Annotated in this window: 48 protein-coding genes (1 of these 48 only partly in view); 33 read left to right on the plus strand and 15 right to left on the minus strand. The window is 47.4% G+C overall.

The features are described from left to right. The 4 genes in view from NO559_RS11140 to NO559_RS11155 are tightly spaced (at most 26 nt apart) and all read left to right on the plus strand, a layout consistent with a single transcriptional unit that may run on beyond the window. On the plus strand, window positions 1–1,581 hold the 3' portion of the coding sequence (locus tag NO559_RS11140) for a Na/Pi cotransporter family protein (RefSeq protein ID WP_258331906.1). Its footprint begins 141 nt before the window's first position; 1,581 of the gene's 1,722 nt are visible here — the last part of the coding sequence; its start codon lies off the left edge, out of view; its stop codon occupies window positions 1,579–1,581. 8 nt (window positions 1,582–1,589) lie between these two features. After that, entirely contained in the window at window positions 1,590–2,648 is a 1,059-nt protein-coding gene (locus tag NO559_RS11145; RefSeq protein WP_258331907.1) for a DUF21 domain-containing protein, read from the plus strand. 16 nt (window positions 2,649–2,664) lie between these two features. Beyond that, entirely contained in the window at window positions 2,665–4,068 is a 1,404-nt protein-coding gene (locus tag NO559_RS11150; protein WP_258331908.1) for an MBL fold metallo-hydrolase RNA specificity domain-containing protein, read from the plus strand. Window positions 4,069–4,094: 26 nt separating this feature from the next. Then, entirely contained in the window at window positions 4,095–4,991 is an 897-nt protein-coding gene (locus NO559_RS11155; protein ID WP_258331909.1) for a TIGR00730 family Rossman fold protein, read from the plus strand. A gap of 86 nt (window positions 4,992–5,077) precedes the next feature. On the opposite strand, the gene leuA is transcribed toward NO559_RS11155, so the two are convergent. After that, entirely contained in the window at window positions 5,078–6,805 is a 1,728-nt protein-coding gene (gene leuA / locus NO559_RS11160) for a 2-isopropylmalate synthase (protein ID WP_258331910.1), read from the minus strand. A 155-nt stretch (window positions 6,806–6,960) separates the two neighbouring features. Between leuA and NO559_RS11165 the strand changes: the two genes are divergently transcribed. The 4 genes from NO559_RS11165 (at window position 6,961) to NO559_RS11180 (ending at window position 8,694) form a co-directional block, all read left to right on the plus strand. Beyond that, window positions 6,961–7,467 (plus strand): Lrp/AsnC family transcriptional regulator, encoded by a 507-nt coding sequence (locus tag NO559_RS11165; protein WP_258331911.1) that lies wholly within the window; start codon window positions 6,961–6,963, stop codon window positions 7,465–7,467. A gap of 256 nt (window positions 7,468–7,723) precedes the next feature. Continuing rightward, window positions 7,724–7,912, plus strand: a complete 189-nt coding sequence (locus NO559_RS11170; RefSeq protein ID WP_258331912.1) for a DUF6316 family protein — start codon at window positions 7,724–7,726, stop codon at window positions 7,910–7,912. Window positions 7,913–8,083: 171 nt separating this feature from the next. Continuing rightward, window positions 8,084–8,425 carry a DUF2288 domain-containing protein gene (locus NO559_RS11175; protein ID WP_258331913.1) on the plus strand — a complete coding sequence of 114 codons (342 nt, stop codon included), beginning with the start codon at window positions 8,084–8,086 and terminating at the stop codon, window positions 8,423–8,425. Then, window positions 8,425–8,694 (plus strand): hypothetical protein, encoded by a 270-nt coding sequence (locus NO559_RS11180; protein ID WP_258331914.1) that lies wholly within the window; start codon window positions 8,425–8,427, stop codon window positions 8,692–8,694. Before NO559_RS11175 ends, NO559_RS11180 begins: the two co-directional genes overlap by 1 nt. 3 nt (window positions 8,695–8,697) lie before the next feature. On the opposite strand, the gene NO559_RS11185 is transcribed toward NO559_RS11180, so the two are convergent. Genes NO559_RS11185 through NO559_RS11200 form a run of 4 tightly spaced genes read right to left on the minus strand, consistent with a single transcriptional unit; the run spans window position 8,698 to window position 11,517 of the window. After that, the gene (locus NO559_RS11185; RefSeq protein ID WP_258331915.1) at window positions 8,698–9,462 is read right to left on the minus strand and encodes a pyridoxine 5'-phosphate synthase; all 765 of its coding nucleotides are present in this window, start codon (window positions 9,460–9,462) and stop codon (window positions 8,698–8,700) included. A gap of 4 nt (window positions 9,463–9,466) precedes the next feature. Then, window positions 9,467–10,054, minus strand: coding sequence for a peptidylprolyl isomerase (locus tag NO559_RS11190; protein ID WP_258331916.1), 588 nt, complete (start codon window positions 10,052–10,054; stop codon window positions 9,467–9,469). Window positions 10,055–10,091: 37 nt separating this feature from the next. Further along, complete coding sequence (locus NO559_RS11195; protein ID WP_258331917.1) at window positions 10,092–10,796, minus strand: TIGR04211 family SH3 domain-containing protein; 705 nt, start codon at window positions 10,794–10,796, stop codon at window positions 10,092–10,094. Between the two features lie 55 nt (window positions 10,797–10,851). Beyond that, entirely contained in the window at window positions 10,852–11,517 is a 666-nt protein-coding gene (locus tag NO559_RS11200; protein ID WP_258331959.1) for a VC0807 family protein, read from the minus strand. 250 nt (window positions 11,518–11,767) lie between these two features. Here NO559_RS11200 and NO559_RS11205 point away from each other — a divergent pair, with 250 nt between their 5' ends. The 5 genes from NO559_RS11205 (at window position 11,768) to rluB (ending at window position 16,293) form a co-directional block, all read left to right on the plus strand. Beyond that, complete coding sequence (locus NO559_RS11205; RefSeq protein WP_258331918.1) at window positions 11,768–12,595, plus strand: PHP domain-containing protein; 828 nt, start codon at window positions 11,768–11,770, stop codon at window positions 12,593–12,595. A 19-nt stretch (window positions 12,596–12,614) separates the two neighbouring features. Beyond that, on the plus strand, window positions 12,615–13,241 hold the full coding sequence (locus tag NO559_RS11210; RefSeq protein WP_258331919.1) for an L-threonylcarbamoyladenylate synthase: 627 nt from the start codon (window positions 12,615–12,617) through the stop codon (window positions 13,239–13,241). Between the two features lie 293 nt (window positions 13,242–13,534). After that, a complete protein-coding gene (locus NO559_RS11215; protein ID WP_258331960.1) occupies window positions 13,535–14,350 on the plus strand; it encodes a ScpA family protein in 816 nt (271 codons plus the stop codon). Continuing rightward, window positions 14,347–15,339, plus strand: a complete 993-nt coding sequence (gene scpB / locus NO559_RS11220; protein ID WP_258331920.1) for an SMC-Scp complex subunit ScpB — start codon at window positions 14,347–14,349, stop codon at window positions 15,337–15,339. The genes NO559_RS11215 and scpB overlap by 4 nt, the downstream gene beginning before the upstream one ends. 99 nt (window positions 15,340–15,438) lie before the next feature. After that, on the plus strand, window positions 15,439–16,293 hold the full coding sequence (gene rluB, locus NO559_RS11225; RefSeq protein ID WP_258331921.1) for a 23S rRNA pseudouridine(2605) synthase RluB: 855 nt from the start codon (window positions 15,439–15,441) through the stop codon (window positions 16,291–16,293). A gap of 197 nt (window positions 16,294–16,490) precedes the next feature. On the opposite strand, the gene NO559_RS11230 is transcribed toward rluB, so the two are convergent. The 3 genes from NO559_RS11230 to NO559_RS11240 all read right to left on the minus strand — a co-directional run bounded on the left by NO559_RS11230 (window position 16,491) and on the right by NO559_RS11240 (window position 20,445). Beyond that, window positions 16,491–17,363, minus strand: a complete 873-nt coding sequence (locus NO559_RS11230) for a prohibitin family protein (protein WP_258331922.1) — start codon at window positions 17,361–17,363, stop codon at window positions 16,491–16,493. A 318-nt stretch (window positions 17,364–17,681) separates the two neighbouring features. Then, window positions 17,682–18,785 (minus strand): phosphoribosylaminoimidazolesuccinocarboxamide synthase, encoded by a 1,104-nt coding sequence (locus NO559_RS11235; RefSeq protein ID WP_258331923.1) that lies wholly within the window; start codon window positions 18,783–18,785, stop codon window positions 17,682–17,684. A 76-nt stretch (window positions 18,786–18,861) separates the two neighbouring features. Further along, window positions 18,862–20,445, minus strand: a complete 1,584-nt coding sequence (locus NO559_RS11240) for a cation:proton antiporter family protein (RefSeq protein ID WP_258331924.1) — start codon at window positions 20,443–20,445, stop codon at window positions 18,862–18,864. Window positions 20,446–20,571: 126 nt separating this feature from the next. Here NO559_RS11240 and NO559_RS11245 point away from each other — a divergent pair, with 126 nt between their 5' ends. From NO559_RS11245 to NO559_RS11270, 6 genes are all read left to right on the plus strand, one after another. Next, entirely contained in the window at window positions 20,572–21,345 is a 774-nt protein-coding gene (locus NO559_RS11245; RefSeq protein WP_258331925.1) for an exodeoxyribonuclease III, read from the plus strand. Between the two features lie 131 nt (window positions 21,346–21,476). Then, window positions 21,477–21,806 (plus strand): preprotein translocase subunit YajC, encoded by a 330-nt coding sequence (gene yajC / locus NO559_RS11250; RefSeq protein ID WP_258331926.1) that lies wholly within the window; start codon window positions 21,477–21,479, stop codon window positions 21,804–21,806. Window positions 21,807–21,968: 162 nt separating this feature from the next. After that, on the plus strand, window positions 21,969–22,871 hold the full coding sequence (locus NO559_RS11255; RefSeq protein ID WP_258331927.1) for a 5'-nucleotidase: 903 nt from the start codon (window positions 21,969–21,971) through the stop codon (window positions 22,869–22,871). Between the two features lie 206 nt (window positions 22,872–23,077). Then, window positions 23,078–24,052: an HTH-type transcriptional regulator CysB gene (gene cysB / locus NO559_RS11260; RefSeq protein WP_258331928.1), complete on the plus strand. Its 975-nt coding sequence runs from the start codon at window positions 23,078–23,080 to the stop codon at window positions 24,050–24,052. A gap of 670 nt (window positions 24,053–24,722) precedes the next feature. Continuing rightward, window positions 24,723–25,340 carry a bifunctional phosphoserine phosphatase/homoserine phosphotransferase ThrH gene (thrH, locus tag NO559_RS11265; RefSeq protein WP_258331929.1) on the plus strand — a complete coding sequence of 206 codons (618 nt, stop codon included), beginning with the start codon at window positions 24,723–24,725 and terminating at the stop codon, window positions 25,338–25,340. 598 nt (window positions 25,341–25,938) lie between these two features. Next, window positions 25,939–27,219, plus strand: coding sequence for an MFS transporter (locus NO559_RS11270; protein WP_258331930.1), 1,281 nt, complete (start codon window positions 25,939–25,941; stop codon window positions 27,217–27,219). Between the two features lie 38 nt (window positions 27,220–27,257). On the opposite strand, the gene NO559_RS11275 is transcribed toward NO559_RS11270, so the two are convergent. From NO559_RS11275 to NO559_RS11290, 4 genes are all read right to left on the minus strand, one after another. Beyond that, window positions 27,258–29,873 carry a CHAT domain-containing protein gene (locus NO559_RS11275; protein WP_258331931.1) on the minus strand — a complete coding sequence of 872 codons (2,616 nt, stop codon included), beginning with the start codon at window positions 29,871–29,873 and terminating at the stop codon, window positions 27,258–27,260. Continuing rightward, complete coding sequence (locus NO559_RS11280; protein ID WP_258331932.1) at window positions 29,870–30,451, minus strand: hypothetical protein; 582 nt, start codon at window positions 30,449–30,451, stop codon at window positions 29,870–29,872. Before NO559_RS11280 ends, NO559_RS11275 begins: the two co-directional genes overlap by 4 nt. A 51-nt stretch (window positions 30,452–30,502) precedes the next feature. Continuing rightward, complete coding sequence (locus NO559_RS11285; protein ID WP_258331933.1) at window positions 30,503–31,939, minus strand: DUF4384 domain-containing protein; 1,437 nt, start codon at window positions 31,937–31,939, stop codon at window positions 30,503–30,505. Window positions 31,940–32,076: 137 nt separating this feature from the next. Further along, a complete protein-coding gene (locus NO559_RS11290; protein ID WP_258331934.1) occupies window positions 32,077–32,868 on the minus strand; it encodes a helix-turn-helix transcriptional regulator in 792 nt (263 codons plus the stop codon). Between the two features lie 189 nt (window positions 32,869–33,057). On the opposite strand from NO559_RS11290, the gene aguB reads away from it, so the two are divergent. Beyond that, on the plus strand, window positions 33,058–33,957 hold the full coding sequence (aguB, locus tag NO559_RS11295) for an N-carbamoylputrescine amidase (protein WP_258331935.1): 900 nt from the start codon (window positions 33,058–33,060) through the stop codon (window positions 33,955–33,957). A 572-nt stretch (window positions 33,958–34,529) separates the two neighbouring features. On the opposite strand, the gene NO559_RS11300 is transcribed toward aguB, so the two are convergent. The 3 genes from NO559_RS11300 to pabB all read right to left on the minus strand — a co-directional run bounded on the left by NO559_RS11300 (window position 34,530) and on the right by pabB (window position 37,066). After that, window positions 34,530–34,943: a thioesterase family protein gene (locus NO559_RS11300; RefSeq protein ID WP_258331936.1), complete on the minus strand. Its 414-nt coding sequence runs from the start codon at window positions 34,941–34,943 to the stop codon at window positions 34,530–34,532. Window positions 34,944–35,056: 113 nt separating this feature from the next. Continuing rightward, window positions 35,057–35,533: a hypothetical protein gene (locus NO559_RS11305; protein WP_258331937.1), complete on the minus strand. Its 477-nt coding sequence runs from the start codon at window positions 35,531–35,533 to the stop codon at window positions 35,057–35,059. A 135-nt stretch (window positions 35,534–35,668) separates the two neighbouring features. Next, window positions 35,669–37,066 carry an aminodeoxychorismate synthase component I gene (pabB, locus tag NO559_RS11310; RefSeq protein WP_258331938.1) on the minus strand — a complete coding sequence of 466 codons (1,398 nt, stop codon included), beginning with the start codon at window positions 37,064–37,066 and terminating at the stop codon, window positions 35,669–35,671. Between the two features lie 330 nt (window positions 37,067–37,396). On the opposite strand from pabB, the gene NO559_RS11315 reads away from it, so the two are divergent. From NO559_RS11315 to NO559_RS11375, 13 genes are all read left to right on the plus strand, one after another. Further along, the gene (locus NO559_RS11315) at window positions 37,397–39,145 is read left to right on the plus strand and encodes an acyl-CoA carboxylase subunit beta (protein WP_258331939.1); all 1,749 of its coding nucleotides are present in this window, start codon (window positions 37,397–37,399) and stop codon (window positions 39,143–39,145) included. Between the two features lie 10 nt (window positions 39,146–39,155). Next, entirely contained in the window at window positions 39,156–42,026 is a 2,871-nt protein-coding gene (locus NO559_RS11320) for a biotin/lipoyl-containing protein (RefSeq protein ID WP_258331940.1), read from the plus strand. Between the two features lie 123 nt (window positions 42,027–42,149). Further along, on the plus strand, window positions 42,150–42,560 hold the full coding sequence (gene mce / locus NO559_RS11325; protein WP_258331941.1) for a methylmalonyl-CoA epimerase: 411 nt from the start codon (window positions 42,150–42,152) through the stop codon (window positions 42,558–42,560). Between the two features lie 63 nt (window positions 42,561–42,623). After that, complete coding sequence (gene scpA / locus NO559_RS11330; protein WP_258331942.1) at window positions 42,624–44,783, plus strand: methylmalonyl-CoA mutase; 2,160 nt, start codon at window positions 42,624–42,626, stop codon at window positions 44,781–44,783. Further along, a complete protein-coding gene (gene meaB, locus NO559_RS11335; protein WP_258331943.1) occupies window positions 44,783–45,742 on the plus strand; it encodes a methylmalonyl Co-A mutase-associated GTPase MeaB in 960 nt (319 codons plus the stop codon). Before scpA ends, meaB begins: the two co-directional genes overlap by 1 nt. A 6-nt stretch (window positions 45,743–45,748) precedes the next feature. Next, window positions 45,749–46,213, plus strand: a complete 465-nt coding sequence (locus NO559_RS11340; protein WP_258331944.1) for a thioesterase domain-containing protein — start codon at window positions 45,749–45,751, stop codon at window positions 46,211–46,213. A 537-nt stretch (window positions 46,214–46,750) separates the two neighbouring features. Further along, window positions 46,751–47,380: a dUTP diphosphatase gene (locus NO559_RS11345; RefSeq protein ID WP_258331945.1), complete on the plus strand. Its 630-nt coding sequence runs from the start codon at window positions 46,751–46,753 to the stop codon at window positions 47,378–47,380. Window positions 47,381–47,483: 103 nt separating this feature from the next. Continuing rightward, on the plus strand, window positions 47,484–48,359 hold the full coding sequence (locus tag NO559_RS11350) for a hypothetical protein (RefSeq protein ID WP_258331946.1): 876 nt from the start codon (window positions 47,484–47,486) through the stop codon (window positions 48,357–48,359). Beyond that, a complete protein-coding gene (locus NO559_RS11355) occupies window positions 48,359–48,742 on the plus strand; it encodes a hypothetical protein (RefSeq protein ID WP_258331947.1) in 384 nt (127 codons plus the stop codon). The genes NO559_RS11350 and NO559_RS11355 overlap by 1 nt, the downstream gene beginning before the upstream one ends. A 54-nt stretch (window positions 48,743–48,796) precedes the next feature. Next, window positions 48,797–49,213: a hypothetical protein gene (locus NO559_RS11360; protein ID WP_258331948.1), complete on the plus strand. Its 417-nt coding sequence runs from the start codon at window positions 48,797–48,799 to the stop codon at window positions 49,211–49,213. Between the two features lie 584 nt (window positions 49,214–49,797). Beyond that, the gene (locus NO559_RS11365; RefSeq protein WP_258331949.1) at window positions 49,798–50,265 is read left to right on the plus strand and encodes a hypothetical protein; all 468 of its coding nucleotides are present in this window, start codon (window positions 49,798–49,800) and stop codon (window positions 50,263–50,265) included. A 97-nt stretch (window positions 50,266–50,362) separates the two neighbouring features. Next, window positions 50,363–50,989, plus strand: coding sequence for an HAD-IA family hydrolase (locus tag NO559_RS11370; RefSeq protein WP_258331961.1), 627 nt, complete (start codon window positions 50,363–50,365; stop codon window positions 50,987–50,989). A gap of 91 nt (window positions 50,990–51,080) precedes the next feature. Beyond that, on the plus strand, window positions 51,081–51,425 hold the full coding sequence (locus tag NO559_RS11375) for a hypothetical protein (RefSeq protein WP_258331950.1): 345 nt from the start codon (window positions 51,081–51,083) through the stop codon (window positions 51,423–51,425). Window positions 51,426–51,625 lie beyond the last annotated feature (200 nt).

Consider the following 51,625-nt stretch of genomic DNA (forward strand, 5'->3'; position numbering starts at 1 on the left):
CCCGCACATGGCATTTTTACCGGCCTGGCGATTACCGCCATAGTGCAGTCTTCCAGCGCGGTTACTGTAGCAACTATAGGTTTTGTTAATGCCGGTATTATTTCTATGCGCCGGGCCCTGGGTGTGGTCTACGGTTCAAATTTAGGCACCACCATGACTGGCTGGTTGGTCGCGGTGGTTGGCTTTAAGCTTAATATAGAGTCTTTTGCCTTGCCCTTAATTGGTCTAGGTATGTTATTGCGGCTCACCGGGGGCGAGAGTAAACGTGCGCCATTGGGTTTAGCCCTAGTTGGCTTTGGGCTATTTTTTATAGGTGTAGATGTACTAAAAGATGCTTTTGATGGTTTGGTACTGGCAATAGACTTTAACAAATTTACCGTTGAAGGTTGGCGCGGTATTTTAATGTACGTAGCCATAGGTTTTTTGATTACCGTACTAACCCAGTCGTCCAGCGCCGCAATTGCGATAACCCTAACAGCAGCTAGCGGTGGCGTATTAGGGCTGTATGCTGCCGCAGCAATGGTAATAGGCGCTAATGTAGGCACAACTTCCACTGCTGCAATTGCCGTGATAGGCGCAACAGCTAACGCCAAGCGAGTAGCCTCTGCCCATATCATATTCAATGTGGGGGCAGGCCTGCTAGCCTTGCTTATATTACCGGTTTTATTTTGGGTGGTGGAATCCAGTACTAATTTATTAGGCTTAGAGTCTATACCGGCGGTGACCTTGGCTTTGTTTCATACCGTGTTTAATTTGGTGGGTGTGTTACTGATGTTGCCGTTTAATAACCGACTGGCAGATTTTTTGGAAAAGCGTTTTATTACTCAAGAGGAAGTCGAGTCTAGGCCACAATATTTAGATAAAACCGTTTTAGTTACGCCAGTATTAGCTGTTAATGCTTTAGTGCTGGAACTCAACAGGCTAGTAGCTGTGATTAAACGTATGGGTATACAGGTGATGGCCGAGCATCCTAATAATCTGCAAGCGGTTAGTCACGATGAGCGCGTGGTTAATCAGTTGTCTGCAGCTGTGTCGTCATTTATAGCTCAGATAGAGCGCGCTGAACTAAGTGAAGAAATTGCCCAAGAGCTCGCGAAAATACTACGCGCGGACCAGCATCTATTGGCGGCTAGTGAACAAGCGCTAGCCTTAGCAAAAAATCCACAGCTGAGTACTGATATTAGCGATGCCAGTGTTAAAATTGGTATGCAGCAATTTAATCAGTTGGTCTACCACTTTATAGATCAAGCAGATTTATCATCGCCACAGTTTTCTTTGTTATCTGCCCATCAACAATTACAACAAATAGAGCAATGCTATGGAGATATTAAGGGCGTGTTACTGCTGGCTGGTGTTGAACTACGCTTAAAGATTGATGATGTCATTGCCCTTATAGAAATTAACAGCGATAAACGCCATATGTGTGTGCAGTTAATAAAAGCATTAAGCCTGTTGAGTAATGTGGTGGTAGATGTTGATAGTGAGGGCTATACCCAGCCTGATGTGGCTGAGGATAGCGGCCAGGCTAACACCGAGCAGCCGCTGGCAACTGTCACTAATAAATCCATTACAGAACCTTGAGTGATTTTATGAACATGCTTTTAAGCGAGGGTTTAGTGTGGTTGGGCATAGTGTTTTGTATTAGCCAGTCAGCGATGTTTAGTGGTTTAAATCTGGCTTTGTTGGGTGTCAGTCGCCTTCGTTTAGAGGTGGAGGCTCAATCTGGTTCGCCAGCGGCATTGACCATCTTAGCCTTGCGTAAAAACGTCAATTTATTGTTGGCAACGATACTGTGGGGCAATGTGGCGATCAATGTGTTGCTCACCTTGCTCTCTAATTCTGTTATGGCGGGCTTAACTGCCTTTTTATTTTCCAGTGTACTCATTACATTTTTGGGCGAAATTATACCGCAGGCCTATTTTTCGCGTAATGCTATGCGTATGGGGGCTTTATTGGCACCGGTTTTAAAGTTCTATCAATACCTGTTATACCCGGTGGCTAAGCCCTGCGCCATAGTGTTAGATCAATGGTTAGGTAAAGAGGGTATTAGTTATTTTCGTGAGCAAGATTTACATACGGTTATTGCCAAACATATAGAGTCTAGTAGTTCTGATGTGAGCCTGCTGGAAGGCACTGGGGCGATTAATTTTTTAAAAATAGATGATATTGCCGTTAGTAAAATGGGGGAGTTGATCGATGACAAAAGCATCATACATTTACCTCAAGCTAAAGGTTTGCCTGTGTTTCCTGAATTTAATCGACAGGTAAAGGATGGTTTTTTACAGGCTATTGCTGCATCAGGTAAGAAGTGGGTTGTTATCACTGATGAACAGGGGCTTCCTTACTCTATACTTAATGCGCATGTGTTTCTTAGAAGCATATTGGCGGAGCTGCCTATGTCTGCTCAGGAATACTGTCACCAACCTATAGTGGTTACTGATCCTCAAGAACAGTTGGGTAAGGTGTTATCTGAATTAAAGGTGTCACCAGAGCATCAATCAGATGATGTGATCGATAACGATATTATTTTGTACTGGGGCGAACAGCGGCGAATTATTAGTGGCTCCGATATTTTAGGTAGATTGTTAAAAGGCATAGTTAGGCGTGATGACATAAACGATAAACATTTACATCCTATTTCTTTGTAATACAGGTAAAACTATTATGGCAACAGTGACATTTTACGGCGCAATTGAAGGCGTAACAGGCTCAGCCTATTTGCTGGCAACCGATGAGGCTAAAATCTTATTGGACTGCGGTTTGTTTCAGGGTAGGCGTGAAGAAGAGGAGGGCAATTTAGAGGCCTTTCCTTTTGATGTTACAGAGCTGGATGCCGTGGTCCTGTCCCATGCTCACTTAGATCACTCAGGCCGGCTGCCTAAGTTGGTTGCGGATGGCTATAATGCCGCAATTTATATGACTAGCCCCAGTGTTGAACTATTGGAGATTTTGCTCAATGATGCCGTGTCATTGCAGCTGCGCGACGTGGAGTGGGAAAACAAACGCCTACAGCGAGCGGGTAAAAAACTCATAGAGCCTATGTATACATTAGACAATGTTAAGGAAACACTGACCCTATGTTCCGGTGAGGATTATGGGCATAGGGTTACTGTGGCGAAAGGCATAGATGTTTGTTTTAGAGATGCCGGTCATATTCTGGGCTCTGCCATAGTAGAAGTGTTTGTTACTGAGCAAGGGGTAGAGAAAAAATTGGTGTTCTCAGGGGACTTGGGCAATAGTTGTTCAGCCTTGTTGCGTGATCCCGAAGTGGTGGAACATGCCGATGTGTTGTTGCTAGAGTCTACTTATGGTGATCGTAATCATAGGCCTATGGATGAGACTTTAGCTGAGTTTGAAGATATCGTTGAGCAGGCCTCAAAAAACGGCGGCAATATATTAATACCCTCATTTGCAGTCGGTCGTACCCAGGAAATTATTTTCCGATTAGGTGAGCTTTATCAAAAAGGTAAGCTTAGGCAGCAGGCAGTCTATTTAGATAGCCCCATGGCGATAGCGGTCACGGAAATTTATCACCGTTACCAGGATGTGTATAACACCGAGGATCAGGCGGCTATGAAAAAAGGCGCTGCCAGTAGCCTGCATAGTTTTTTGCCGGTGCTGCGCTATTCCTCTTCTACGGCCGAATCTATAGCGCTTAATAATATAGAAGCCGGGGCAATTATTATTGCCGGTAGTGGTATGTGCAATGGCGGCCGTATACGCCATCATTTCAAACACAATTTATGGCGCCGTAATGCTCATGTGATTTTTGTTGGCTTTCAAGCTATGGGTACGCCTGGCCGGGCGTTGGTTGATGGTGCCAAATTTTTTAACCAAGCAGGTGAGAAAATATCGGTTAAGGCAGCGATTCATACCATAGGCGGTTTTTCCGCTCACGCAAGCCAGTCGCAGCTTTTAGACTGGATTAATGGTTTTTCTCAAGCTAATAAACCTAGGCTATTTTTGGTACATGGCGAAGAGGACACCAAAGTCATTTTTAAATCATACCTCAAACAGCAGGGCTGGGACGCCAGCATACCCGCCAAAGGTGAGACTATTACTTTCTAACGGTAATTTAATTGATAAGAGCAACTATGACTGATCTTAAAAAGCCGTATAAGGCTGCCAAAGTTTTTCCTACCGCAGAGGAGGATGTGGGGGCTGCGAAGCTTAGCCCTAGTACCCCGCAAACGAGTTCGCCAGCCTATAGGTTGGCCTATTCTGATAATGAGTTTTTATTACGCGATGAATTACGCCCCTTACGTTTACAGCTAGAGCTGTTAAAACCCGACTTGCTACAAGATGAACAGGGTATAGAGGCGACTGTGGTGGTATTTGGCAGTGCCCGTATACCTGATGCCGAGACTGCCGCTAACCATTTAGCTGAGGCTAAGCACAAGGCTGAAATGCAGCCTAATAATAGCGCCTTGCTTAAGCAAGTTGCTGAGGCTGAAAGAGTATTGCGCAATAGTTTTTATTATGAAGAAGCTAGAAAGTTTGCCCGGCTGATCACCCAAGACAGTGCCAGTGACGACGAATGTGACTTTATGATTATCACCGGTGGCGGCCCAGGTATTATGGAGGCCGCCAATCGTGGCGCTATGGAAGCTGGAGGTAAGAGTATAGGCTTAAATATTGTTTTGCCCTTTGAGCAGCGCCCCAATCCGTATGTGACACCAGAACTATGTTTTCAATTTCATTATTTTGCCATACGCAAGATGCACTTTTTAAAGCGTGCCCGCGCCTTATTGGCCTGCCCTGGTGGTTTTGGTACTTTGGATGAACTGTTTGAAACCTTGACCTTAATCCAAACAAAAAAAATCAAACCGCTGCCTGTTTTGCTGATGGGTAGTGACTATTGGCGGCGTATGATTAATTTTGAAATGCTGGTGGAGGAGGGCATGATAGAAGAGCAAGACCTTGCCCTGTTCCAGTTTGTTGACAGTGCCGAGCAAGCCCGAGATATAGTAAGGGCGCACTGGGGGATATAAGTGCAGCGAATATTATTGCTATGGTAATTGAAAACTGGCAGCGCTACTGAGTAGTGCTGCCAGTTAATATTTATCAAGCTGCTTGCTCAGGCTGCGCTGGTTTGTGCCTTGGCGACACAACGATTGACCACATTAAGCATGGCACGCATAGTCGCCTCTAATACATCCTGACTTTTGCCAACTCCGCACAGACGTTGGCCATCTATGTTAGCCTGTAAGTAGCACACCGCTTCGGCGCTGCTGCCGCTATGCTCACTGCTGGCTAGGGCATGTTCGGCATATTCCACCACCACTATATTTTTATTGATCTGCTCGCCTAAGGCTTTGGCAAAGCTCTCTATGGCACCGCTGCCTTGTTGTTGTAGGTTCAGTGCTTGGCCCTGATGAATAAGAGTGGCTTGTAACTGCTCTGTATCATGCTCGCGGCTGAGTTGGTAACTCTGTAACTGGTAGGCAGCAGGCTGTTGCCAGTAATGCTGCTCAAACAGCGCCGCTATGGTGCCAGGGCTAAGCTCACGCTTTTGACGTTCGGCTTCGGCCTGTACCAAGCTACTGAATTCTATTTGCAACCAGCGTGGCAATTGTAAGCCTTGCTGTTGTTCCATCACATAGGCTATGCCAGCCTTGCCCGATTGGCTGTTAATGCGTATGACCTCCTGATAAGAGCGCCCTAAATCGGCGGGGTCTATGGGCAAATAAGCGACTTGCCAAGGTTGCTGGGCGTCGTAATGTTTTAAGCATTTATTAATCGCGTCCTGATGGCTGCCGGAAAAAGCAGTAAACACCAAATCACCTGCATAGGGGTGACGCGGGTGTACCGGTAATTGCGTACAGGCTTTAACGGTTTGGATAATTTTATCCATGTTGGCCAAGTCTAATTGCGGGTCTATGCCCTGGCTGTAAAGGTTCATGGCCATGGTGATGACATCCATATTGCCGGTACGCTCGCCATTACCCATTAAAGTGCCTTCTACTCGGTCGGCGCCAGCCATAACCCCTAGCTCGGCGGCAGCAACGGCACAGCCTCTATCGTTGTGGGTGTGCAGGCTAATGCTAAGAGCCTCACGTTGTTTAATATGCTGGCAAAACCACTCGATTTGGTCAGCGTAAATATTGGGTGTGCTTACTTCTACAGTGGCGGGTAAATTGATAATCACCGGCCGCTCAGGGCTGGGCTGCCACACATCTACCACGGCATCGCAAATTGCCACGGCAAAATCCAGTTCGGTGTTGGTAAAACTTTCAGGTGAATACTCAAACTGCCAGTCCGTGGCCGGGTATTGCTGGGCCTGTTGTTTAATTAAGCGAGCGCCCTCAACCGCAATATCAATAATGCCCTGTTTGTCGAGTTGAAAAACCTGCTCGCGTTGCACCTTAGAGGTGGAGTTATACAAATGCACTATGGCTTTTTTGCAGCCCTGCAAGGCCTCAAAGGAACGCTTGATTAGAGCTGCGCGCGCAGGAGTTAAGATTTGTATGCGTACATCATCGGGTATTTTATTTTGCTCGATTAGCTCGCGTATAAAATCAAAATCGGTTTGCGAGGCAGCGGGAAAGCCTACTTCGATTTCTTTAAATCCTATAGCAACTAATAAATCAAACAGCTGGTGTTTTTGTGCAGGGGTCATGGGGTCTATCAATGCTTGATTACCATCGCGTAAATCGACACTGCACCAAGTAGGCGCTTGTGTGATTTGCTGATTGGGCCACTGGCGCTGGGGTAGGTCTACTGTTGGGTAGGCGCAGTATTTCCTGTGATTAAAGGGGGCGTTATCAAAAGAGCGATGATTAGAAGGTGCGGCCTGTAGGGTCATGTTAGCTACTCGTGCTGGTTGCTGTAATGCGAATAAGTATAAAGAAACAGCATTAGCGAATGATTGTTATTGTTGTGCTAATTTCATTAATAAATAGACATAGTCACTAATAACTAGTATTTATATGAATGTATTCTCTAATTTATGGTGTTTCTATGGTTAAGTTAGATGCTATTGATAAGCATATTTTAAGTTTGATGCAACGCGATGGCCGTATGAGTAATTTGGAGCTGGCGGATAAGGTAGGGCTTTCACCCACGCCTTGTTCGCGGCGGGTTAAACGCTTAGAAGAGTCGGGGATTATCGACAGCCATGTCACCCTTCTTAATCAAAGGGCGTTGGGCTTGAAGCTGACGGCGATATTGAGTATTAGCATGGATAAGCACACCCCCGAGCGGTTTGAGCATTTTGAGGCAGCTATTGCCGATTTTCCTGAGGTGGTGGAGTGTAATATTGTGACCGGCCAGGCTGCTGACTATATGTTGAAAGTCGTGGTGCCCGATATGGAGTATTACGAGGAGTTTTTATTGGGGCGTTTAACCCGTATAGAAGGGGTGACCGGTGTGCATAGTAGTTTTGTGTTGCGTTCAGTAATACGCAAGACCGCGCTGCCGCTGGAACCCTATCAGCCACGGCCTGCTAAGAAAAGTCGCCGTGGATAGTGCGGGCTTATAAATGTATTGCTAGCTAAGAGTGTGTTTTTAATACAGGCTATAACTTATAGTTAGATGGCATAAGTCTGCACCTTGGTACAGTGCTCGCTGGGGCGCAAAGCTACGCGTTTAGGCGGTGTTAGCCTAAATATAGCTCATACTCGCCTAAACGTTATTAGAGCAAATACGTATAGGCAATGAGGCATAAATATTCCTACACTTAGGCTGTGAGCTGGTATATGCAGTAAATGATGGGGATAGAGTTATGGAGCAGCGCCAAGGTGAACAAAATAATACGCATTGCCGGGCCAAACGTTTTTATCAAATAAATGATGAATGGTTTTTTGCTACCCGCGAGCAGCTGCAGGTAGGTCCCTTTGCCAGTTTGGAAGAGGCCGAAATGCAGCTGAACTTCTTTTTACGGCATGCGGCAGAAGGTATTCAAGCGGGTTAGTGCGCTACTTAACTGGCCATAATTGCTGCCTGCGGCAGTGCAGGACTCTAGAGTATATGACTGCGGGGATGTTAAACTGCGGGGCGTAACTATTTTGACTGAACTAGTCTGCCTGATCTGGTCTGCCTGATTTTGGTATGCCTAATCTGACTTGCCGCAAAGAGACCCGTAATGAGTGAATCCACTGCTAACCCCATTCCCGAAACAGCCCCCGAAGAAGACCTGAGAACCAAGCTTAATCGCGAAACCTCCAAAATCAGCTGGCACGAGCTGCAAAAATTTTATGCCAAAGGGGCGGTAATAGGCGTTGCTGCCGGTATGGATTTAATCGAGGTGGGCGTGCAAATCTCAGCGGATAATAAAACCTTGGTACAGCAATGGCTAGCCGACGGCAGTATTTCACAGGTTAATGACCAGCAGGCTCAGGCCTGGTATGAGCAAGAGCAAATGCTTTGGGCAGTAGTGATTATGCCTTGGGTATTGGTGCAGCCAGTGGTTGAGGCCAGCGAGTAGTGACTGCCCGAGCCGATTGCCACTTGGCTATACAGCAGCAGCTAAGCGCTATTTTTAGCGCCCTCAAACAGGGCCGTGATGTGCCACCTGCACAGCGCTACCGCTGCGAAGGCTATATGCAGGCGGCGCTGCAATTGGCGGCGATTACCGAGGCTGAGCTGTTGCTCTTACAGCAGCAGAGTTACCGCGAGGTTTACGGCGAGGATGCCGCTGAGCCTATGGAAGTAGGGCGCCTAAGCCTAAAAATGGTGAAGGCGCCGGTCAAGTAGCGGCTATTTACCCAGGCAGGCCTGATAAGCTTTTATCGCTTTTTCCAAACCCATGTCAATGGCATCTACGGTTAAAAAATGGCCTATAGATACTTCCAGTAAATTGGGTACCGTGGCAAATTTTTTCAGGTTATGCAGGTTTAAGTCGTGACCGGCATTCAAGCCTAGGCCTAAATCGGCGGCTAGTTCAGCGGCTTGATAAAACTGTTGAAAAACCGCTTCTACGTTTTGATTTTTTTCTACTGCCGCGGCATAGGGGCCGGTGTATAGCTCTATGCGGTCACTGCCTGTCTGTTTGGCTAGTTTAATTTGTTCCGGGTCAGGGTCCATAAACAGGCTGACTCGTATACCCAGTGATTGTAGCTCGGCAATAATAGGGGCAACCTGATCGCCGGTTTGGGTTAAGTCAAAACCGTGGTCAGAGGTTAGTTGTTGGTCGCTGTCGGGCACCAAGGTGCATTGCGCGGGTTTGATTTCGCGTACTAATTCCATAAAGCCGGGGTAGTCCGAAACCCCTTTGCGGTCGCTTTTCATGGGCGCGGCTAAGGGGTTGCCCTCTATATTAAATTCTACGTTCAAAATTTTAGCTAAGGCAAAGCAGTCGTCGGCGCGTATATGGCGTTGGTCAGGCCTGGGGTGTACGGTAATGCCATCGGCACCGTAGGTTATGCAGCGCAGCGCATGTTCACAAACATTGGGGTGTTCGGTGTCGCGGGAGTTGCGTATCAGGGCAATTTTGTTCAGGTTAACGCTTAGGTCTGTGCTCATGGTGTTATAAAATCTCTACAGATTCGAGAATAATGGCTTTGATGGGTAGGTTTTCAAAGCCAGGAATTGCTTCAGTGGGTTGTTTACTAATACTTTGCGCTACATGCTGGCCTGCTATCACCTCACCAAATACCGCGTAGCCTAGCTTGCTGCCGCGTTTATCCAGGCTGCTGTTCATGCGCAGGTTAATATAAAACTGCGAGGTGGCACTGTCGGGCTCTTCAGTGCGGGCCATAGCGACCGTCCATCTGTCATTGTATAGGCCGTTGCCCGACTCGTTGACTATAGGGTCTTTTACCGCCTTGCGTTCAAACTCTTCAGTATCGGCGTCGTAGCTAAAGCCGCCGCCCTGTATTACAAAGCGTTTTTTAACACGGTGAAAAATGGTGTTGTTATAAAAGCCAGACTTGGCGTAGTCCAAAAAGTTAGCCACAGTGATAGGGGCTTTTTGGGGGTATAGCCGTATAGTAATGTCGCCCATGCTGGTATGCAGTATTACCTGGGGGTCTTTGCCGCTAGCTGGTTCAGCTAGGCTGTATAAGCTGCTTGTTAGCAAGGTGGCGCATAGTAACAGTCGTATCAATTTCATCATTAAAAATCGTTTAAAGTGCTGGCAGTGATAAGTGGGCTTAGGCCCACTCAGAAGATTTTGAAGGCCATAGGCGTGGTACTAATAAGGTAATAAATACACCGATTAATACCGCAAAGGCGCCATTTAAAAAAGCATCGTTGTCTAGCTTGTCGTTAAGATGTTGGTTGTCAGTAGTTAGCATGTCTACTTTGTTTTGCAATTCTTGCGTTTGTTGCAATAAGGTTTGGTTTTCGCTGTTGAGGCGAATGGCGTTGGCTGAAATAGCTTTTATCTCAGCGAGTTCTTGCTCGCTATTTTGTTGAGATTTACTGAGCTGGGCTACCGCAGCCTTAGCGGCTTTATATTTGTTGTTGATTTCATTGAGCTCTTTTTTAAGCTCGGAGCTTTGTGTTTTTAGCTTGGCGTTTTGTAAATTGAGGCTTTCTAATTGCGAGCGCGCCGAAGGCTCATCTGATAAATATTGCGTTTGTATCCAGCCCTCTATGCCGTCTTGGGTTTTAACACGGCTATAATCTTCATCTTCAGAAACCTCTAGCAAGGTTAAAGGCGTGCCGCTGACCAAACCTTTGTGCACTATGCGATGCTTATAGCTTTGCCCGCTGCGCAAGGGCACAAAAAGGGTGTCACGAATGTAGCGGGTTTCTTGGCTATAAACCTGGCTGCTGGCAAACAAACTACTAAAAGCCACTAAACTGGCCAAGGTGAAAGAGAGTAAATGGGTGCTTAGCAATTTCACAATCATTTCCTAGGGTTGGTTTTTATTATTGTATGATTCATTAAAGGGTAGTAAAGCGTTGTTACATTTCGTTAAAGATGTCATCACTCTTTAAATGAGTCAATTTTTGTATGTGATGCAGTAGGTAAAATAAAGCAGCCACTAGCACTAAAGTGCTGGGTAGCGCGATAACAGGAAAGCTTAGTGCGGTCATTTTACCCAGCTCCTCAGTGAATTCAACTGTACCAGGCTGGCTCACCAGTATCACTTTGGCCAGTACATAATTGAGTACGGAGGATAAAAAGAAAGAACCCGCCACCATGTAGGAGGCATGAGCTAATTTTTGTTCGAAAATGTGGCTGTTGTTATAGCTTTCCAAAGCGACTTTAACTTTGTTTATTTGCAGCACCTGGTCATTAAAGAGAAAGGTTTTTACCAGAGGGTAGCGGGTGCGCATAGAGTAAAGTGTGGCTAGGCCAAATAGTGCGGGTATGGCTGCCTCTTTGATAGCGATGTATTTAGGGTCTAGTTGTAGCAGGCTCATGCCGCCGGTCATAATAACGCTGAATATACCCAGCGCTGAGAAAAAGTTCGCCTTGCGGGTGCTGATAAACTCGCGCACGCCATAGCCTATAGGAAAGGCCAGCGCCACAACTATGGCGTATACCGGCCCCAGGTATTCTTCACTGCTGAGCTTGGTGAGTATTAGCGTGGGGATAATGATATTAAAGCCTATATTGGCGAGCATATTGCCGGGCTTTTGTTGCTTATTGGCATTGTTATTTGAAACTGAATCCACGGTGTTGCGTCTCCCTGCTTAAATACTTGTCGGTGATTAATACTAAGTACTTAGCCATTTACTGTACAAAGTTTTGCCGTAAGGCTTGATTAATCGGTTACTATACGGGCTTTGCGGGTGTCGCTCCAGTGAGATTTTGAGGCCTGTGCTGCAAAAATAACCCTTGCTACATCCCGCTTGCCATTTGGAGTAAATCTTTTTGTTAGTAGACCTACATTGCCACACTACCGCCTCTGATGGCGGCATGCCCGCCAGCGAGCTAGTGTTGCGCGCCGTGGATAGAGGGGTGGAGCTATTGGCCATTACCGATCACGATACCTTGGACGGTTATTTGGCGGTACAAGAGCAAAGCTGCTCGTCCAGCATAGACCTCATGCCCGGTATAGAGTTCTCCAGTGTATGGGGTAAAACCGGGGTTCATATTGTAGGCCTTAATATGGATGTCCAGCACCCACAATTATTGGCGGGGGTGGCCCAGCAAAAACTCGCCCGCCAGCAGCGTGCTGAGATGATAGGTCAGCGCTTAGCCAAAAAGGGCTATCAGGGCTGTTACCAGGGCGCGCAGGCGTTAGCCGGTAGCAGCCAGTTAGGGCGACCTCATTTTGCCCAATACTTGGTCAATCAGGGTTATGTTAGCTCTATGCAACAGGCTTTTAAGCGTTATTTAGGCGCGGGCAAGGTGGGTGATGTGAAGGCGACCTGGGCCGATATGGCTACCGTGGTGCAGTGGATTACCGCCAGCGGCGGGGTGGCGGTATTAGCCCACCCACTGCACTATAAAATGACGGCCACCAAATTGCGGGCACTGATTAGTGATTTTAAAGCCGCGGGCGGCCAGGCCATAGAGGTGGTTAGCGGCGTGTTGCCCAACGATAAAGTGCAGCACTTAGCCCAGCTAGCTCAGCAATTTGAGCTTTATGCCTCCTGCGGCAGTGATTTTCACCACCCCGATACACAATGGGGCGATATAGGTAAAATGTCGCCCTTGCCCAGCCAGTGCCAGCCAGTATGGCAGCTGTGGCAATAGATTTTAATAAGGAATAGCCATGAGTCAGTTTTTTCAAATCCATCCTGAAAACCCCCAAAAGCGATTAATTAGCCAGGCAGCGGATATTATTCGCAGTGGTGGGGTGGTGGTTTACCCCACCGATTCGGGCTATGCCCTAGGTTGCCAGTTAGAGCAAAAAAACGCCTTAGAGCGCATACGCCGTATCCGGCGCCTAGACGAAAAGCATAACTTCACGCTTATGTGCCGCGATCTATCTGAGCTTAGTATTTATGCAAGGGTGGATAACGTAGCCTTTAGGGCGGTGAAAAATCACACCCCTGGCCCCTATACTTTTATCTTAAAGGCCACTTCTGAAGTGCCTCGCCGTTTAATGCAAAGCAAGCGTAAAACCATAGGTTTGCGGGTGCCGGCCAATCCCATAGCGCTAGAGCTGCTAAATGAGCTCAACCAGCCCATGATGAGCGTCACCATGATTTTACCCGGCGAGACGCTACCGCTTACCGACCCCTATGATATACGCCAAACCTTGGAACACGAGCTGGACTTGGTGATAGACGGCGGCTACTGCGGCATGGAGCCTACCAGCGTGATAGATATGTCCGACGAGGAATGGACGATACTCAGGCGTGGTCTGGGTGATGTGGAGCAATTCGAGGCGGTTTAGGTTTGAGGCTGCTACTACAGCCGCTAAAATTAGCGCTGTGATGCCCGGCTAGATCTCGGTATAATCGCCAACTATTTGAAGGGGCAGTATAGCCCTGCCTTAGCCCATTGAAGTAAGCAGCAGCGAGACAACAATAAACCGTGGAAGACGAGCTAGTTTTAGAACAGCAAGCGCCCCCCAGCACTAACGAGGCCGCCAGCGATGTGGCAGCCAGCGGCCAGCACCAGCCCGGCGCTGAGCCTGCGGCGGCTGAGGACGCTGAAGCGATAGCGCAGCTACCCGCAGAGCATAAGTTGAGCTTGCAGCAGTTGCGTAGCATGGGCAGCCAACAAGGCGAAATGCCCTTTGCGGTAGTAGCAGGGCAGGCACTGACCGAAATCCCCCGCGACCTGTACATCCCCCCCGATGCCCTAGAAGTGTTTTTAGAGGCTTTTGAGGGCCCGCTAGATTTACTGCTATACCTGATTAAGCGCCAAAATATCGATATTTTAGAAATCAACGTCGCTAATATCACTAAGCAATATATGCAGTACGTAGAGCTGATGGACTCCATGCAGTTTGAGTTGGCTGCAGAGTACTTGCTGATGGCGGCCATGCTGGCAGAAATCAAGTCTCGCATGTTATTGCCGCGCTCGGAAGAGGCCCAGGACGAAGAAGAGGATCCGCGTGCCGAATTAATCCGTCGCCTACAGGAATACGAGCGCTTTAAAAAAGCCGCTGAAGACATAGACGAAATGCCCCGCATGGGCCGCGAAGTTTATCAGGCCTCGGCCCAGCCCCCAGACTTTAAACAGGTGCGCGCCGAGCCAGAAGTAGAAATGAAAGAGCTGCTATTGGCTTTGGGAGAAGTATTGCGCCGCGCTGATATGTTTGAAAGCCATCACGTCGCCAAAGAAAAACTCTCCACCCGCGAGCGCATGACGCAGGTGCTGTCGCAGGTTTCGAGTGTGCAATTTATGCCTTTCTCTTCACTGTTTACCATAGAGGAAGGTCGCCTGGGGGTAGTGGTTACCTTCTTAGCCATCTTAGAATTAATAAAAGAGTCATTGCTTGAGTTAGTACAGACTGAAGACTTTGGCCCCATACATGTAAAAGCAAGAGCCTCATGAGTAAAGAAACCGAGCAACTACAGCGCATCGTAGAAGGCGCATTAATGGCAGCGGGCAAGCCCCTTAACATACAAAACCTCATTGACCTGTTTGATGCTGAACAGGAGGAGCCGCCCAGCAAAGAGCAAATTAAAACCGCGCTGGAAGATATACAAAGCGATTGCAAAGGCCGTGGTTTTGAACTCAAAGAAATTGCCAGTGGTTACCGCTTTCAAGTTATTCAAGAAGTGGCACCTTGGGTATCGCGCATGTGGGATGAAAAGCCGCAAAAATACTCCCGCGCCTTATTAGAAACCTTATCGCTAATTGCTTACCGGCAACCCATTACCCGTGGCGACATAGAAGACATACGCGGCGTAGCCGTAAGCTCACATATAGTTAAAACCTTATTAGAGCGCGAGTGGGTGCGTGTAGTGGGCCATAAAGATGTGCCTGGCAGGCCTGCCTTATATGCGACTACCCGGTCCTTTTTAGATTATTTCAATTTAAAAAATCTGGACGAGCTACCCACTTTGGCTGAAATTCGCGACTTGGATGATATGAACGGCGAGTTATCATTAGAAGGCGCCGATACACCCAACATGGACGCCCAGCAAAGCGAAGAGGCGGGATCAGTAGACCCCATAGATCAACAAGAGCAAGAAGATGCCGCCGACGGCATAGCTACCGAGGCTGAGCCTGAATCAGTAACAGAAGCTGAAGCTGATCTAGAGGCAGGTGCGCAAAGCGAATCTGCTGATGAAGTAGCGCAAGAAGAGCTCAGCGAAGACGGCGACCAGCAAAGTGAAAGGGCCGAACTCGTAGGTGAAGATGATACTGCCTCGGCAGGCGTTGAGGTTGCTGATATAGAAGCAGAAGCAGAGCCTGCAGCCGCGTCAGAGACCGAAGCCACCACCCATACTATGCTAGATGATGAAGACGACGAACAGGCCGCCTTAGAAGCCGCCGCTGAAGCTGCATTGTTAGCCGAAGAAGAATTCAGCCGTTAGGTATACAGTCGCTAGTTCATAGTCACTAGTCGCTAGCGACTAACAGTAGAAATAAAAGACTCAGTGCCAACAACTCCACCCCTTAAAAAAGTGTAAAACATGTCAACAGAGCCAACTGGTGAAAAACTACAAAAGCTATTAGCCCAAGCGGGCCTCGGTTCGCGCCGAGAAATGGAAAAAGTGATTGCCGAAGGGCGCGTGAAAGTTAACGATAAAACTGCCAAGCTAGGCGATCGCGCCAGCGGTAGAGATAAAATTAAAGTGGATGGCAAAATTATTAAAGCCATTACCGCCGAAAAATATGCCGGTAGAGTGTTAATTTACAACAAGCCCGAGGGTGAAATCTGTTCACGCAACGACCCGGAAGGGCGTCGCACCGTATTCGACCGCTTACCTAAAATCCCCAATGGCCGCTGGATATCAGTAGGTCGCTTGGATTACAACACCAGCGGCTTATTAATCTTTACCACCGATGGCGAGTTAGCCAACGCACTGATGCACCCTTCAACGGTGATAGAGCGCGAATACATGGTGCGCGTATTGGGCAATGTGGATGAACCCATGTTGCAGCGCTTACATGAAGGTGTATTGCTAGACGATGGCGTCGCTCGCTTTACCGACATCGTTGATCATGGTGGCGAAGGTGCCAACCGCTGGTTTTATGTGGTCATTATGGAGGGCCGCAACCGCGAAGTCCGCCGCCTATGGGAGTCGCAAGAGGTGCAAGTAAACCGCCTCAAGCGCGTTCGCTACGGTGATGTATTTTTACCCTCCAAACTCAAGCAGGGCCAATGGACAGAAATGCCCGGTAAAGAGGTAGATGCGCTGTATAAAATGGCCGGCCTAGAAGTGTTAAAGCCCGCACCTATCAACCCCAAAGACAGGCAGTCCTTTGAGCGCCAAGAGCGCAAAAATAAGCCCGTGCACAGGGGGCGTAGGACGCCTAATAAATAGTTTGATGAAGCCGGCAGATGCCGGCTTTTTTGTTAGGATTATTTGTGAATAGTTTTCTGCTAGTCATGCCCGCAATAGCGGGCATCCAATTATGAGCGCTATTAATTTACATCCATATTTAAACTTATCATTAATGCCTGTAAATAGCGCTTGTTAGCCAGTTAAAGATCATAGTCTAGGTGTTAGGCATTGTGCGTTTATTTTTTGCCCCTAATATCCATAATTGGCATCGCGCCATCCCCCATCATTGTTGAGGGCAGCTTGCCATCCCAGGCTTGTGCCTCGGTTAGTTTTACGATTAAAGGGTTATTTTTTAGCGCTTTGGCTTTAGCCTCTATGGCTTGCGCCTCGGCCTTACCTTTCAGCAATATGGATTGCGCTTCAGCTTCGGCCACTTTTAATATGCCCTTGGCTTTGGCATCGGCGGTGTTAACTGCTCGTAGCGCTTCTAGGCGCTGGCGCTCGAGTTTATGCTCTTCCGCTGCGGCTAAATTCTTTTCAGTTTGTTTGATTTCTATAGAGTTAATGTATTTTTGAGGCAATACAATATTTTCTATTTGTATATTATCCACTACCACAGGGAAACCGCCCATTTCCTCGGCTAAGCGCCGCTCTATACCTTGTATGGCTGAGGCTCTATCTTGTATTAGTTGTTCGGCTTCAAATTGGGGGATGGTATCTTTGGTGGCTGAGCGGAATCTTGGATCCAAGATGCGTTGCTCAAACTGAGTAAGGCCACCGTATTTTTTAAATAGATCCAGTGCTGCTTCTTTATTAACGGTCCAGTTTACTGAGACCTCAATGGTGACTGGCATTTGCTCTTTAGTGCTAGAGGCCATTTTTTCAGCATTTTTTCTGGTTCGTACCTCAATCATTTCTACTGTTTCAATGAAGGGGATTTTAAAGTGCAGGCCTGGGTTTTCTTGATGCATGGCCTCACCAAAACGTTTAATCACACCCACATGGCCTTCAATAACAATATAATAGGAATTGAGTACGGCAATAATGGCTAATACTAAAGGTATGGCTTTGGCGGCATTAAGCGCAGTGAGTTTTTCTTTGATGTTCATAGCTGTCCTTGTGGTTTGTATGTAGTTGCTTTATTTAAAAGCCATTTTGCAGGTCGTATTTAGATGGTTTATTAAATCATTCCATGGTGTGCTGTTTAGGCTATTAATATTTTAGGTAAAACTTTTATATCAGCCTTGATGAAATTTAGCCACGAAAAATAATGTGAATATTACCGAGCTGGCCTTTGCTTAAAGGCTGCAGTGGCTGGATGCTAAATCAAGTTCAGCATGACGGGCTGCAATTAATATGGCGCTATAGCAGAAACAAAAATCCCCGTATAAACGGGGATTAGCGCTGTGTAGTGCAAGTGGCTGTGGCTAGTCTATTAGTCCATACTGCTCACGCAATACTTCAATGATTTCTGCTTTAGGATTAGCCGATAGTTGTAATTTTTGACCGGTAATCTTTTCGGCAATACCGGTGTAGGTTTTGGATATGTCCATTAAGGCTGACTCGGGTAGCACATTGTCTTTAGCCAGTGCGCTGCGTTCATCCATGCGGTCTTTGTTTAATAAAATATCGGGGTCGGGGAAGTGGTTTAATAAAAACTGCCTAAAGCCTTCTTTGGAGTTTTCTATAATATCACCCTGGCGATAAGCGGCGCCGTCCCAGATGCGTGAAGAGTCGGGTGTGCCCACTTCGTCCATGTAGATGAGTTTATCGTTGCCGTGGCTGTCACGCACATAGCCAAACTCAAATTTGGTGTCTACAAAGATTTGGTCTAGTGCGGCCAGCGCGTCGCTGATTACATTAAAGCCTTGTTTTAATAAGCGCTCGTAGTGGTCTATGTCAGCGATGTTTTTAAAATTAAAGGCCGCGTAGTTGTCGGCTATGTTTTGACGGCTGATGTTAACGTCATCGGCTTCGGGTACGCCGGGCAGGCCTTTTAATATGCCTTTGGTGGACGGGGTGATTAAAACATCATCCAATTTTTGATCTTTCTTTAAGCCTTCGGGTAAGGTAATGCCACAAAATTCGCGCTCGCCCTTGCTGTAGGCGCGCCACATAGAGCCGGTAATATATTGACGGCAGATGGCTTCTATCATTACCGGTTGCGCTTTTTGTACTATCCACACAAAGGGGTGGGGGATATCCAGTATGTGGCTATCGGCCAAGCCCTGCTCTTTAAATAATTTAAACCAGTGATTGGAAATGGCGTTTAAGGCTGCGCCTTTGCCGGGTACGCCATTAAGACCACCCTCACCGCGCCAAATACAATCAAAGGCCGAGATGCGGTCGCTAATCACCATAATCGCCAAGGGGGTATCGGCGGGCACTTGATAGCCTTTTTCAGCGATGAGGCGCTGGCTGTCGGTGGTGCTTAGCCAATACACCGAGCGCACTTTGCCGCTGTGTACGGGTTTATCAGTGCGTATGGGCAGGTCGTCGTTAATGGCTAATACAGTATCGGCTAGGCTCATGGTACTCTCTGATGTTACTTCTTTTGGTAGGGGATTAGGGCGCAAATCATAGCAGATTACGCCTGTGGCGGCAGTGTCAATTTGGCGGTTGCGGCTTGTTATCTAGCAAGGCCAGGCTCTCATCAGCAAAGCCGCTACCGGCCTCGGTGAAAAAGTTAAAGACCTTATCTATACCCTGGCTAAGTAGTTTTTTCTGCTCATCTTCATAGCGGGCGATAGCGGCGATTTTACCTTTATACTTAACCGCGTTTAGTTGCTGGGTAACATTGGCGCTGTCTTCTATAGTGGGCAGTGATAGTAAAATCAGCTTTATTTTACTGATATCGAGTTTTTCCCAAAGGTCGGCATCTTCGCCATCACCGGCAAACACATGCATGCCTTTCTTTTTAAGGCCGCGTATACGACTCTGGTCTGCGTCCATGCCCCACACCTTATCGCCTAAGCGGCTATGCAGGGCCTGGTAGGCACCTTTGCCTACTCGTCCTAGGCCTATAACCAGTATTTCGGCATCTTTAGGTTGTATATAACGATCACTGGCTAAAGGCGTTTTGGATTCTAGGCGTTTAATCAGGGTCTTATGTTTGCCGTAGAACCGGTGAGCACCACGATAGAGTATGCTGGTAATTACAAAAGAAAAGGATGTGGATAGGGCTAAAATCACCAGCCACTCTTTGCTTATCCAATTAGCATTGGCCCCTAGGGCTACAACGATAAGGCCAAATTCACTAAAGTTACTTAGCGCCAGCGCGGTTAAGTAGGCAGTACGTGCTCTTAACTTTAGTTTTATAAAGACAGCAAAAAACAATAAAAACTTCAGTACTAGTAATAGGCAGATCAGTGCGGCGATGGAAATCATCTCTAGGTCGGGCAGGGCAATAAAGCCAATAGAGAGGAAAAAACCGATTAAAAATAAATCCCTAAAGTTCATCAGGGATTTGTTCAGTTCTGAGGCCGCAGCGTGGTGGCTGAGCAACATGCCAAACAGCAGTGCGCCTAGGTCACCTTTAAGCTGCAGGGCCTCAAATAACTGGTAGCCCCCTAGGGCAATACAAAAGCCGGTTAAAGGTAGCAGCTCACTGTGGCCTATATTGTTGAGCAGGCGGTTAATTATTGGCCGTACAAATACTAAGGCGATTAGCCCCACCGCATACTCAGAGGGGACTTTACCGGCACTGACGGCTAAAAAGATAACCGCGATAATATCCTGCATAACCAGCACGCCCATGGCGAGCTTGCCGTGGCGGGTTTTAATTTCGCCGCTTTCTTCTAATAACTTTATTGCACACACGGTGCTGCTAAAGCTAAAGGCAAAAGCGAGCAGGGCGGCAGCGCCGGGTTCTAGCTCGGTAAAATAGGGGGCTGATAGCAGGCCGATAAATAAAATAATACCGGTGGCCAAAGCCGTCCACAGGCTCATATGGCTAATCGAACCTATCCAAACCTCACGTTTAAATAAATCCTGCAGATGGATTTTTAAGCCTATGGTAAACAGCATTAGGGTAATGCCCATATTGGCGAGGCTGGTTAAGCTGTCGTTAGGCTGTATGCCCATGGCATTTAGGATAAAGCCGGCAATCAGGTAGCCTACCAGTGGCGGCAGGCCGATAAGCTTGGTGCTTAAACCGCAGGCAAAGGCGATTAATATCCAAATAAATTCCATAGCAGAGCTGCTCGCGAATATGAAAAAGAGCTTAGTTTACCGCCTAGCAGAGCTAAGAGCTATGTTGATGTTTAACCCACATCCACTTATCTGTATCATGGCCGCTCAATTTTTTTGGATGTGATTATGAAAGTTATTACCGCCAACGCTAATGGTATTAGGGCAGCGGCCCGCAAAGGTTTTTTTGAGTGGCTGGCTAAAGAGCAAGCCGATGTGGTTTGCATACAAGAGACCAAGGCACAGGTAGACCAGCTCAGTGATCCTATATTTCACCCCGAAGGCTATCACTGCTATTACTACGACGCTGAAAAGAAAGGCTATAGCGGTGTAGCACTGTACTGCAAAAAGAAGCCCAATAAAGTCATTAAAGGCTTGGGCTGGGACCCAGCGGATTCAGAAGGGCGCTATATACAAGCCGATTTTGATGGGGTGAGTGTTATCTCTATGTACCTGCCCTCAGGCTCTAGCAGCGAAGCTGTGCAGATTAAAAAAGATGGTTTCCTAGAAAATATTATGGAACACTTCAAAGCGCTGCGTCGTAAGCGCCGTGAGTATATTATTTGTGCTGATTGGAATATTTGCCATAAAGAGATAGACCTAAAAAACTGGAAACCGAATCAAAAGAACTCCGGCTTTTTACCCCACGAGCGCGCCTGGTTAGATACCCTGTATAACGAAGTAGGCTATGTAGATGCCTTTAGGGAGATCAATCAAGAACCAGAGCAATACACCTGGTGGTCTAATCGCGGCCAGGCCTGGGCTAAGAACGTGGGCTGGCGCATAGATTACCATGTGATTACCCCCGGCTTGGTGGATAAAATACAGTCAGCATCCATATACAAAGAAGAGCGTTTTTCAGATCACGCGCCCTTTATTATGGAATACGACATAGAGTACTAACAGCAGCGCGCACAGGTGATTGCCTAGGCGCTAGTAAAAGCGTTACAGTATGCGGCGATTTAGCCCGGTGGCGTAGGCCTAAGGTAATGCCGCTTTTGGTTAAACATTAAACAGTTTATAAGGTTAACAGTATGGATTTTATTTCTCAGGCTCACGCACAAGCAGCAGGCCAAGCTCCATCCGATGGCGGCATTATTCAATTGGTAATGCTAGTGGGTTTATTTGTGATGTTTTACTTTATCGCTATACGCCCCCAGCGTAAGCGCCAAAAAGAGCATACCGAAATGGTCAACGCGCTGGGTAAAGGCGATGAAGTGGTAACTACCAGTGGCATTTTGGGCAAGATTGTTAAAATTGAAGGCGATTATCTGCTACTCAATGTTAGCGATAATGTCGATCTTAAGTTTCAACGCCACTCTATACATGCGGTATTACCTAAGGGTACTTTGAAGAGTATCTAAGTAGGTTCTATAGATTGTGTGAGCGGCGACTTTTTAGTCGCCGTTTTTGCTTAAAACACAGTCGCTAGATGGCTAGTCTCTAGTTAATGGTCGCTGGTGTTTGTATTTTTACGAGAGCGGCCCAATACTCTAGAGACTAGAGACTGCAACATAAGGATTACCATGCCACAGGGCGCAAACGATAAGCTGGTTATTTCTATCTCCTCCAGAGCCTTATTCAATCTGGACGACAGCCATTTGGTGTACCAGCAGCAGGGCTTGGCAGCCTATCAGCAATATCAAATCGAGCACGAGGATGATGTGCTAGAGCCCGGTGAGGCTTTTCCCTTGGTGCGAAAATTACTGGCGATTAATAGCAAGCTAGAGGGTGAGCCGCGGGTAGAAGTGATACTGCTATCGCGTAACAGTGCCGATACCGGCCTGCGGGTGTTTAACTCCATAGAGCATTACGGCTTGGACATTAGCCGTGCCGCCTTTAGCGGTGGCCAAAGCCCATATCGCTATGTGTCAGCCTTTGGCTGCCATTTGTTTTTATCCACCGATGCCGGTGATGTGCGCTCAGCACTGGAGAACGGGGTGGCAGCGGCTACCTTGATGCCTTCACCACAGCGGGTATACGATGCCGAAGCCCCGTTAAAATTTGCCTTTGATGGTGATGCCGTGCTGTTTTCTGACGAGGCCGAGCAAATCTACAAGCATCAAGGTCTAGACGCCTTTACCGTAAGCGAGCGAGCCGCCGCTAAAACGCCGTTAACCGGTGGGCCTTTTAAGGCCTTTTTATCGGCCCTGCATGGCCTGCAGGCAGAGTTCCCGCCTGAGGATTCTCCCATACGCACAGCCTTGGTTACTGCCAGGTCAGCCCCGGCCCATGAAAGGGTGATACGCACCCTGCGCAGCTGGAATATACGTATAGATGAATCACTGTTTTTAGGGGGCTTACCTAAGGGTGACTTTTTAAAAGCCTATGGCGCCGATGTGTTTTTTGATGACCAGCAAGCCCATTGCGACTCCGCCAGCCAGCACGTGGCCACAGGCCATGTGCCACACGGGGTGGCCAATCCCTAGGCTTAAAGCTATGCCTCAGTTCATATCTAGAACAAATAGAAACTTTTGGGCAATTATTAGGCGAAATTAGTTATATGGGCTATGTTTTAAAGGTCGTAACCGTATCCGTTTACTAAAACAATAAGTAATAACAAGATAAGCAATAAAACAAGGCGAGTTAGTAAGGCATTAACACTGTTTTTATTAGCATCGAGCCGGAGGGTAGTATGAAATTACAACAGTTGCGCTACATCTGGGAAGTGGCACATCACGATTTGAACGTATCGGCCACTGCTCAAAGTTTATATACCTCACAACCGGGTATCAGCAAGCAAATACGGCTGCTGGAAGATGAGCTGGGGGTAGAGGTATTTTCCCGCAGTGGTAAACACCTAACCCGTGTCACCCCGGCCGGCGAGGCCATACTTAAAACCGCGGGTGAAATACTGCGCAAGGTTGAGAGTATTAAGCAGGTGGCGCAGGAGTTTAGTGATGAGCAAAAGGGCAGCTTATCCATAGCCACCACCCACACCCAGGCACGCTATGCCTTGCCTAAAACCATAGAAAATTTTATCAATCGCTATCCCGAGGTGTCGCTGCATATGCACCAGGGCACGCCTATGCAAATCTCCGAACTGGCCGCCGATGGCACGGTAGATTTTGCCATAGCCACCGAGGCTCTGGAGTTATTTAGCGACTTAATCATGATGCCCTGTTACAAGTGGAACCGGGCCATAATCGTACCCAAAGATCATCCCTTAGCGCAGGTAAGTAATATTACCCTAGAAGATGTGGCTGCCCACCCCATAGTCACCTATGTATTTGGCTTTTCGGGGCGCTCCAAATTGGATGAGGCCTTTATTGCCAAGGGCTTAGCCCCCAAGGTGGTGTTTACCGCCGCCGATGCCGATGTGATTAAAACCTATGTGAGGCTGGGCTTGGGTATAGGCATAGTAGCTAAAATGGCCTTTAACGAAGAACTGGATAGCGACCTAGTCGCCATAGATGCCAGCCATCTATTTGCCCCCAGTATTACCCGCATAGGCTTTAGGCGCGGCACCTTTTTACGCGGCTTTATGTATGAGTTTATTGAGCTATTCGCCCCGCACCTCACCAAATCAGTGGTAGAGGACGCATACCAGCGCCACACCAAGCAAGAGCTGGATGAGCTGTTTGAACATATAGAGCTGCCTGAGTATTAAGCTGCTATTCAACAACTAGTCCAAGCCGCACATGTTGCGGCTTTTTTATGTGCAGCTAAAAACCGTCCGCTGCTTGTGCATCGTGCAAACCAGCCAGCAGTCACTCCAAACTTGATTTGGGGTCCATGGCCAGTGTGCGTATTAGAGCGACACTTAATAGATTCCGGCTAAAGACATGCCGGAATGACGGGATGGAAATAACAGCTTGGTGCACAGTCTGTCAGCACATCTCCCCAAACTTGATTTGGGGTCCATAGACTAAGTAGGTGTTTGGAGTGGCGCTTAATAGATTCCGGCTAAGGACATACCGGAATGACGGGATTGAAATAACAGCTTGGTGCACAGTCTGTCAGCACATCTCCCCAAACTTGATTTGGGGTCCATAGACTAAGTAGGTGTTTGGAGTAGCGCTTAATAGATTCCGGCTAAGGACATACCGGAATGACGGGATTGAAATAACAGCTTGGTGCACAGTCCGTCAGCACATCTCCCCAAACTTGATTTGGGGTCCATAAGCTGTGGCAATAGCAGCGACTGAGGGAGTTGAGCCCAAGCTATATCTTAAGCAACGAGCTATGGGCTATTTACCTGGCCTCAGGCCATAGCTGAGTTGCAGCAGGGGTGGTAGAATCAGCGCCTTTTACAGCCATGCAAGCCTTTAGGAGTCCACGTGGAAATAGCCTGTTTAGATTTGGAAGGGGTATTAATCCCTGAGATTTGGATTAACTTTGCCGAAAAAACCGGCATAGAAGAACTCAAAGCCACAACCCGAGATGTACCCGATTACGATGTATTAATGAAACAACGTTTACGCATCTTAAACGAGCACGGTTATGGCTTGCCCGATATACAGGCGGTAATCAGCGAATTATCTCCTATGGAAGGGGCTGCAGAGTTTTTAAACTGGCTGCGTGAGCGTTTTCAAGTGGTAATTTTATCCGACACCTTTTACGAATTCGGTATGCCCTTTATGAAGCAGCTGGGTTACCCCACCTTGTTGTGTCACAAGCTAGAGGTGGATGAAAACGGCAAGGTTACCGACTACAAACTGCGCCAGGCCAACCCCAAGCGCCAAGCCGTAATAGGTTTTCACTCCATGTACTATCGCACCATAGCGACTGGTGACTCTTACAACGACACCGCCATGTTAGCCGAAGCCGATGCTGGTATTTTATTTAAATCACCGGACAATGTGATTGCTGAGTTCCCACAGTACCCAGCCGTACATACTTACGAAGATTTGAAAAAAGAATTTATCAAAGCCAGTAATCGCGACCTTAGCCTGTAATAAGCTAGGTTAAGACGAAATAAAACGGCGCACTCATCACCATGGGGCGCCGTTTTTTTATGGGGTTGCGATTAGCAGTACAACCCCGCAGCACGTCACCCCAAACTTGATTTGTGGTCCAAAGGCCGCGCAGGCTTGTACTTGGGCGCTAATGGATTCCGGCTAACAGCATACCGGAATGACGAGTGGCGAATAAATGAATGCTTCAGTCATCAATAAGTAAAAATGAAAAGGCGTTGCGGCCAACAAACCGCGACAGTGACAGAACCGTAGCACCACCCCCGCAGCACGTCACCCCAAACTTGATTTGGGGTCCATAGGCTACGCAGGCTTGTACTTCGGCGTTAATAGATTACGGCTAAGGGCATGCCGGAATGACGAAGCGTCATGGCTCTAGACGAAGCATACAGTGCCAGCGCCCAAGAAACATGATCAACAAAGCCATGTATTAGCGCTATAAAAACACCAGTAATTACGGTTAAAATCCGTCGTGCTGATATCGGGTCGTTAATAACAGCCCTGCACACTAAGCAGCATTACACAATAATTGATTATTCATATAGTCACCAACAAGCTAAGCAAGCGGGCACAAAACCTTATGTATAAACTACTAAAAACACCCGGCGCCATTTTTTATGTGCTTGCTTTATTTCTTAATGCCTTTATAGATTTAGGCCATAAAATCATTATTCAAAACACCCTGTTTAAAGCCTACGATGGCCAAGAGCAGGTGATATACACCGCTATAGTCAATGCCCTGATTCTTTTGCCATTTATTTTATTGCTGTCGCCAGTAGGCTTTATTGCTGATAAATACCCCAAACATCAAGTGATGCGTTTCTCGGCATGGCTGGCTGTGGTGGTGACTTTATTTATCACAGCTTGTTATTACCTGGGCTGGTTTTGGCAGGCCTTCGCCTTAACGTTTGTGTTGGCTATACAGTCGGCATTTTATTCGCCGGCAAAATACGGTTACATCAAATTTTTATTTGGGGTAGAGCGCTTGGTGCCGGGCAACGGTTTAGTGCAGGCGGTCACTATAGTTGCCATTTTAGCGGGTACCGTGGTGTACTCTTTGTTTTTTGAAATGCTTTATCCCGCTGGCGTAGTCGACCCAAAAGTGATTTTACAACATATAGCGGTTATCGGCTGGTTGCTGGTGATTAATGCCATTTTTGAGCTAATCATGACGTATAAGCTGCCACAGTTAGAGCAGGGCGACCCTGAAAAAACCTTCCCCGTTAAAGCTTATCTGCAAGGCCGGTTAATGCGCCAGCTGGCTGCACTGGTTTGCAAAAAATCGATTATCATCTGGGCTATTATTGGCCTGGCTTTATTTTGGTCGGTGGGGCAGGTGATGCTGGCGGCGTTCCCTGCCTATGCCAAGGCGCAGTACGGGGTAAGCAATACCTTAGTCATACAAGCGGTATTAGGTTGTGCCGGTTTAGGTATAGTGTTGGGCTCGTGGCTAGCGGCAAAATTATCGATCAATCAAATACGCATAGTTTTAATCCCTATAGGTGCTATAGGGGTGGCGCTATGCCTCAGCGTATTAACCTTTGCCGGCTCTATAGTTTTATCCGCTGTATTATTTGTCGGTGTCGGCGCTATGGGCGGTTTAATGATTGCGCCACTTAATGCGCTGATACAATTTCACAGCCAAGAGCATGAGCTGGGCCACGTGCTGGCCATGAATAACTGGCTGCAAAACGTCGCCATGGCCAGCTTTTTAGGCTTAACTGTCTGGTTTGCTGTGCAGGGCTATAGCAGTGAGTTGTTATTGCAGTTGATTGCTATATTGGCTTTGCTGGCTAGTACTTTGCTATTGTTTTATTTCTTTTATAAAAATAACAAGCAGCGTGTACAGCGAAAGCAATAGGCTGATGTTTTTATATCCCTAGCCCCAAACTTTACGCTTTAGCCTTGCCCCGTGAGTTGAAAGGCCGCCCAGTAAAAAGGGTGGTTGTTGCTACTGTTTATCATTTGCTGCTGTGCACTGCGCAGAGCCTGGCCGTAGTTTTGCTGGCTAATCCCTTGATAAAATAAATTCATAAGTTGTTGGGTGCCGCTGTCGTCTACTTTCCATAGGCTGGCGATAATGTTGTCGCTGCCGGCGTATAAAAAGCCGCGGGTTAAACCTATGACTTCGTCACCGTTGGCCAAGCTGCCCAGGCCGGTTTCGCAGGCGGATAGCACAACTAGGCTGGCGTTGAGTTGTAGTTGGTAAACCTCACCCATAGTTAGTTCGCCATCATTGCTGGCGTCTTTGGCTAACAGCAGGCGTGATTGCTGAGCCCGGCGGCTGTTAAATTCGCCATGTGAGGCTATGTGTAAAATACCGTATTGCTGGCCTTGTTGTTTGAGCAGGGTTTCTGTTGCCTGTTGTTGGGTCACTATAGCGCTGTTATTGATGAGTGTAGCGATGCGTTTAACCTCTTGCTCGGCACCGGGCAAATCTACGGTGGGGTTGCCCATAGCTAATAGGGAGTGCTGCTTGTTAGCGCTATCACGGTTGAGGAATGCCGCCACACTGGCGCTGGGTAGGTGGCTAATAGCCCTTTGTTCAATCAAAAACTGTTGGCCGCTGTGTAGCGAGGCAAAGGGTAGGTAGTGCAAAGCGCCACTGGCAACGATGGTGAGTTCGGCGTGATCGTTTAATTGTAGCGGGCTAATAAGCTCTTGATAGAGTTGCTGCGAGAGTTGCTTATAGCGCTGGCTGTTTTTATTTTGTAATTGTTTTCTATAGTCGCTAATGCGTAAGTTTAGTTGTGCCGCATTAAGCTTAAGCGTTTGTATGTTATTAGCGGTGACTTTAAAGGCATACCATTGGTCATCTAATTCAAGATATTCCACCAACACTTGTGTAGGGCTGAGTAAGGCTTGCAGCTCTTGTGCGTTAAAAGGCGTAACGGTGGTTAGTGATTGGGTTTCTATTTGTTTGATAGCGGCACGATCGCGGCGGCTATTTTTTAAACCGCGTAGGCCAGTACTGGTAGCGGCAGTGGCTGCGGGCTGCGGGTTAAAAGCTAGCGGCGCTAGGCTAATGCTGTTGGGCAGTTGTTCGCGTCGGGCTTGGCTGTCGGCTAGCATATCTACTAACGCGCGGCTGCGTGCGCGCTCAGCCGTTACAAAGGCTTGCTCATCGCGGCCTAGTTTTATAAGCAGGGCTATGGCGCGTTGATAGGCGCTGGCTTTGTCGCCAACAAAACCAATTTTTTGAGATTCTACCGAGATATTGCCACGGCTATTTTCTACTAGCTGCATGGCCAGTTCATAAGCCTGTAAGGCGGCGGCTAGTTGCCCTTGCTGCTCAAGGGCATAGCCTTTTTGGTAGGCGCTTAACCAGCGGATTTCGCTAAAGGAGGCGCTATCTCCATCGTTAAGGATATTGTTGGCGTGTTTTAGGCTCAGTGCCCAATCTTTATTGTTAGCGGCAATGAGTGCTAATTGTAACTGCTCCCTAAACTGTAAGCCGGTAAACAGCCGTTCGGTCAGCGCGTCTAAACCATAGTTTGCGCTAAACCCCGCCATTTTGGCGAAAGCCCCGTTGCTATTAAAACCGCTTAGGGCTGTGACAAAGTCACCTACTGCCAGCACGGCGCTGCTGCCCACTGCGAAATAGCCCATTAGGGTTTGGCCTATTTCGCTGGCGCTTATTGTCATGGGGCGCATGTGTTGATAGTCACCCAGTTCAAACAATACGGTGTTGAGGTAATACTGCCTGGCCCGCTGAAAGCTGTTGTGTATATCGCCGCCATCGCTGGTTTTGTGTAGCCGAGTAATTGTTTTTATATGTTCGGCGGCTAGTTGCGGGCGACCTAAACGAATTTCACTTTGGGCCGCTAGCGTGGCGCTCATTAATATATCGTAGGACCAGTGAAATTTTTCATTGCCGCCGGGCAGGGCATAATCATCGCTGCTGCGTTTGCCTTGATTATCGGGCTGAGGGCCGCCAGCGTATACATACATAAAACTTAAATCGCTGCGCTGGCTAGGGGCCTGCCATTGTTGTTCGCCCAACTCATAATAATTTTTTAAAGCGCTGTTGGCGTGGTCTAGCGCCTGTGTATATTGCCCTAATTGAAACCAGGCTTCAGCCAATAGGCGATGCTTGCGGGCTTCCACCTCTTGTGGAAATAGCGCGGTGGTATAGGGTGTTTCGGCAATTAAGGGCTGGCCGGCACGGGCATAGCTGGCGTACTCAGGGTATTGATTATGTTTGCGCATAAGGCCTAGGGTGAGGGCGAAAGAGCTGCGTTGCCACACCGCCATGCAATCATAAAACTGGCTGTAGTGGCCTAGGCTTAAATGGGCGTGGCACAGTGCATCTAAGCGGGTAATTTGGTCTGATAAATCGCGGGGCTGATAGCGTTGGGTTAAAGCCTGTAATTGCCCTTCATAATGTAACTCAGTGGGGGCCATCATGGCCTCGTCTGTGTCATCACTTAATAATGCCGGGTAGGGTGCGGCTAAGCTGACCGAGGCGGCAGTCAATAGAGGTAAAAATGAGGCTAACAACAGGGCTTTTTTCATAGGGCTGCACTCACGCTAACAATTTTCTCAATCACGGCGTCTATAAAATTGGTTTTATTACGTACGCTGTTAATGGCAAAGAGGTTATTAATCTTTAACTCATCATCCATTGCGGTTAATTGCATGCGTTCTTCATGGCTAAAGGTTTTTTGCTGCTGTGCTTTGCTTAGTGTTATATCGCCAGCAATAACAATATCCGCTGTAGAAAAAGTGACTAAGGCTTTGAGTTCGCTAGTGATAGTGTCGCTAACACGGTTTAGTTTTATGTGTAGGCTTTGCCATTGACAATCACTGTTGCTATTAATAGCTATACGGCCATCATGCTGTAGGTATTTTATAAACTGCTGCTTAATCACGGAGTCCAAATGCTGGTGGCTGCTATCTATAAAAACGGGATCGCTAACACTTAGCTGAAACTGGCACACCTTAATAGCAGTTGCATTCGGGTGGGGCTGTGGCGCCATTAGGCCTATATGTTGTTGATAATAATTAAAATCAACGCAGCCGCTAAGTGCGCTGACTAATATTAGATAGCTACATAGACGGCTTAATGAATAGCGGGAAATAAGAGTTAACATAGTAGAAGCCTAAGTATGAGGGTAGTTAACATAGCTATGGAATGAAACTGCTTAGCGACGCTGAGTAGTAAACAGTAGTACCGCTTCTGTGGCTGTACTCAGCTCTTGGCTGCTGGTTTTTTTCTTTTTTAAACCACGGGTTTGCATTACCGCCTGATTAATATTGTGGGATAGCACATAGTACTCACTGCTGGGTTCATAGTTATAGCTGGGTAATTGATTAACCATGTCGCTGCGGCTGGCAATGACTTGTAAGCTTTCTACACCATAGGGTGGGGAAACAATAAAACTGCCTATAGAAACCCATTTATTTACTTCATCGGCATTCACATAGTAAACAAAGCGGCGATCGCCTTGGGCCTCGTTAATATCGATCAGATAAGAGAGCTCGTTTTGTCCATTTTTAGTGTGGCCTACTACATAAAAATAGCCGGGCTTGTTCACTTTAATCAGTATTTCTATTTCTTCTCCATCTACAAACAGCAATTGCCTTTGGCCCTTGTTGGTGGCTACTTGTACATTAAAATCGCTGGCTACTGCATAGCCTGCGTGTAATAGGCGGTCAAAGTCTGGCGCTATAGGTTTGGTGGCTAAATGTTGATAACTACTGGGTGCCAGCTGTGCCAAGCGACTGCTAATAATATTACCTTGGGTATCACTAAGCGTGTAATTAACGCTAATACCTTGATCGTTAATTTGATATTCACCATTAAAAATATAGCGTGCTTGCTCTAGGTTATTGGCGCGCGCAAGTCGTTGGTTAATTTCTGTTAGCAGGGCGGCGGCAAAGGGGGTTATTTCCCTAGAGTGTTTTAAGGTGGCAGGCTGTGCATAGACCTGCCCCTGTGTTATTCCCTTGGTGAGTAGCTTGGCCGCTAGGCTTAAGCTAGGGGCGGCGGCCTCTAATTGCGCTAGCTGTAACTTAAGCTGCTGCGGGCTAATGCTGATAGGGGCGGGATGGTTTTGCGGGCTGAGATAGAGCAAAACCGTGGCAAACTGCTCATAGCGCTGGTAATCGGCCAATAGCTTGAGTAGCTGGGGGTAGTGCTGCGTGCGGGGTATATTGGCTAAGGCCGCGTATTGTTGCTGAATTTGTTGGGCTAGCTGCTGGGTTTTAGCATGATACAAGCCGCTGGCTACTTGGCTGTCCATGTTGGCTTGGCATAGCTGGCCTTCGGGGCTGGGGTAGCAATCTAGCTCCACCCCTATCATGGGTAGGTTGCTGCTGCTGTGGCTGCTACTGCTAAAGTTGCTGGCACCGCTGCTGTCTTCTTGTAGCGTAGAGCTGCTTTCTATTTGCACAAAAATACTGCTGGCTAAGGCGCTAAGCGCTGCGTTTTTGGCGCTGGCTTCATCGCTGCCATAAGCTTGGGCGCTGAGTGTGCGAGCTTGGCTAAGGCTGTGGCAGGCGAGGATAAGGATTAGGCTAATGAGTGCTTTGCTAAAGCTGGGGCGGTTATGCGAAGTAATACGGCTAAACATCATCATTCCATAAAAATGCCAAGGCTTAGGTGTTGCGCTGGCTGGTTATTATTCCTATACAGCTTAGCGTATTAATGGCGCTGTATGTTTTTAAAATAGCTGCGAATGCTCAAAAAACAAACGCCTTGTTATTGCTGGCCAGTCTAACGCACTAACTTATCTAGGTGTAACAAAAATAAATTGAATAACTCCGCCTGTGTGTTGATGTCTAGGCGTTCATAAATATTTTTTCTATGCACCTTCACTGTCGAGGGGCTGATATCCAAAGCCTTAGCCAGTGACTTGGAAGAGTGGCCCTGTAATATCAGTTGCGCTACCTGTTGCTCTCGTGGGGTTAGTTGTTCACTGCAAAAATTTTCAAAGGCGCTAGCTACTGGTGAGTGATCATTACTGTGCAGGGGGGGCTGTAGTGCATAAAACTGTTGCACCACAGCATTCAATAGCGGTGTGGTGGCGGCCAAACTGTTGAGGTTGTCACGGGTAAAAACCTCGTGGTGGTTACGGCGAGCTAGTGATATCACTAGGCTACTTTGTTGATCTACAGGTATAAAAATACCAAGTTCATCGGCTAGGTCCAGATCACGATAGTAAAGCTGAAAATACTCTGTGTCTTCAAAATTATCGGGGGCAAAGTCATCCAGATGATAAATACCATTAAGCTGTGGCTGTTTTATTAACTCGCTATAAAAAGGGTCTAATAAATATAGCCCTTGGGTGTATTTAATGACTGCCTTATGCCGCTTGGGGTTGGGGTAGTCATCGTAGAGTAGACTGGGTGCTTGTTGTGTTGAGTAAAGCAAAACAATGGCAGTATCAAACACTAACCACTGCTGAATAGCGTTAACCAGCTCGCCGGCCATATTGGGGGCTTGCTGGCTGAGTAAAGCCTGTGCCATGTGCTGGTGCCATTGTTGTAGTGCTGCAAGGTCGGGCATGGTTAACTCGATAGCGTTGAGGCTGCAAGGGCTTAGGCCTTGCTGTTATTTGGGTGTTATTTTGTGGATACGGCTGTTTAAGCTGCAATACTGGCTAAATAAATTTGTAACCGTACCCCTATGGGACTATTCACCCAGCTTAAACCACTTTGTATAGTTATTTCAAATTGGTTTTATAGAGGTCATGCCATGAGAGAAGTAACCGTAGCAGCAACCCAAATGACGGTAAGTTGGGATTTAGATGATAATGTTAATAAGGCTGAGCGTTTAATACGCGAAGCTGCCGCGAAAGGCGCTAATATAATTCTGATTCAGGAATTATTTGAAGCACCCTATTTTTGTATAGAGCAAGATGCAAAGCATTTTAAATTAGCGACCAGTTTAGAAGAAAACACCAACATCAAACGGTTTCAAGCCTTAGCCAAAGAGCTAAATGTGGTTTTGCCCTTTAGCTGGTTTGAAAAAGCGGGTAAGGCATTTTTTAACTCTATGGCAATGATAGATGCCGATGGCAGTATCTTAGGGGTATACCGTAAATCACATATACCCAATGGCCCCGGTTATCAAGAGAAGCAATACTTCAACCCCGGCGATACCGGTTTTAAAGTATGGGATACCCAGTTCGCGAAAGTGGGTGTGGGTATATGCTGGGATCAGTGGTTCCCCGAGTCGGCCCGCTGCATGGCCTTATTAGGTGCAGAAATTTTAATGTATCCTACGGCCATAGGTTCAGAGCCGCCACCAGCGCCACCGTTGGATTCTCGCTATCACTGGCAACGGGTAATGCAAGGCCATGCCGGTGCTAACATCATGCCTTTAGTTGCCTCTAATCGCATAGGTATTGAGCGCGCTACTCAAGATGACAATTATGCCATTACCTTTTATGGCTCATCTTTTATCGCTGATTACACGGGCGAGAAAGTACAAGAGGCTAACGACAGCGATGAGACGGTATTGGTGCATACCTTTGATTTAGACGCTGTAGCCGAATATCGAGAAAGCTGGGGTGTTTACCGAGATAGACGTCCTGAGTTATATCAACCTATAGCGACTTTAGATGGTCAGTTGCCACACCATGCTAGAAAATAATTAGTTCCCCTTATATAAATAACGGTCACATAGCTTGTGGCCGTTTTTTGGTTTTGGGATGATGGATTCCGGCTAACAGCCTGCCGGAATGACGGGGTGATGTTGGCTTACGAGTACGTCACCCCAAACTTGATTTGGGGTCCATGGGTGCCTAGGTATGCACAGCGGTGTTGATGGATTCCGGCTAACAGTCTGCCTGAATGACGGGGTGATATTGGAGTGCGGGTACGTCACCCCAAACTTGATTTGGGGTCCATGGGTGCCTAGGTATGCGCAGCGGTGTTGATGGATTCCGGCTAACAGCCTGCCTGAATGACGGGGTGATATTGGAGTGCGGGTACGTCACCCCAAACTTGATTTGGGGTCCATAGGTTACGTAGGTATGCACAGCGGTGTTGATGGATTCCGGCTAACAGCGTACCGGAATGACGGGGTGATGTTGGATTGAGGGTACGTCACCCCAAATTTGATTTGGGGTCCATGGGTGACTGGGCCGGGCCCATTTGGTTGTGGCTAATAGCATAGCGCAATGGCAACTGAGCCGGGTCAGTAAGCTAAGCCGATCTGGTGCTTTAAGCGTTGCTGGTTAGGGCTGTTCGCCAGTCGTCGGGCAGGGCGCTTACTTTTTGTTGCTGATAATCAAAATACACCAAGCCTGTTTTCGCATGAGCAATAGCGGCGCCGGTTTTTTTATTGGTAATGTTATAAAAAATATCACAGCCGTATTTATTAAAATCGCCCGCTGCTATATCAAAGCTTAAGATATCACCGTAAAAACCTTCGCCTTTATAAATAATAGCCGAGTCGGTCATAATTATATGATCTTCGTTATAACCGTGGGCGGCTAAAAAATGTAACCTAGCTTCGTTGATTAATGCCAGCACGGCATAGTTGCTCATGTGGCCGCCATTGGTGTCGTTAACACGTACGGTTAATTCGGTGTTGAAAGTATAGTGCTCAGGCATATCTATGCTAACCCGCGCCATGGCTGTTTCCTTTTATCATTGTTTGTAGAATAAAAATATGTAATACAAAACTCCCCGCTTAGCGGGGAGTGGCAGAAAAGTTTAAACAAAGCTTGCAGCAAAGGCTACGCTTGTTACAAACATTTACATGAACAAGAGATAGGGTGGGACAAATCCGGCCGCACAATTTCACAACTGTATTTTTTACGGTTGGCACATACCGATGCCGATACGTCTCTAGAGGTACAGGTTAAATTGCTGGTATTGCCGGGGTAGCTTTGGCATTTTTTGTTGGGGTCTACACAGCCGCTGGGGCATTGTGGGTCGGCATTGCCAGAGCAATTTAAGCTTACCCAAGCGCTGGTGGCTTTGCGTTTTGCTTTCTCTTCGTCGCAGTCTTCACCTCTGCCGGTGAGTTGCGAGTTGGGGGTATTGGGGTTGCCCGGCGAGCAAAAGCCGGCAGTTTTAGTGGGCGGGTTTATCTCTTGTTGTACCGGTGGTGGGTGTTTTTCGATTTCATTATTTGCAGGGCTGTTGTTACTAACGGGGTCGCAAGCGCTTAGCAGTACCGCGCTTAGGCTAATACTTAGTAGGGTTTTAAAAAAAGTCATATCACCGCTCCTGTTATCTTGTTGATATTTAGGTTGGGCGAGTAAAGGTCGATAAAACGGTAAATCCTCTGGTTTACTCAGGCTTACAGCGATTAAATACTGCGCTAAATTGGCCTTAATGGCCAGCATCTTTTGTTATTGGTTTTGCTCTAAGCAATTAAGAATTTTTCCCACCTTGGAGTAGCACTCTTGGTATTCATCTTCGCATTGTGAATCGGCAACAATGCCGCCGCCGGCCCAGCAGTGTAGTTGCCCTTGCTGGCAGTACAGGGTGCGTATGGCGATATTGGTATCCATGTGCCCGTCGCAGCTGATGTAGCCTATGCTGCCGCAGTAGGCGGAGCGGCGATGGCTTTCCAACTCTTCAATAATTTCCATGGCGCGTTTTTTGGGCGCACCTGTAATGGAACCACCGGGAAAGGCACCGGCTAATAAGTCTAAGGCGCTGGTGTTGGGCTTAAGGCTGCCGCTAATAGTGCTCACTAAATGGTGCACGGTTTCAAAGCTTTGCAGCTCAAATAGTTTTTCTACTTTGATAGAGCCTGGCAGGCAGTTTTTGCCCAGGTCGTTGCGCAGTAAATCTACAATCATCAAATTTTCGGCGCGGTCCTTGTCGCTGTTTAGCAGCTCTTGCGCTAAGGCCGCATCTTGCTCGGGATTGCTGCTGCGTTTGCGGGTGCCTTTAATGGGGGCGGTGCTCACTTGCTGGCCTATGCACTGTATAAAACGCTCCGGTGACAGGCTGAGTATGGGCTGCTGGTTAAATTCCAAATAGGCTGAAAAGGGCGCAGCGGTGACAGGGCGCAATTGCTGGTAAGCCAGCCAGGGGTCGCCTTGGTAGGCGGCGCTAAAACGTTGCGCTAAATTAATTTGGTAGCAATCCCCGGCCTGTATATAGCGCTGCACTTGGCTAAAGGCGCGCTGGTATTCAGTTTTACTAATACAGGGGGTAAAGGGCTGGCTAAGGCTAAATGCTGATGTGGGTGTCTTATTAGCAGTAGCGCCTGTATTGACTGCTGTAGTGGGTGTCTCAATAGTAGCTATCTCAATAGTAGCTAATAGCGTTTTCACCTCACTCAGCAGTTGTGGCTGGCACTGCGGGTGGGCTACCAGTAGGGTTTGTTGCTTTTGGTGATCATTAATTATGGCCCAGGTGTATATCCCTGCTAGGGCTATGGGGTGTTGGCTGTCGTTAATTACATGGTTGGGTAGTTTGTGCAACTGCCTGCCCAGATCATAGCTAAAGTAACCTATGGCACCGCCAATAAAAGGGAGCTGCTGTGGGTTTGCTACCTGTGTATCCAATGTGTTTAGAGCTACAGCCAGGCGCTGAAAATAATGCTCGCTAGTTGGGCTGTCACGTTCATCACTGATTAGGGCTATGGGGGCGGCGCTGATAATGTCATAGCGCCCTTGTTGGGCGTAGGGTTTGCCACTATCCAAAAAAACGGGCTGTGGCAAAACACGTATTGCTGCAAATAGTGGGCTGCTATCAGGGCTGTAAGGTAGCTCCTCTATCGTCAAAGATGTCATTAACGGTGGTACTCGGGGTAAAGGCGGATTGTTGACTATAGTCTTAGCAGTGCTGGCGCTGCAGGCGCGAAATTGTAGCCTTTTAACCACCCTAAAAGAAGCTGTGGTTTAGTGAAAGCACTGTTTTTGAGTGCCGGTGCATGCTGCAAGAAGCGTTGAATTAGTGAGTTAGTGATAATTTATGATACCTATTTTGAGCTTTTATAACCTATTCACTGAACAGCCGTTCAACGATAATCCCCGCCTGCAACGCTGTATAGCTCGTGCTTAGCCCGCTACAGGCTTATATCAACAGCTGCAATATGACCTACTAATAGAGACTGTTACACCATGACTGAACATGCCAAATCTCAGCCAACTACGTTGCCGCCCAGCGTAGAAAACCCCTTTGAAATTCCTAAAACCCAAGCCTTTGATGTGCCGGGGCAAATCGCCAGCGAGCCGGGCATCTACGAGCAGTCACTACAGGCTGGGCAAGCGCTAATCAATAAGCCTAGGCAGGCGGCAGGCATACCAGCTATAGAAAAACAACACCAAAAAAACCGTATGACGGTATGGGAGCGCCTAGCGGTGCTGGCCGATGATGGCACTGAGCCCACCATCTTGTTTCAAAACTGGGGGCCTAATTTAGATGGCGCCTCGCTGGTTACTGCCTTGGTCAAAATTAATCGCCGTGATGTGGCCGTGTATGGCCACGATTTTACCGTGCGCGCAGGCTCCATGGATGCCACCAACGGTAAAAAATTGGCTCGCCTATTTGAGCTAGCCGCCAAACGCAAAATCCCCTTGGTGGGCATGAACGACAGCGCCGGAGCCTATGTGCCCGCAGGTGTGGGTGGCTTGGATGGCTACGCCGAAGCCTTTACTGGTTTGCGTCGTTTAAGTGGTGTGGTGCCATCTATCATGTGTATGTTTGGTTTTAATGCCGGTGGCGGCTCTTACTTGCCACGCCAGGGTAGTTTTGTAATACAGCCCAACAACACGTTTTTTGGCTTAACCGGCCCCGGCGTGGTGAAATCTGTATTGGGTGAAGATGTAACCCCCGAAGAGTTGGGCGGCCCTAGTGTGCACAGTCAATCAGGCGTTACCGACTTTGTAGTGCCCGATGAAGTGGCGGCCCTGCAAAAAGTAAAACAATTATTAAATTACCTGCCGGCAAACAATGCCGAGTTAGCGCCGTTTCAGCCTACCTCTGATCCCATTACCCGTAAAACCTGGGATATAGATATACTGCTGAAAAAAGCCTTTAACTCACCCACCGGTTTTAATACGCCTTTTGATATCAGCATTTTAATTCAGCAGCTGTGTGACCACGGCGATTATTTTGAAATTCAACCCGAGCGCGCTCGCAATACTATTTGCGCCTTGGGCCGCATGGGCGGCAATGTAATGGGTTTTGTCGCCAATAACTCAGCAGTAGGCTCTGGCCAAATTGATATCGCCGCCGCCTACAAAAATGCGCGCTTTATACGTTTTTGCAATCTCTACAATATCCCCATTATTTTTATGGAAGACACCACCGGCTTTTTACCCGGCAAAGAGCAAGAGGCTGGCGGCATAGTGCAGGCGGGTAGGGCGATGTTAGATGCCATTATCGATTTGCGCACACCGCGCTTTTTATTGATTGTGCGCAATGCCTTTGGTGGAGCTTACGCCTCTTACAACAACTATCCCACCGGTGCTGATTTTGTGGTGGCTTTACCAACTTCACGCTTGGCGGTAATGGGGCCAGCCGGTGTTGAATTTGTTTATAAAAATGAGTTGCGCGAAATTCGTGGCTCAGTGGCCAATCGCATCGCTACTGCGGTAGAGCGTTTAACCGCTGATGGCCTAACTGAGCAAGATGCGTTAGCTGCCGCCCAAGAGTCAGTAGCTAACTGGGTTAAAGCGCAAGAGGCCGACCTAACCGCCCGCTACGAGCGTGAATTGATGAACCCTAACGAGGCGCTAAGCCTAGGCTCAATTTCACAAATCGTAATGCCCTCGGACTTAAGACAAGTTTTAGGCGAACAAATGGCTTTCCACTTGCAGCATTATACGGCCGAGCCTTTAAACGCCGTGCAACGTGAATTTCATTAAGACTATAGCCATGACCATAATGAACAAGAGGTTGACTACTGTGCAACACAGCAACGATTACTATTTAAATAACCCGCTAATCCATCAGCAGCGGCAATTAAAAAATCACCCCTCGGCCTGGGTGCAAAGCTTTCACTGTGAAGATATAAAACCTTTAATCATCTGCCGCGGCCCTATACGTAAAGAGGCTATGGATGTTTTTGATGAAATGGGTATTAACAACTACGGCATTTTATTATCCGAAAAAGATTCCATCACCTATACCAATGCCCTGGCTCCCGAGTTGCGTAAACTCACCGACCCCTCGCGGGTACACCGGGTACCCGATTACACCGGCGCCACCAAAGAGGAGCGTGCCGCACGCATACAGCAAATTATCAGTATTGCTAAAGCCAATGCTTATGATGCGATTTTTGCCGGTTATGGCTTTATGTCAGAAGATGCCGAAATGGTTGAAGCCATGGAGCAGGCTGGCCTTAATTTTATAGGCCCAGGTTCTCACACCCAGCGCGCGGCCGGCATGAAAGATCAGGCCAAACGCACCGCCTTAGAAACCGGTGTGTCGGTAACCCCGGGGGTTAACAATGCCACTTCTTTAGCGTTGTTTGCTAAATATGGCAGGGAAGGTCTAGAGACCTGCGCCAAAGAGCACAAACTAACGGTGGACTTTACTGCCTGTAAAGATGATGAAGAAAAAGCCCTGGCTTTGTTAGCGGCTTCATACCGTGCGGGTATAGATATAATCACGGCTGCCGACATAGGCGCGGCCTTACAAGTTGAAGCCAAGCGTATGTTGGCTGAAAAACCCAACAACCGTTTTCGCTTAAAGGCGATTGCCGGTGGCGGTGGCAAAGGCCAGCGCATACTCAAGTCGGCGAATTCTTACACAGGTGCAAGCCTGGAGGAAAAAGTAGAAAAAGCTGCTGCTAAAGTACCCGCGTTAGTATTGGAATGTTTAATCGAATTAAAAACCAATGGCGTGGGTGATAATAAAAACGTACTGATAGAAATGAACATAGACACCACCCGTCACCAAGAAATACAAGTGGTGGGCAATGGTGACTGGTGCATGACCATGGGCGGCCGTGACTGCTCGCTGCAAATGCATGAGCAAAAACTATTAGAAGTATCTGTTACCGAAGAAGAGTTGCAAACAGCCATCGCAACTGCCGAGGCCGCCAATAAAACAGCTGAAGTGCAACAGCTGAAAAAAGACTTAGACATACTGCGCAAAATGGAACACGAAGGCGCGGTATTTGGCGCAGCGGTAAAACTCAACTCCGTAGGCACCTTCGAGTGCATAGTGGATGGCGAAGCCCATTACTTTATGGAAATGAACACCCGCATACAGGTAGAGCACCGCGTTACCGAACTGTGTTACAAATTAAAATTTAGCAACCCCGAAAACCCGCAAGACTTTTTTATTGCCGAGTCACTGGTGGAAGTGATGGTATTAATCGCCAGGCACGGTAATCGTTTGCCCAAACCTGAGCGCTTACCCCGCGAGCCAGCCTCGGTAGAGGCGCGCTTAAACGCCACCAACCAAGCGTTGCAGCCTCATGCTGGCGGTATGATAGAGCGATGGTCTAATCCTATAGCTGGTGAAATTCGCGACGACCAAGGTATCAGCATGCACAACCCCGATACCGATGTGTTTATGAAATATCACTTAGCAGGGGCTTACGATTCCAATATCGCCTTATTACTTACCACCGGTAATAGCCGTTTAGATAGCTACCAACGTTTGGCCGAAGTTTTACGCCGCACCACCTTACGCGGTAAAGATCTGGCTACAAACTTAGAGTTCCACTACGGTTTGGTGAACTGGTTTATAGGTAACAACATTAACGCCAGGCCCAGCACCAACTTTATCGTGCCCTACTTAACCGCGGTAGGGCAGCTAAAAGAAGCCGCCAATCAAATTGATTTAAACTACGCCTACGGCCAAATACGCAACAATTATTTAAACGATTGTGAAGCCAGTCATAAAGCCGGTTTTGACCAAGCACTGGATAGAAAACAGGGCTTATTACTGCGCCCCTTGCAGCATTTTGTAGAACAGCCCCATAACTTATCGGGCTGGCTGAGCATCAATCAACAACACTTTAGTTTTAACGAGCAAGGGCTGGTGTGGCATAAAAACCCTATAGCTTTATTAGCGGATATTTATCACTACCTACACATGGATTATGTGGCTGGCAAGCCAGCTGCCAATATGATTTGGTGTCACGATAATGAGCTGCTGCAAAAAGCGCTGAGTTTTTATAACAGCCTAGAGCAGCGCTTAGGAGTCAACAGTTTTGCCGAATTAGAGGCGGCACTAGCTGGCGATAAACCTGACTCTATGGAGCAGTCACAATGGCAGGCCGTGATTGCTGCCCATGCAGGCTTTCAGGCTGGCACCGAAATATTAGCTATCTTGCCTTACTTGGCTAAGCAAACGGGCTTTTATGAGCTGTCCGTAAATGAAGACCTAAGCATACATATACCGGCAGCCTTAACCGATGGTGAGCTACAAGCGGCCATGGCCAAAGTATTAGTGCCACCGCCAGTAGCCAGCTCGGATGAAATCTTAGCGGCCAGCGGCGGCATGTTTTACCCACGCGAAGCGCCGGGCATGCAGCCCTTTGTAGAGGTAGGCAGCCACTTCAACGAAGGCGACCCGCTGTATATTGTTGAAGTGATGAAAATGTTCAATAAGGTATATGCGCCGTTTTCTGGTACAATTGACGCGATTTTCGTCGAAACCGATGGTTCAATCATTAAAAAAGGCCAAAAGCTGTTTAAGATTACCCCTGATGAAGTCGTGGTAGTTGAAACCCCAGAACAGGTACAACAACGCATGCGCGAACACACCAACGCGTTTTTGCTTAGCCTGTAAAGAGAGGGTGGGGGGCGCTAAAGGCGCCCTGTTGTTAATTACCCATATACTTGCTATCGCATTTAGCGATGGTTCAGATAGTTAACAGTGTCGCGCTTGTTAGGCGACTATAGGACGTATTTAATGATTACAGCACTGGATCACATAGCCATAGCCGTACCCGATTTAGAAAAAAGCATTAAGCGCTTTATGGACGACTTTGGTTTAACTTTCGAAGGCCGCGAAGATGTCGCTGCCGCCAAAACTTCTACTGCCTTTTTCCCCTTGCCCCCCACCAGCATAGAGCTGGTACACCCCTTAAATGGCGAAGGCCCCATAGCGGGCTTTTTAGAAAAAAAGGGCGCGGGCCTACATCATTTATGTTTTCGCTCCGACGATATAGAAGCTGACGTTGCCAGGTTAAAAGCCAAGGGCTATCAGTTTTTATCTGAAGCACCCAGCCTGGGGGCGCACAATAGCAAAGTGATTTTTATACACCCTAAATCTTGCGACGGCGTGCTAATAGAAATTAACCAGCCCGGTGATGAGCACTAGCCCCTTTTTACTTACGCTCAGCAGTAGCAGCCAGTGATGTGAAAAATTTTAAAAGGTAGAACCATGTCAGACCATACATATAACCCTCAGCCCGCCACCTTAGATGAGTGGAAGGCGCTAGCCACCAAACAAATGAAAGGCCTAACGCCAGACGAAATGACCTGGCAAACCCCAGAAGGCATAGACTTAAAATGCCTGTACACCGCCGCCGATACCGCCGGTTTACAGTACACCAATACCTTGCCCGGTTTAGCACCGTATATACGCGGCCCGCAGGCCACCATGTATGCTGGTCGCCCTTGGACTATACGCCAGTACGCGGGGTTTTCTACCGCCGAAGAGTCCAACGCCTTTTACCGTAAAGCCTTAGCTGCCGGTGGCCAAGGTGTGTCGGTAGCGTTTGATTTGGCGACTCACCGCGGTTATGACTCAGACCACCCTCGTGTTACCGGTGATGTAGGTAAGGCCGGTGTGGCCATAGACTCTGTAGAAGATATGAAAATTTTATTTAACGAAATTCCGTTAGATAAAGTGTCCGTGTCTATGACTATGAACGGTGCTGTGTTGCCAGTGTTGGCAGGCTATATAGTCGCCGCCGAAGAGCAGGGTGTAGGCCAGGATAAACTCTCAGGCACTATACAAAACGATATCTTAAAAGAATTTATGGTGCGTAATACCTATATTTATCCACCGGCACCGTCTATGAAAATCATAGGCGATATTATCTCCTATGCCTCCGAGCATATGCCCAAGTTCAACACCATTTCTATTTCGGGTTATCACATACAAGAGGCCGGTGCCGATGCCGCTTTAGAGCTGGCCTACACCTTAGCCGATGGCAAAGAGTATATACGCACGGCTATTGCTGCCGGTTTAGACATAGATCAGTTTGCGCCACGGCTGAGCTTCTTCTGGGGCATAGGCATGAACTTTTATATGGAAATCGCCAAGATGCGCGCCGCCCGACTATTGTGGGCCAAAATTGTAAGCGAGTTTAAGCCGCAAAACCCCAAGTCTTCTATGTTGCGTACCCACAGCCAAACCTCGGGCTGGTCGTTGACCGAGCAAGACCCTTACAACAACGTTGTGCGCACTACCATAGAAGCCATGGCGGCAGTATTTGGCGGCACCCAATCCCTGCACACCAACGCTTTGGATGAAGCCATAGCCTTGCCCACCGAGTTTTCGGCGCGCATTGCCCGTAACACGCAATTAATTATTCAAGAAGAAACCGGCATTACTCAAGTGGTAGATCCTTGGGGTGGTTCTTATATGATGGAAAGCCTCACTCAAGAAATTGCCGATAAAGCCTGGGCTCTAATCGAAGAAGTAGAAGAAAAAGGCGGCATGGCCAAAGCTATAGAGACCGGCATGCCTAAATTGCGTATAGAAGAGTCGGCGGCGAAAAAGCAGGCCCGCATAGACCGCGGCGAAGATGTTATCGTTGGGGTTAATAAATACATACTGGACGAAGAAGACGACATAGACATACTCGATGTAGACAACAATGCCGTGCGCGAGGCCCAGGTTAAACGCCTGGCCCAGATACGCGCCAGCCGTGATGAACAAGCCGTAGAAGATGCGCTGGAAGCTATTTACCAAGCCGCAGTATCAGGCCAGGGAAATCTGTTAGACTTGGCCATCAAAGCCACCCGTGTGCGCGCCACTGTTGGGGAGATTTCATTTGCTATGGAAAGAGAATTTGACCGTTTTAATGCTCAGTCACAAACCGTGTCGGGTGTGTATGGCAGTGCCTACCAAGAGGATGAAAACTGGCAGGGCATTAGCGCCGATATCGATAGCTTTGTAGAAAAGCACGGCCGCCGCCCGCGCATGCTAGTGTGCAAAATGGGGCAAGACGGCCACGACCGTGGCGCCAAAGTTATAGCCACCGCCTTTGCCGATGTGGGTTTTGATATAGATTTATCACCTATGTTCTCTACCCCCGAAGAAGTGGCCAAACAGGCTATAGAAAACGATGTACATGTAGTGGGCGTATCTTCTCAAGCCGCTGGCCACAAAACCTTAGTACCCGAATTATTAGCCGAACTTAAAAAGCAGGGCGCTGAAGATATTATCGTGGTAGCTGGTGGCGTAATCCCCAAACAGGATTACGAGTTTTTATATGCCGCAGGGGTAAAAGGCATCTTCGGCCCTGGCACTAAAATACCGGTAGCCGCCCGCGATGTTTTAGAGTCCATTAATGCAGCTTATAACATCTAATGGCTGTTATAGACCTTAACGCTTTGGCTGAGGGCAACCGCCGTGCCCTCGCTAAAGCCATCACCCTGGTAGAAAGCAAACTAGACAGCCACCGCGAGCAAGCCCAGCACATGCTAGAGCAGTTGCTGCCCAAAACTGGCAATAGCATACGCATAGGCATTACCGGCATACCCGGGGTGGGCAAATCTACCTTTATAGAAACCTTTGGCCTGTACTTAATTGCCCAGGGCAAAAAGGTCGCGGTGTTAGCGGTAGACCCCAGCTCGCCCTTAGAGGGCGGCTCCATATTGGGCGACAAAACCCGCATGGAAATGCTCAGCCGCGAAAGCAATGCCTTTATACGCCCTTCACCCAGTGAGGGCGCTTTAGGCGGGGTGGCACAAAAAACCCGCGAAACCATGTTGCTATGTGAAGCCGCAGGCTACGACGTAATTTTGGTAGAAACCGTAGGGGTAGGCCAAAGCGAATACGAAGTGGCTGGCATGGTCGATTTTTTTATGGTGCTAATGCTGCCTAACGCGGGTGATGAGCTACAGGGCATCAAAAAAGGCATTATGGAATTAGCCGATGCCTTGGTGATTAACAAAGCCGATGGTGACTCTATTAACCTGGCCCAGCAAACCTGCCGCCATTATAAAAATGCGATGAACCTATTGCGCCATAACTCCTTTTGGACGCCACAGGTATTAAGTTGCTCGGCACAATTAAAGCAGGGCATAGATGCCGTGTGGGGCATGATTAGCAATTTTCATATAGACGCCACCAACAACGGCGCCTTTGCCAATAAGCGCACCCAGCAAAATAAAGAGTGGATGCAAAAACTGATCACCGAGCTGCTGGCCCGCAAACTCAACCAAAACCCACAGGTGCGCGAGCTTAAACCTCTGCTGGAGCAAAAGGTGATTAAGGGTGAAACCACGCCCTTGCTGGCCGCACAACGTTTAATTGAATTGCTGTGAGTGAGTATGAGTAATCATACTGTTACCGCCCGCTACCTTAGCGACTTTTTAAACCAGCACATGGAAATGGCCCAGCATATGGACATGAAAGTGCAACACTACAATGGTGATTGCCTAGCCCTGTCTATTGCCTTAAAACCTTCTCTTAATGATAAGCTCACCGCCTGGGGCGGCAGCCTGTATGGCCTTTGTGTGATGGCTGGCTGGGGCATGTATTACCTCAAATGCCGGGAGCAGGGCATCAACCCCAATATAGTCGTTAGCCATGGCGAGATAGATTACCTAGCCCCCGTGGCCGATGAGTTAATTGTGGCGCTATGCCATGGGCAGGCTATAGATTGGAGCAGTGTTTTTGCCCGTGTGCGCAGCCACGGCAAGGCTACGGTGGCGTTAACGGCTACGGTAAACAGCGCGGGTTCAACAGCGGTCACTTTTAAGGGCCGCTATACTTTGGTCGGCATAAAAAAATAATCATCAGCCCGCCACTGGCAAAATGATCAAAATAGGCTAGCGGTGCTACCCAATTGTACCTTTGGTAACGCCCACCAAGCTTTTCTGTGTGCTTGGGTTACGGCTCAAAATAGTAGCCCGTCAGTCGCCACTAACCCCAAGCTCAAGGTTTTATGCACATTTTGGCGTTTATGTGAAATATTCACATATACCGGGGCTTAAATTACTGTATATGCATACAAAATAATGTAAGTGATTGATTTATAAGGCTTTAATTTGCTGGTTAAAAAATAAACAATCTGTCTTGGCGTTTGTTATATGGGGCCTATATGAATTTTTTATGACCTTATCCACTAACTTATCCACAGATTTTGTGGATAAATACGTACAAGCCCCATATAGCTGGTGCTTATTAAGGCAGGGTCAAGAATGATATTAAAAGTATAAATAAAGTGATCATAAATTGGCGCTTTTAAGCAGCTCTTGAGCCGGTATAATGCGCTACCCATGACAAAAATGTGTCAACAAATAGCGCAATGGCCTACACGAGGAACAAACATGAAGCAAGCGTTTATCACCATGCTCAACATGCAAAATAAAATGAATCAAAAAGTGCATGCAGATTGGCCCGCGCAAAACTTTGAATGGTACCGTGCCACTTGGATAGAGTGCGGTGAGCTAGTAGACCACTACGGCTATAAATGGTGGAAAGCACAAGCCCCCGACATGGACCAAGTAAAGTTAGAAGTCATCGATATTTGGCATTTTGGCATGAGTGCCTTATTTAAAGGCCAAGCTATAGAGGCCATAGCCGAGGCCATGGTTGCCGAGCTAGAGGGCTATCAATACCAAAACCAAGGTGTAATCGCAGCCACCGAAGCACTGGCACAAAACAGCTTAGCGACCAAAAGCTTTTCGGTAGCCTTATTTTGGGATTTATTAAATGCCTGCGAAATGAGCTTTGACGAGCTATACCGCCAGTATGTAGGCAAAAACGTGCTCAACTTTTTTAGGCAGGATAACGGCTACAAAGACGGCAGCTATGTAAAGCAGTGGCAGGGCCGTGAAGATAACGAGCACTTGGTAGAAATACTCAACGAGTTAGATGCCAGCGGCAACGGCTTTGCCGAGCAGGTCTACCAGGGCTTAAACCAGCGCTACCAAAACCTAGCCCTGGCGGCCACCTAGCAGCTGCTAATAATTACTGCCCATAATAACTTTAACGGCTGTACTGACTACCACCTTAATCGGCGGCTGGTGTCCAAAAACCCTGCCGCCACAGGCCACAGATATGACAGATACGGATCATCCACTCTCTACCAGCGCCTTAGCCAAGGCTTTGGCCATGTCATCACAGCAATTGTTTGGCAGCCTAAATGACTACGGCTGGATTAAGCGGGTAGACGATGCCTGGGAGCTAACCAGCAAAGGCGAGTTTGAGGGCGGCGAATATGTACATAGCAAAAAATATGGCCGCTATATCGTTTGGCCCCATAAAATTATCCAGCACCCACTATTACAGGCCATGGAAGATAACCGCACCATTTCCGCCAAGGCCTTGGGCGAAAAACACCAGCTTAGCGCCCGCGAAGTTAACCGCGCCTTGGCCGAACTGGGCTGGATTAGGCCCAGCCCCCAAGGCTGGGAGCTAACCCGCATAGGCGAGAAAAAGGGTGGGCTGCAATTTGAAAACGAACAAAGCGGTACTTTTTATGTGCTGTGGCCGGAGCAGGTGCAAAGCGACCCACAACTACGGCAGCAGTTACATTATTTTGGCGAAGTAAACAGCGATAAACCCGCCCCCATAGGTGATGATTTATTTGCCAGCGCTAGTGATTACCCCGCATTGGATGGCCACAGCCACAAGAGCAAACCACTACTAAAAATTTGCCACTGGCTGTATACCGCAGGCTTTGCCCATGCCTGCAACCGACGCCTGCCCTGCGAGCAAGAGCTATATGCCGATTTTTACCTGCCCAAGCACCACCTTTATATAGAGTACTGGGGGGCGGCACAAAGCGGCCATGCCCTAGCCGAAAAAATGCAACGCAAAAGCCAATACACCGCCCTAGGTTTAAAGGTGGTGGAATTAGAAACCAAAGACATCCCCCAACTTGATGCCGTGCTCACCAAAGCCCTGCGTAAACTGGGCGTAAGAGTGTATTAATGCTAAGCAGAAAAACCACCATCATCGCCGCCATCGCTTTCTTCTGTGTTGTTGTTATCGCCACCGGCTATGTGCTGTGGCATATGAGCACACCGCGGCAATACCAGCTAGACATTAGCAACGAAACCGATCAAGCCATTACGCAAGTCACCGTGTTTGGCATGGGCGTTTTTCACGCCCAGTCCGCCAGCGATATAGCACCGGGTCAGTTTTCCTCTATCATCGTTAACCTCAAACCCGAGGGTGACTTACGCTTTTCGGTAGAGCAGGGCTATAACAGTATCGATTATTCGCTGGCGCAAGATGTGCAGCGGCTGGAGCAATTTAAGCAATGGCTAACGGTAGAGCCGGGCAATCGCTTTATTGTTAAGGATGTGGAATAGGGCCTAACACAGCGGCGAGTGGCGGCGCTGTAACGTTAATTGCAAGGAGGCAATATGAATACAATAAAAACTCAAGTCGTTAAAACCTTAAAGCCGGGGCAGACCGGCACCAGTCGCTTCACACGTAAATACGGCGCTCAACTTGTTGCCGTGCGCTATAGGCGTAAGCCCCTTGATAATAAAACCTATACCACAGTAGAAATTATTGTTGATGAGCGTGAGTATGCTGGTAAAAATATAAGCCTGAAGTCTGTGCATAGTTATCAGCGTAAACAATGGGTGGCTGTACCTATAGCCTTTGATGAATTAGAGCTGCGTTACCAAGCTAAACAAATGGGTGCCCAGTGGAGTAAAAAATATAAGGTTTGGGTGCTTTTGTATCATCAAGCGGTAGAGATGGGGATTATCCACCGGCAAAGGCCAGATGTGTTGGAATTAATTGACGATGTTGAAATTCATGGTCAGATTTGACCATATGGGAGTGGCTATATTTAGACAATAAAGTATAGATTTAGACTTTTTTGCCTAGATCTATACTTTATGGTTAGATGTGACCATTCGCTTTAATAAACTGTTAGGTGGCAAAGCACTATGGAAAGAGAGTTTTATTTATTCGAAATAATCATTCTTTCGTTGTTCTTTATATCCCCGTTTATAGTGCTTATGATTTCACATATTTTCGTTTTGCCATTGTTTATCAGACGGTACAAGAAATATGAACCACACTCACTTATGAATGGGGTCGCTTGGATTGGGCTGTTTAATGGGTACAAAACATCTTCAGCTATATTTTTCTTTCTAAAACGTGAATATCTTGCCTACCCAAATGAGCTTCATAAGTTGGGCAATGCTCTTAGGTATATGTGGGCAATTCCGCTAAGTCTGCTTATATTTTGTCTGCTTTTTTTAATTGCTATATGGGGGCCATGGAGTCCGATATGTCCTACATGCTAAATGCACCTAACAAGGTGGTGTTGTTCGCCACTTCGTGGCTGGGACAGCCTACGCGTTGCTTCGGCTGCCCCAAACCACGGCGTTAGGTGCAAGGATAGAGCATGCTATCTGAAAGTGAAATTGAACAAAGAATTCCAGTATGGAATGCTCTATCTGAGTTATTTCTAGATACGGAACTAGATGAAATTTCTCATAGGTATATAGGTAAAGTGATCTTGGAATCAGAATATAAACCTGAAGAAATACATAATATTCTGTGGCAAGAAGTATTTCCTAGTGTAGGGGATAATCTACGGTGCGTAGCTGGTGAATGGGCTGGATTTGATTCAGATTCATTAAAAGAAAGAATTCTATCAATTATTTCTCAAGAGTCCGTCACTCTTTCCGAAAGTGGTATTATTTCGATCAACGAATTAATTAAAATAACTAAACAAGAATTATCAGGTGTTTGCCGATATCTACCAAATGATTTCAGCAAAGTTTTACTTACAGCAAGTAAAAGCGTCAAAGCTTCTACTTACTCTAAAACAAACAAATGGCGGTTATTTCGTGCAGCACCTAACAAGTAGCGGCAACGGACTTGTAAAACTGTCACTTGTTTTGCATAAAACCCGCAAAACAAGCGCCATTTTTACAAGCCGCTGCGCTAGGCGTTAAGTGAAAACCATGATCAAGTGCATCATTTTCGACTGTGACGGAACACTCGTAGATAGTGAATATCTTTGTAATCTTGGCTTAGAGATTAAACTGAGAGATTACGGAGTAGAATCATCCGCTATTGATCTGATGAAGCGATTCAGAGGTGGTAAATTAGCTACCATTCTTGAAGCTATAGAATCGGAACATCAAATTAAACTAAAAGAGGACTTCGTTTCATCATACCGTTCGCTCGTTGATGAACTATTTGAGAAAGATTTAAAACCCTGTGAGGGAGTCAATACTGCACTCACAGAAATAGAATTACCAAAATGTGTCGCATCTAGCGGCCCTCTAGAAAAAATTAATAAAGCATTATCCATTTCTGGGTTATCCAAGTACTTTAATGGAAAAATATTTAGTTCGTATGTAGTAGGTTCTTGGAAGCCTGATCCCGGAATATTTCTGCACGCAGCAAAGGAAATGGGTTTTCAACCCAAGGAATGCGCTGTAGTTGAAGATAGCCAAGCGGGTATTTCAGCAGCAAAATCTGCTGGCATGCGACCTATTTTATATGATCCAAATAACATATATGATCACACTTTATATTCGCACACTATCAACCATATGCGGGAGCTTCAGGGTGCAATCACTTAACAAGGCCATCAACCAACGCCACTTCGTGGCTGGACAGCCTAAAGCGCGCTTCGCGCACGGCTGCCGGTTATGGCGGCGTTAGGTGTCCGTAATGCGACTCACGAAAAAAGATCAATTTGATCTCATAGATCAGTTTAATTCGAGTGAACTTGAAAAAAGGTTCTCTCCGAGCAATCTGAAAGATGTCTTTAACATCACAGAAGATGAGTATTGCGAATGGGATTACTTTCGAGCAATAGATAGTTCTGTCTACAGGCAAAAAGAAACATATGATGGCATTTATTTCATCGAGAGCAATGGAGAATGGGAGGTCTTCTGGAAAGAAAGGGGAGGCTATTGCTTCGGCCAACATCTAAAAACTAAAAACTATAAAAAAGCTCGCAACTATCTATCTAAATTAACAATGCCATATTATATTGCTGTGCGTAAAAAATAATGAAGGCACCTAACAAAAATGGGCATAATCGCCCTACGGGCTGGACGGCTGCTGCGCAGCCGCCCATGCCATAGGCGTTGAGGCTGTAGAAAAACTAATAAAACGCGGCGTTTTTTGATAAAATCTCGAACTCAAATGGAGAGAGTTCATGGCTAATTTTAAACCTTACGATTACAACCAGACCTCAATGGTTGTGATTA

The sequence above is a fragment of the Dasania sp. GY-MA-18 genome (assembly GCF_024734385.1).
GTDB lineage: Bacteria > Pseudomonadota > Gammaproteobacteria > Pseudomonadales > Dasaniaceae > Dasania > Dasania phycosphaerae.

Excerpts from the sequence above, each read along its gene's own strand:
- NO559_RS11290 (WP_258331934.1), bottom strand. The coding sequence starts at position 32,868 with ATGCCCGACCTTGCAGCACTACAACAATGGCACCAGCACATGGCACAG.
- NO559_RS11360 (WP_258331948.1), top strand. The coding sequence starts at position 48,797 with ATGAATACAATAAAAACTCAAGTCGTTAAAACCTTAAAGCCGGGGCAG.
- NO559_RS11255 (WP_258331927.1), top strand. The coding sequence starts at position 21,969 with ATGCCACAGGGCGCAAACGATAAGCTGGTTATTTCTATCTCCTCCAGA.
- NO559_RS11340 (WP_258331944.1), top strand. The coding sequence starts at position 45,749 with ATGAGTAATCATACTGTTACCGCCCGCTACCTTAGCGACTTTTTAAAC.
- NO559_RS11300 (WP_258331936.1), bottom strand. The coding sequence starts at position 34,943 with ATGGCGCGGGTTAGCATAGATATGCCTGAGCACTATACTTTCAACACC.
- NO559_RS11275 (WP_258331931.1), bottom strand. The coding sequence starts at position 29,873 with ATGAAAAAAGCCCTGTTGTTAGCCTCATTTTTACCTCTATTGACTGCC.
- NO559_RS11175 (WP_258331913.1), top strand. The coding sequence starts at position 8,084 with ATGAGTGAATCCACTGCTAACCCCATTCCCGAAACAGCCCCCGAAGAA.
- mce (WP_258331941.1), top strand. The coding sequence starts at position 42,150 with ATGATTACAGCACTGGATCACATAGCCATAGCCGTACCCGATTTAGAA.
- rluB (WP_258331921.1), top strand. The coding sequence starts at position 15,439 with ATGTCAACAGAGCCAACTGGTGAAAAACTACAAAAGCTATTAGCCCAA.
- NO559_RS11240 (WP_258331924.1), bottom strand. The coding sequence starts at position 20,445 with ATGGAATTTATTTGGATATTAATCGCCTTTGCCTGCGGTTTAAGCACC.
- NO559_RS11365 (WP_258331949.1), top strand. The coding sequence starts at position 49,798 with ATGCTATCTGAAAGTGAAATTGAACAAAGAATTCCAGTATGGAATGCT.
- leuA (WP_258331910.1), bottom strand. The coding sequence starts at position 6,805 with ATGACCCTACAGGCCGCACCTTCTAATCATCGCTCTTTTGATAACGCC.
- NO559_RS11235 (WP_258331923.1), bottom strand. The coding sequence starts at position 18,785 with ATGAGCCTAGCCGATACTGTATTAGCCATTAACGACGACCTGCCCATA.
- NO559_RS11280 (WP_258331932.1), bottom strand. The coding sequence starts at position 30,451 with ATGTTAACTCTTATTTCCCGCTATTCATTAAGCCGTCTATGTAGCTAT.
- NO559_RS11305 (WP_258331937.1), bottom strand. The coding sequence starts at position 35,533 with ATGACTTTTTTTAAAACCCTACTAAGTATTAGCCTAAGCGCGGTACTG.
- meaB (WP_258331943.1), top strand. The coding sequence starts at position 44,783 with ATGGCTGTTATAGACCTTAACGCTTTGGCTGAGGGCAACCGCCGTGCC.
- scpA (WP_258331942.1), top strand. The coding sequence starts at position 42,624 with ATGTCAGACCATACATATAACCCTCAGCCCGCCACCTTAGATGAGTGG.
- NO559_RS11230 (WP_258331922.1), bottom strand. The coding sequence starts at position 17,363 with ATGAACATCAAAGAAAAACTCACTGCGCTTAATGCCGCCAAAGCCATA.
- pabB (WP_258331938.1), bottom strand. The coding sequence starts at position 37,066 with ATGACATCTTTGACGATAGAGGAGCTACCTTACAGCCCTGATAGCAGC.
- NO559_RS11195 (WP_258331917.1), bottom strand. The coding sequence starts at position 10,796 with ATGATTGTGAAATTGCTAAGCACCCATTTACTCTCTTTCACCTTGGCC.
- NO559_RS11285 (WP_258331933.1), bottom strand. The coding sequence starts at position 31,939 with ATGATGATGTTTAGCCGTATTACTTCGCATAACCGCCCCAGCTTTAGC.
- NO559_RS11245 (WP_258331925.1), top strand. The coding sequence starts at position 20,572 with ATGAAAGTTATTACCGCCAACGCTAATGGTATTAGGGCAGCGGCCCGC.
- NO559_RS11145 (WP_258331907.1), top strand. The coding sequence starts at position 1,590 with ATGAACATGCTTTTAAGCGAGGGTTTAGTGTGGTTGGGCATAGTGTTT.
- NO559_RS11350 (WP_258331946.1), top strand. The coding sequence starts at position 47,484 with ATGACAGATACGGATCATCCACTCTCTACCAGCGCCTTAGCCAAGGCT.
- NO559_RS11190 (WP_258331916.1), bottom strand. The coding sequence starts at position 10,054 with ATGATGAAATTGATACGACTGTTACTATGCGCCACCTTGCTAACAAGC.
- NO559_RS11355 (WP_258331947.1), top strand. The coding sequence starts at position 48,359 with ATGCTAAGCAGAAAAACCACCATCATCGCCGCCATCGCTTTCTTCTGT.
- NO559_RS11150 (WP_258331908.1), top strand. The coding sequence starts at position 2,665 with ATGGCAACAGTGACATTTTACGGCGCAATTGAAGGCGTAACAGGCTCA.
- NO559_RS11165 (WP_258331911.1), top strand. The coding sequence starts at position 6,961 with ATGGTTAAGTTAGATGCTATTGATAAGCATATTTTAAGTTTGATGCAA.
- NO559_RS11320 (WP_258331940.1), top strand. The coding sequence starts at position 39,156 with ATGACCATAATGAACAAGAGGTTGACTACTGTGCAACACAGCAACGAT.
- NO559_RS11270 (WP_258331930.1), top strand. The coding sequence starts at position 25,939 with ATGTATAAACTACTAAAAACACCCGGCGCCATTTTTTATGTGCTTGCT.
- NO559_RS11210 (WP_258331919.1), top strand. The coding sequence starts at position 12,615 with ATGAGTCAGTTTTTTCAAATCCATCCTGAAAACCCCCAAAAGCGATTA.
- NO559_RS11370 (WP_258331961.1), top strand. The coding sequence starts at position 50,363 with ATGATCAAGTGCATCATTTTCGACTGTGACGGAACACTCGTAGATAGT.
- NO559_RS11345 (WP_258331945.1), top strand. The coding sequence starts at position 46,751 with ATGAAGCAAGCGTTTATCACCATGCTCAACATGCAAAATAAAATGAAT.
- aguB (WP_258331935.1), top strand. The coding sequence starts at position 33,058 with ATGAGAGAAGTAACCGTAGCAGCAACCCAAATGACGGTAAGTTGGGAT.
- NO559_RS11185 (WP_258331915.1), bottom strand. The coding sequence starts at position 9,462 with ATGAGCACAGACCTAAGCGTTAACCTGAACAAAATTGCCCTGATACGC.
- NO559_RS11170 (WP_258331912.1), top strand. The coding sequence starts at position 7,724 with ATGGAGCAGCGCCAAGGTGAACAAAATAATACGCATTGCCGGGCCAAA.
- NO559_RS11375 (WP_258331950.1), top strand. The coding sequence starts at position 51,081 with ATGCGACTCACGAAAAAAGATCAATTTGATCTCATAGATCAGTTTAAT.
- cysB (WP_258331928.1), top strand. The coding sequence starts at position 23,078 with ATGAAATTACAACAGTTGCGCTACATCTGGGAAGTGGCACATCACGAT.
- yajC (WP_258331926.1), top strand. The coding sequence starts at position 21,477 with ATGGATTTTATTTCTCAGGCTCACGCACAAGCAGCAGGCCAAGCTCCA.
- NO559_RS11200 (WP_258331959.1), bottom strand. The coding sequence starts at position 11,517 with ATGCTCGCCAATATAGGCTTTAATATCATTATCCCCACGCTAATACTC.
- scpB (WP_258331920.1), top strand. The coding sequence starts at position 14,347 with ATGAGTAAAGAAACCGAGCAACTACAGCGCATCGTAGAAGGCGCATTA.
- NO559_RS11155 (WP_258331909.1), top strand. The coding sequence starts at position 4,095 with ATGACTGATCTTAAAAAGCCGTATAAGGCTGCCAAAGTTTTTCCTACC.
- NO559_RS11315 (WP_258331939.1), top strand. The coding sequence starts at position 37,397 with ATGACTGAACATGCCAAATCTCAGCCAACTACGTTGCCGCCCAGCGTA.